The organism is Chryseobacterium sp. 2P (genome assembly GCF_059579425.1).
Genome location: NZ_CM184194.1, coordinates 3,113,799 through 3,171,469 on the forward strand (window position 1 = coordinate 3,113,799; position 57,671 = coordinate 3,171,469).

At 36.0% G+C, this 57,671-nt stretch carries 56 protein-coding genes (2 of these 56 cut by a window edge); 36 read left to right on the plus strand and 20 right to left on the minus strand.

What is annotated here, in order from left to right; genetic code table 11:
* Nucleotides 1-504, plus strand: partial view of a bestrophin family protein gene (locus AC52CF_RS14065; RefSeq protein WP_496517289.1) — the final stretch only. Its footprint begins 528 nt before the window's first position; 504 of the gene's 1,032 nt are visible here — the last part of the coding sequence; its start codon lies off the left edge, out of view; the stop codon is at nt 502-504.
* A gap of 169 nt (nt 505-673) precedes the next feature.
* Here the strand turns inward: AC52CF_RS14065 and AC52CF_RS14070 are convergent, their stop codons facing one another.
* Complete coding sequence (locus AC52CF_RS14070) at nt 674-1,132, minus strand: Lrp/AsnC family transcriptional regulator (RefSeq protein ID WP_496517290.1); 459 nt, start codon at nt 1,130-1,132, stop codon at nt 674-676.
* Between the two features lie 154 nt (nt 1,133-1,286).
* Between AC52CF_RS14070 and AC52CF_RS14075 the strand changes: the two genes are divergently transcribed.
* Complete coding sequence (locus AC52CF_RS14075) at nt 1,287-2,513, plus strand: aminotransferase class I/II-fold pyridoxal phosphate-dependent enzyme (protein ID WP_496517291.1); 1,227 nt, start codon at nt 1,287-1,289, stop codon at nt 2,511-2,513.
* Between the two features lie 302 nt (nt 2,514-2,815).
* On the opposite strand, the gene AC52CF_RS14080 is transcribed toward AC52CF_RS14075, so the two are convergent.
* Complete coding sequence (locus tag AC52CF_RS14080) at nt 2,816-3,820, minus strand: glycosyltransferase family 2 protein (RefSeq protein ID WP_496517292.1); 1,005 nt, start codon at nt 3,818-3,820, stop codon at nt 2,816-2,818.
* Between the two features lie 146 nt (nt 3,821-3,966).
* Here AC52CF_RS14080 and AC52CF_RS14085 point away from each other — a divergent pair, with 146 nt between their 5' ends.
* Entirely contained in the window at nt 3,967-4,785 is an 819-nt protein-coding gene (locus AC52CF_RS14085; protein ID WP_496517293.1) for a hypothetical protein, read from the plus strand.
* Nucleotide 4,786: 1 nt separating this feature from the next.
* Here the strand turns inward: AC52CF_RS14085 and AC52CF_RS14090 are convergent, their stop codons facing one another.
* Both AC52CF_RS14090 and AC52CF_RS14095 read right to left on the minus strand, forming a co-directional pair.
* On the minus strand, nt 4,787-5,188 hold the full coding sequence (locus tag AC52CF_RS14090) for a branched-chain amino acid ABC transporter substrate-binding protein (RefSeq protein WP_496517294.1): 402 nt from the start codon (nt 5,186-5,188) through the stop codon (nt 4,787-4,789).
* A gap of 80 nt (nt 5,189-5,268) precedes the next feature.
* Nucleotides 5,269-6,432, minus strand: coding sequence for a THUMP domain-containing class I SAM-dependent RNA methyltransferase (locus AC52CF_RS14095; protein WP_235131309.1), 1,164 nt, complete (start codon nt 6,430-6,432; stop codon nt 5,269-5,271).
* A gap of 122 nt (nt 6,433-6,554) precedes the next feature.
* Between AC52CF_RS14095 and AC52CF_RS14100 the strand changes: the two genes are divergently transcribed.
* Together AC52CF_RS14100 and AC52CF_RS14105 are read left to right on the plus strand one after the other, a co-directional pair.
* On the plus strand, nt 6,555-7,280 hold the full coding sequence (locus AC52CF_RS14100; RefSeq protein WP_496517295.1) for an SAM-dependent methyltransferase: 726 nt from the start codon (nt 6,555-6,557) through the stop codon (nt 7,278-7,280).
* A 2-nt stretch (nt 7,281-7,282) separates the two neighbouring features.
* Entirely contained in the window at nt 7,283-8,011 is a 729-nt protein-coding gene (locus tag AC52CF_RS14105; RefSeq protein WP_214591200.1) for a ZIP family metal transporter, read from the plus strand.
* Between the two features lie 261 nt (nt 8,012-8,272).
* Here AC52CF_RS14105 and AC52CF_RS14110 read toward each other — a convergent pair whose 3' ends face one another.
* Nucleotides 8,273-9,676: an OmpP1/FadL family transporter gene (locus AC52CF_RS14110; protein ID WP_290266510.1), complete on the minus strand. Its 1,404-nt coding sequence runs from the start codon at nt 9,674-9,676 to the stop codon at nt 8,273-8,275.
* Between the two features lie 30 nt (nt 9,677-9,706).
* Nucleotides 9,707-10,795 carry a prolyl-tRNA synthetase gene (locus AC52CF_RS14115; RefSeq protein ID WP_214589126.1) on the minus strand — a complete coding sequence of 363 codons (1,089 nt, stop codon included), beginning with the start codon at nt 10,793-10,795 and terminating at the stop codon, nt 9,707-9,709.
* Nucleotides 10,796-10,939: 144 nt separating this feature from the next.
* On the opposite strand from AC52CF_RS14115, the gene proS reads away from it, so the two are divergent.
* The 6 genes from proS to AC52CF_RS14145 all read left to right on the plus strand — a co-directional run bounded on the left by proS (nt 10,940) and on the right by AC52CF_RS14145 (nt 18,082).
* Nucleotides 10,940-12,415, plus strand: coding sequence for a proline--tRNA ligase (gene proS / locus AC52CF_RS14120; RefSeq protein ID WP_336731470.1), 1,476 nt, complete (start codon nt 10,940-10,942; stop codon nt 12,413-12,415).
* 129 nt (nt 12,416-12,544) lie between these two features.
* Nucleotides 12,545-13,846: an OmpA family protein gene (locus AC52CF_RS14125; RefSeq protein ID WP_375180966.1), complete on the plus strand. Its 1,302-nt coding sequence runs from the start codon at nt 12,545-12,547 to the stop codon at nt 13,844-13,846.
* Between the two features lie 107 nt (nt 13,847-13,953).
* Nucleotides 13,954-15,288, plus strand: coding sequence for an Nramp family divalent metal transporter (locus AC52CF_RS14130; protein WP_375180967.1), 1,335 nt, complete (start codon nt 13,954-13,956; stop codon nt 15,286-15,288).
* A 603-nt stretch (nt 15,289-15,891) separates the two neighbouring features.
* Nucleotides 15,892-16,428 (plus strand): nucleotide exchange factor GrpE, encoded by a 537-nt coding sequence (locus tag AC52CF_RS14135; protein WP_076392462.1) that lies wholly within the window; start codon nt 15,892-15,894, stop codon nt 16,426-16,428.
* A gap of 74 nt (nt 16,429-16,502) precedes the next feature.
* Nucleotides 16,503-17,630, plus strand: coding sequence for a molecular chaperone DnaJ (gene dnaJ, locus AC52CF_RS14140; RefSeq protein ID WP_496517296.1), 1,128 nt, complete (start codon nt 16,503-16,505; stop codon nt 17,628-17,630).
* A 101-nt stretch (nt 17,631-17,731) separates the two neighbouring features.
* On the plus strand, nt 17,732-18,082 hold the full coding sequence (locus AC52CF_RS14145) for a prevent-host-death protein (RefSeq protein WP_235131316.1): 351 nt from the start codon (nt 17,732-17,734) through the stop codon (nt 18,080-18,082).
* A 77-nt stretch (nt 18,083-18,159) separates the two neighbouring features.
* Here the strand turns inward: AC52CF_RS14145 and AC52CF_RS14150 are convergent, their stop codons facing one another.
* Nucleotides 18,160-19,059, minus strand: a complete 900-nt coding sequence (locus AC52CF_RS14150) for a DUF808 domain-containing protein (RefSeq protein ID WP_336734029.1) — start codon at nt 19,057-19,059, stop codon at nt 18,160-18,162.
* Between the two features lie 467 nt (nt 19,060-19,526).
* Here AC52CF_RS14150 and AC52CF_RS14155 point away from each other — a divergent pair, with 467 nt between their 5' ends.
* Nucleotides 19,527-20,399: an alpha/beta fold hydrolase gene (locus AC52CF_RS14155; protein ID WP_375180969.1), complete on the plus strand. Its 873-nt coding sequence runs from the start codon at nt 19,527-19,529 to the stop codon at nt 20,397-20,399.
* Nucleotides 20,400-20,524: 125 nt separating this feature from the next.
* Here the strand turns inward: AC52CF_RS14155 and AC52CF_RS14160 are convergent, their stop codons facing one another.
* The 4 genes from AC52CF_RS14160 to AC52CF_RS14175 all read right to left on the minus strand — a co-directional run bounded on the left by AC52CF_RS14160 (nt 20,525) and on the right by AC52CF_RS14175 (nt 25,302).
* Nucleotides 20,525-21,232, minus strand: a complete 708-nt coding sequence (locus AC52CF_RS14160; protein ID WP_235131320.1) for a DedA family protein — start codon at nt 21,230-21,232, stop codon at nt 20,525-20,527.
* Between the two features lie 84 nt (nt 21,233-21,316).
* Complete coding sequence (prfB, locus tag AC52CF_RS14165; protein ID WP_235131321.1) at nt 21,317-22,429, minus strand: peptide chain release factor 2; 1,113 nt, start codon at nt 22,427-22,429, stop codon at nt 21,317-21,319.
* A 269-nt stretch (nt 22,430-22,698) separates the two neighbouring features.
* Entirely contained in the window at nt 22,699-23,805 is a 1,107-nt protein-coding gene (locus AC52CF_RS14170) for an NAD(P)/FAD-dependent oxidoreductase (protein ID WP_496517297.1), read from the minus strand.
* Between the two features lie 138 nt (nt 23,806-23,943).
* Nucleotides 23,944-25,302 (minus strand): AAA family ATPase, encoded by a 1,359-nt coding sequence (locus AC52CF_RS14175; RefSeq protein WP_290266522.1) that lies wholly within the window; start codon nt 25,300-25,302, stop codon nt 23,944-23,946.
* 117 nt (nt 25,303-25,419) lie between these two features.
* On the opposite strand from AC52CF_RS14175, the gene AC52CF_RS14180 reads away from it, so the two are divergent.
* The 4 genes from AC52CF_RS14180 to AC52CF_RS14195 all read left to right on the plus strand — a co-directional run bounded on the left by AC52CF_RS14180 (nt 25,420) and on the right by AC52CF_RS14195 (nt 28,533).
* Nucleotides 25,420-26,322, plus strand: a complete 903-nt coding sequence (locus tag AC52CF_RS14180; RefSeq protein WP_496517298.1) for an ABC transporter ATP-binding protein — start codon at nt 25,420-25,422, stop codon at nt 26,320-26,322.
* A 2-nt stretch (nt 26,323-26,324) separates the two neighbouring features.
* Nucleotides 26,325-27,170 carry an ABC transporter permease gene (locus AC52CF_RS14185; RefSeq protein WP_290266526.1) on the plus strand — a complete coding sequence of 282 codons (846 nt, stop codon included), beginning with the start codon at nt 26,325-26,327 and terminating at the stop codon, nt 27,168-27,170.
* 122 nt (nt 27,171-27,292) lie between these two features.
* The gene (locus tag AC52CF_RS14190; RefSeq protein ID WP_290266528.1) at nt 27,293-27,907 is read left to right on the plus strand and encodes a hypothetical protein; all 615 of its coding nucleotides are present in this window, start codon (nt 27,293-27,295) and stop codon (nt 27,905-27,907) included.
* Entirely contained in the window at nt 27,904-28,533 is a 630-nt protein-coding gene (locus AC52CF_RS14195; protein ID WP_290266530.1) for a hypothetical protein, read from the plus strand. Before AC52CF_RS14190 ends, AC52CF_RS14195 begins: the two co-directional genes overlap by 4 nt.
* 123 nt (nt 28,534-28,656) lie before the next feature.
* Here AC52CF_RS14195 and msrB read toward each other — a convergent pair whose 3' ends face one another.
* From msrB to AC52CF_RS14215, 4 genes are all read right to left on the minus strand, one after another.
* The gene (gene msrB, locus AC52CF_RS14200) at nt 28,657-29,772 is read right to left on the minus strand and encodes a peptide-methionine (R)-S-oxide reductase MsrB (protein WP_290266533.1); all 1,116 of its coding nucleotides are present in this window, start codon (nt 29,770-29,772) and stop codon (nt 28,657-28,659) included.
* A gap of 2 nt (nt 29,773-29,774) precedes the next feature.
* Nucleotides 29,775-30,236 carry a DUF417 family protein gene (locus AC52CF_RS14205; RefSeq protein WP_375181686.1) on the minus strand — a complete coding sequence of 154 codons (462 nt, stop codon included), beginning with the start codon at nt 30,234-30,236 and terminating at the stop codon, nt 29,775-29,777.
* Nucleotides 30,237-30,315: 79 nt separating this feature from the next.
* Nucleotides 30,316-30,588 (minus strand): hypothetical protein, encoded by a 273-nt coding sequence (locus AC52CF_RS14210; protein WP_271160835.1) that lies wholly within the window; start codon nt 30,586-30,588, stop codon nt 30,316-30,318.
* Between the two features lie 12 nt (nt 30,589-30,600).
* The gene (locus AC52CF_RS14215) at nt 30,601-31,158 is read right to left on the minus strand and encodes an RNA polymerase sigma factor (protein ID WP_375181687.1); all 558 of its coding nucleotides are present in this window, start codon (nt 31,156-31,158) and stop codon (nt 30,601-30,603) included.
* A 506-nt stretch (nt 31,159-31,664) separates the two neighbouring features.
* Between AC52CF_RS14215 and alaS the strand changes: the two genes are divergently transcribed.
* The 6 genes from alaS to AC52CF_RS14245 all read left to right on the plus strand — a co-directional run bounded on the left by alaS (nt 31,665) and on the right by AC52CF_RS14245 (nt 41,743).
* Nucleotides 31,665-34,268, plus strand: a complete 2,604-nt coding sequence (alaS, locus tag AC52CF_RS14220; RefSeq protein WP_375181688.1) for an alanine--tRNA ligase — start codon at nt 31,665-31,667, stop codon at nt 34,266-34,268.
* 277 nt (nt 34,269-34,545) lie between these two features.
* On the plus strand, nt 34,546-34,785 hold the full coding sequence (locus tag AC52CF_RS14225; RefSeq protein ID WP_214589104.1) for a hypothetical protein: 240 nt from the start codon (nt 34,546-34,548) through the stop codon (nt 34,783-34,785).
* Nucleotides 34,786-34,965: 180 nt separating this feature from the next.
* On the plus strand, nt 34,966-37,422 hold the full coding sequence (locus tag AC52CF_RS14230) for a DUF5686 family protein (RefSeq protein WP_496517299.1): 2,457 nt from the start codon (nt 34,966-34,968) through the stop codon (nt 37,420-37,422).
* Nucleotides 37,423-37,698: 276 nt separating this feature from the next.
* Nucleotides 37,699-39,897, plus strand: coding sequence for a hypothetical protein (locus AC52CF_RS14235; RefSeq protein WP_375181689.1), 2,199 nt, complete (start codon nt 37,699-37,701; stop codon nt 39,895-39,897).
* A 29-nt stretch (nt 39,898-39,926) separates the two neighbouring features.
* Nucleotides 39,927-40,163 (plus strand): hypothetical protein, encoded by a 237-nt coding sequence (locus AC52CF_RS14240; RefSeq protein ID WP_076392418.1) that lies wholly within the window; start codon nt 39,927-39,929, stop codon nt 40,161-40,163.
* Between the two features lie 113 nt (nt 40,164-40,276).
* The gene (locus AC52CF_RS14245) at nt 40,277-41,743 is read left to right on the plus strand and encodes a M20/M25/M40 family metallo-hydrolase (RefSeq protein ID WP_375181690.1); all 1,467 of its coding nucleotides are present in this window, start codon (nt 40,277-40,279) and stop codon (nt 41,741-41,743) included.
* 99 nt (nt 41,744-41,842) lie between these two features.
* Here the strand turns inward: AC52CF_RS14245 and folP are convergent, their stop codons facing one another.
* Both folP and AC52CF_RS14255 read right to left on the minus strand, forming a co-directional pair.
* Entirely contained in the window at nt 41,843-42,688 is an 846-nt protein-coding gene (gene folP, locus AC52CF_RS14250) for a dihydropteroate synthase (RefSeq protein WP_290266545.1), read from the minus strand.
* 29 nt (nt 42,689-42,717) lie between these two features.
* The gene (locus tag AC52CF_RS14255) at nt 42,718-43,041 is read right to left on the minus strand and encodes a winged helix-turn-helix transcriptional regulator (protein WP_214589100.1); all 324 of its coding nucleotides are present in this window, start codon (nt 43,039-43,041) and stop codon (nt 42,718-42,720) included.
* A 145-nt stretch (nt 43,042-43,186) separates the two neighbouring features.
* On the opposite strand from AC52CF_RS14255, the gene AC52CF_RS14260 reads away from it, so the two are divergent.
* The 7 genes from AC52CF_RS14260 to AC52CF_RS14290 all read left to right on the plus strand — a co-directional run bounded on the left by AC52CF_RS14260 (nt 43,187) and on the right by AC52CF_RS14290 (nt 47,380).
* Entirely contained in the window at nt 43,187-43,753 is a 567-nt protein-coding gene (locus AC52CF_RS14260; protein WP_214589099.1) for an NAD(P)H-dependent oxidoreductase, read from the plus strand.
* 6 nt (nt 43,754-43,759) lie between these two features.
* Nucleotides 43,760-44,026, plus strand: coding sequence for a hypothetical protein (locus tag AC52CF_RS14265; protein WP_214589098.1), 267 nt, complete (start codon nt 43,760-43,762; stop codon nt 44,024-44,026).
* A gap of 161 nt (nt 44,027-44,187) precedes the next feature.
* Nucleotides 44,188-44,742 (plus strand): DUF1599 domain-containing protein, encoded by a 555-nt coding sequence (locus AC52CF_RS14270; protein WP_076392414.1) that lies wholly within the window; start codon nt 44,188-44,190, stop codon nt 44,740-44,742.
* A gap of 15 nt (nt 44,743-44,757) precedes the next feature.
* The gene (locus AC52CF_RS14275) at nt 44,758-45,870 is read left to right on the plus strand and encodes a BT_3928 family protein (RefSeq protein ID WP_496517300.1); all 1,113 of its coding nucleotides are present in this window, start codon (nt 44,758-44,760) and stop codon (nt 45,868-45,870) included.
* A gap of 27 nt (nt 45,871-45,897) precedes the next feature.
* Nucleotides 45,898-46,251, plus strand: coding sequence for a TerB family tellurite resistance protein (locus AC52CF_RS14280; protein WP_076392410.1), 354 nt, complete (start codon nt 45,898-45,900; stop codon nt 46,249-46,251).
* Between the two features lie 67 nt (nt 46,252-46,318).
* On the plus strand, nt 46,319-47,077 hold the full coding sequence (tpiA, locus tag AC52CF_RS14285) for a triose-phosphate isomerase (RefSeq protein ID WP_343662917.1): 759 nt from the start codon (nt 46,319-46,321) through the stop codon (nt 47,075-47,077).
* A gap of 15 nt (nt 47,078-47,092) precedes the next feature.
* On the plus strand, nt 47,093-47,380 hold the full coding sequence (locus AC52CF_RS14290) for a hypothetical protein (RefSeq protein WP_496517301.1): 288 nt from the start codon (nt 47,093-47,095) through the stop codon (nt 47,378-47,380).
* An 82-nt stretch (nt 47,381-47,462) separates the two neighbouring features.
* Here AC52CF_RS14290 and AC52CF_RS14295 read toward each other — a convergent pair whose 3' ends face one another.
* The 3 genes from AC52CF_RS14295 to dnaG form a co-directional block, all read right to left on the minus strand.
* A complete protein-coding gene (locus AC52CF_RS14295; RefSeq protein WP_496517302.1) occupies nt 47,463-48,011 on the minus strand; it encodes a type 1 glutamine amidotransferase domain-containing protein in 549 nt (182 codons plus the stop codon).
* A 355-nt stretch (nt 48,012-48,366) separates the two neighbouring features.
* Nucleotides 48,367-49,053, minus strand: coding sequence for an ATP-dependent Clp endopeptidase proteolytic subunit ClpP (gene clpP / locus AC52CF_RS14300; protein ID WP_214589093.1), 687 nt, complete (start codon nt 49,051-49,053; stop codon nt 48,367-48,369).
* A 111-nt stretch (nt 49,054-49,164) separates the two neighbouring features.
* Nucleotides 49,165-51,144: a DNA primase gene (dnaG, locus tag AC52CF_RS14305; protein WP_496517303.1), complete on the minus strand. Its 1,980-nt coding sequence runs from the start codon at nt 51,142-51,144 to the stop codon at nt 49,165-49,167.
* A gap of 468 nt (nt 51,145-51,612) precedes the next feature.
* On the opposite strand from dnaG, the gene AC52CF_RS14310 reads away from it, so the two are divergent.
* From AC52CF_RS14310 to AC52CF_RS14340, 7 genes are all read left to right on the plus strand, one after another.
* On the plus strand, nt 51,613-51,906 hold the full coding sequence (locus AC52CF_RS14310; protein WP_496517304.1) for a transglycosylase domain-containing protein: 294 nt from the start codon (nt 51,613-51,615) through the stop codon (nt 51,904-51,906).
* Between the two features lie 36 nt (nt 51,907-51,942).
* Nucleotides 51,943-52,350, plus strand: a complete 408-nt coding sequence (gene tsaE, locus AC52CF_RS14315; protein WP_214589090.1) for a tRNA (adenosine(37)-N6)-threonylcarbamoyltransferase complex ATPase subunit type 1 TsaE — start codon at nt 51,943-51,945, stop codon at nt 52,348-52,350.
* Between the two features lie 70 nt (nt 52,351-52,420).
* Nucleotides 52,421-53,614, plus strand: coding sequence for an alanine dehydrogenase (locus tag AC52CF_RS14320; protein ID WP_116096467.1), 1,194 nt, complete (start codon nt 52,421-52,423; stop codon nt 53,612-53,614).
* On the plus strand, nt 53,614-53,985 hold the full coding sequence (locus tag AC52CF_RS14325; protein WP_214589088.1) for a hypothetical protein: 372 nt from the start codon (nt 53,614-53,616) through the stop codon (nt 53,983-53,985). The genes AC52CF_RS14320 and AC52CF_RS14325 overlap by 1 nt, the downstream gene beginning before the upstream one ends.
* A gap of 184 nt (nt 53,986-54,169) precedes the next feature.
* Nucleotides 54,170-54,940, plus strand: a complete 771-nt coding sequence (locus tag AC52CF_RS14330) for a histidine kinase (protein WP_084196407.1) — start codon at nt 54,170-54,172, stop codon at nt 54,938-54,940.
* Nucleotides 54,918-55,628 carry a LytR/AlgR family response regulator transcription factor gene (locus AC52CF_RS14335; protein WP_214589087.1) on the plus strand — a complete coding sequence of 237 codons (711 nt, stop codon included), beginning with the start codon at nt 54,918-54,920 and terminating at the stop codon, nt 55,626-55,628. Before AC52CF_RS14330 ends, AC52CF_RS14335 begins: the two co-directional genes overlap by 23 nt.
* A gap of 94 nt (nt 55,629-55,722) precedes the next feature.
* A protein-coding gene (locus AC52CF_RS14340) for a cation:proton antiporter (RefSeq protein ID WP_214589086.1) crosses the window boundary here: on the plus strand, nt 55,723-57,671 show its 5' portion. Its footprint extends 328 nt past the window's final position; only the first 1,949 of its 2,277 coding nucleotides appear in the window; the start codon lies at nt 55,723-55,725; its stop codon lies beyond the right edge, outside the window.

The following is a 57,671-nucleotide window of genomic DNA, read 5'->3' on the forward strand; positions in this document are numbered from 1 at the left end:
GAGGAAACTGAATTGCAGTCTCAGTATAAAAATTTCGCGACTTATCTTATTGCTCAGCAGTCGAAAGACATTAATGAGCTTAAAAATATGGGTGCGATTTCTGATTTCAACCAAAAGCAACTGCAGGATTGCCTTAACGAATTTTATACGCTGCAGGGACAGGCAGAAAGGATTAAAAAGTTTCCTTTGCCAAGACAGTTTGCAAGTACCGCTTTTGTTTTTAATGTCATTTTTATTATGCTGCTTCCGTTAGGTTTGGTGAGTGAATTTGCCAAATTGGGAGACTGGGGAATCTGGGCTTCGATTCCGTTTTGTATTACGATTGGCTGGATTTATATTATTATGGAGCTGGTTGGAGATTATTCTGAAAATCCTTTTGAGGGTCTTATGTTTGATATTCCGATGCTTTCGATCTGCAGAACGATTGAAATTGATCTTCTGCAAATGACCGGAGAAACGGATTTACCTGATCCTATCGCTTCTAAGAATGGGGTTTTGGTTTAATTAATTGTTTTCAATTGATCGTAAGAACGCAGTTTAGCCCCGATTGCAGCTTTGTCTGAGCTCATTTTCAGGGATTTAGGGTTGCGGCGGCTTCGCCGCCGCAACCCTAAATCCCTGAAAATAGCGAGTGCGGAAAGCGGGAAATAGCTCCTGAAAAAAACTTTTTTCTCTACAAAACAATTGCCGTTGTATTTTTTACCTCAGAGATCATGAAAGAGCTGTGTGTACTTGCAATATGCTGCAATGTCGTAAGTTTTGTAAGCATAAAATTTCGATAGTCTTCCATATCTTTTACCCCGATTTTTAAGATATAATCGTAGTCACCGCTTACATGGAAACATTCGGTTACTTCTTCCAGATTCATCACTTCTTTTTCGAACTGCAGAACGTATTCTTTTTTGTGCTGAGCGAGTTTGATATGACAGAGCACAATGAAATTGCGGTTGATTTTATGCCTGTCCAGAATCGCAACATATTTAGAAATCACTCCTGTATTTTCTAGTTTCCGGATGCGTTCATAAACAGCCGTAACGGATAAACCTAACTTGTGAGACAGTTCTTTGGTGGTTTGTTTGGCATCTTCCTGCAAAAAAAAGAGCAGTTTTTTATCCGTTTCATCAAAACTCATAGATAAATTTTAGTCAAATGTTTATTAAATTCAAATATAATAAACTTTTTTTCTATTGATTAGCATTTTACTAGATTTAAATTCTAATAATTTAAATTTCTGTTGTAATAGTTCAGGAGGTTATTCATATTTATAGCATAAAAACTTAAACGATATGAACGACTTTAATGCAGCCAACGAAATACAGGATTTGCAATATTTCGGTGAATTTGGCGGAGTAAATCCATCAATTTCAGACAGTTCTACTTACACTTTTCTTTCTGCAAAAACGATGTTTGATACTTTCGAAGGAAACGCAGAAGGATGCTATTTGTATTCAAGACATTCTTCTCCGATGAATCTTTATCTTGCACAGGCTCTGGCTAAGCTTGAAAATACGGAAGCAGCCAATGTTACCGCATCGGGAATGGGAGCGATTACTTCGGTTCTGATGCAGGTCTGCAAAAGCGGAGATCATATTATTTCGAGCAGAACAATCTACGGCGGAACGTATGCTTTTATGAAAAATTTTCTTCCGCCATTTAATATTCAGACGACGTTTGTAGACATCAATAATTTTGAATCTGTTGAAAATTCAATTACTGAAAACACAAAAATCATCTACTGTGAAAGTGTGAGCAATCCGCTTTTAGAAGTTGCTGATTTAAGAAAACTTTCTGAAATCTGTAAAAGACATAATCTGAAACTGATTGTAGACAATACGTTTTCTCCGCTTTCTATTTCGCCAAAGCTTTTGGGCGCAGATATCGTGATCCATTCTTTAACGAAATTTATCAACGGAAGCAGCGATACCGTCGGCGGAGTGTACTGTGGAACTCAGGAGTTCATTAATGATACTAAAAACGTAAATAACGGAGCGTGTATGCTGTTGGGACCTACCATGGACAGTCTTCGTTCTGCAAGTATTCTTAAAAACCTTAGAACGCTGCACATCAGAATGAAACAGCACAGTTACAATGCAATGTATCTTGCTCAAAGATTTGAAGAAGACGGACTGCGTGTCTCTTATCCCGGATTAAAATCTCATAAAAACCACGAACTGATGAAAACGATGATGCACGAAGAGTACGGATTTGGCGGTTTGCTGACTTTAGACGCGGGAACCACAGACAAAGCCAATGAACTGATGGAACTGATGCAGCAGGAAAATCTGGGTTATCTTGCGGTAAGTTTAGGCTTTTATAAAACTTTATTCTCATGTTCAGGAAGCTCCACTTCTTCTGAAATCCCGGAGGAAGAACGTGCTGCGATGGGAATTTCCGATGGACTGATCAGATTCTCAATAGGGCTGGATCACGACATCGAACGAACGTATGAAAAGATGAGAGAATGCATGCTTAAAACAGGTGTTCTCAGCCATAAAACCATCTCCATATCCTAATTATTGTAAAAAAGCTGTTGATTTCGACAGCTTTTATTTTTTTTAGATAAATTTCGTGCCTACAGAGCAATATTTGCTGTAATCGAAAATCATAGTTTTTTTTAACGCAAAGTTTAATTTAAATACCCCTTATTTAAGGGAGCAAAGAAGAATCAATAAGTTGCTTTGATAAAGCGTATTTTTCAAGCTTTGCGTAGCAAATTTATTTGCCTTTACTGACTAAAATTAAAGCTTTGCTAAAAAATCTTTGCGTCAAAAAATTTACGCTAAAAAGTAATGCATTAAAAATTTTAGTGGTAAAATCAAACTTTATGAAAATGTTTCGGGAAGGCATCTTCGGGTTTCATCCTGAAAATATTCAGCAAAATCCACGATTTTAAGAAGCCATAACCGTAAGAAAACATCTGGATGTAGGTGGAAATTACCGCCATTCCTGCAATGCTGATGTTTTTGGTCACCCACAAAGCATGGAAAAGTACCATGAACGTATATAAACCATAAAACGCAAGAATAACGCCTTTTCCCAGAATAAAATATTCTATAAATCCCATCACGTAACCCAACATAAATAAGGTAGGAAATGCAAATGATATCTTTACATAATTCGGATGTCTCTGATTAAGAATTGGTCTTGCACAGCCAAACTGATATACCTGTTTCGAAAATTTTCCGAAATCTACCCTGCGTTTGTGGTATACTGCAATATCATCAAAGAAAGCTGTTTTAAAGCCATTTTCCCAAAGCGTCATGGAAAGATCCGGGTCCTCTCCTATTCTCATTTCTGAAAAACCACCGACTTTTTCGAAAACCTCTTTTTTTACCCCCATATTAAAACTTCTCGGCTGAAATTTTGAAACGGCTTTTTTACTTCCTCTGATTCCTCCGGTTGTAAAAACAGAAGTCATTGAATAAGAAATGGCTTTCTGCATCAGATTAAAACCTTTATGTGCCTTATCTGCTCCTCCAAAAGCATCACATGGAATTTCAAGAATATCTTTTTTGATGTTTTCGATGTAATCGTTCTCTACAATAACATCACTGTCCACAAAAACAAGCCATTCATTTTCCGCTCTTCTCGCACCGTAATTTCTTGATAAACCCGGTCCTGAATTATCTTTCCGGAAATATTTAATGTTTAAAAAACTTTCGAACTTTGAAATCGTTGGTTTCAAATCGATTAATGAGCCGTCATCCACGATAATGATCTCAAACTCTTTGTCTGTCTGCGCAGTAAGTGAATTCAGGAGTTCAAAAAGTTCGTCTTTGCGGTTAAAAATGGCAACGATAATGGAAATGGTTGGCTTCAAATCTGAAAATTTTTCAAAATTACTTATTCGGGAAGTAATGAGCAAAAAGATTTTGGAAATTAACAGCTTAATTTTAGATGATAAATAGCAACATTACACCTCAATAATTGATTTTTAAGTATTTTTGATCTTTAAACATAAATGTGATGAGTGGTTTTAGAGAATTTAAATATTCTATTATAATTTTTATTATTGGCTTAATTACAACTTCCTTTATTTTTATACCCTCATATTGGCTATTTAACATCCATCCGTTTCCTCCCAAATTCGGACTTGATATATGGATAATCTTAATACTCGTTTTGCTGATCCCGGCTTATTTTATTGAAATAAAATTAATTAAAAACTTTAAACTTTCTAAAAAAAGGGAAGGCGTTATCATACTTTCGTCTTTGTTTTGTATTGTAATGATCAATTTTTCGATGATGGATTTTATGAAAAATAATTATCAGACAACGAAGATAATATCTTCTGTTGATGAGATATACAATTCAAAAAGTCCGAAATTGATAATAAAAAATTTCGAAATCATTAATAATCCCGTTATTTATAAAAATATTCGCATTAATAAAAGATCAGGATCACAATATCTACAGCTTTATTTTTTATATCCTTTTAAAAGTGAACAAAATAAAAATAAGGTTTATTATTCCCTACAATTCGAAATACTTTCTGACACAAAATTTTTTACAGAAGAAGAGCAGATGGAAAATTTCTTAACCGAGAAAAAGAAAGAATTGCAGAACTATGATTTTTATAGAATAAAAAAATTCACCTATCTCACTATAACCGATCCTAATTTTGATTGTTATAATAAAGCGGTATCTAATTATTCCGACATATTTTTAATACCAATAGCTAATGAAAATGATGAAAATCAGAATTCTAACATCAAGTTTATAGTGGGAGTATTTTTATTTTATATCATAATTTTTCTACTTACAAGAGTTGAGGAATGGAAATAAATTAAGAAAATATTCCTGATTTAAAATAAACCCACAAAACCAAAGAAATAAAAAAAGACAATATAGAAACACTGAAAAAAAGCCACTGAAAAACACTCTTGAAATAGTATTTTTCTAAAGAATGTAAAACAAAAAATAATAAAAATGAAATGGCAACTCCAATAAGTGAAGCAACAATTAATGTCTGAACATATTTTTCAGAAGACAATGGATCTTTGAATACGAAAAAAAATAAAACTCCCGAAGAAAAAAGAAATACTGCACTTACTTTTTCTGTAAAATACTTTTTGGGCTTTTCATTTTTTGGCTTTTCGTGATAACTAAGATCTGAAGAAGAATTACTTCCAAACAATTCCAAAGCATCGAATACAATGTCTAAAATATCCAGAAAATTCCAATTCATGACTTGAGTTTTTTTGACAAAAATATATTTTTTATTTAAAAAATCATAAAAAAACCTTCCATTTCCGGAAGGTTTTCACTTTATTTTTCTTCTAATTTATGAACTTTCTTCGTTCCCTCATACATTTCATACTGCAAAAATCTGGTTTCCAGTTTTCCGTTGAAAAGCTTGATTTTTCTTGACGGACGAAGACCAATTTTCTTCACCGCTTCCAGATCAGAAGAAATCAGCCATGCCAATGTATTCGGATAATGGGTTTTGAAAGTGTCGCCTATTTTCTTGTAAAAATCATCATCATTAATAGAAATTCTTTCGTCGTAAGGCGGATTGAAGACCATCAACAAAGGGAAAAGTTCTTTTTTGGAATCAAAGAAATTCTGTTTCTTTACCTCAATCACGTCTTCCATTTCTGCTGCTTCGATGTTCATTCTTGCCGCATTCAGCATTCTTGCATCAATATCGTAGCCAACGATCTTTCCGGTAAACTCTTTCACCCTGTTGATTCTGAATTCTTTAATCTTGGTAAAAAGATCCGCATCATAATTTTTCCAGTTTTGGAAAGCAAATCTCCTTCTGAAAATCTGCGCCGGAAGATCCAAAGCAATCATTGCCGCTTCTATTAAAAGTGTTCCTGAACCGCACATCGGATCAAGGAAATTACCTTTTCCGTCCCAACCTGCCAGTTGAAGCATTCCGCTTGCCAGAACTTCATTAATCGGAGCTTCTCCCTGCTCTCTTCTGTATCCTCTCTTAAATAAAGGATCTCCCGAAGAATCCAGAGAAATGGTAATTAATTCTCTGTCGATATGAAGGTGGAATTTAATATCCGGATTTTTGGTTTCTACATTCGGACGTTTTTTGAATTTTTCCTGAAAATAATCCACAATCGCATCTTTCATTTTCAGCGTTACGAACTGAGAATGTTTGAATGTTTCAGAATTTACCGTAGAATCAATTGCAAAAGACTGATCCACATCCATAAATTCTTCCCAGTTGAATTTGAAAAGCCTGTCGTAAAACTGGTGCTGATTGAAAGCCTTAAATTCATGAATCGGAACCAAAATTTTCAAAGCCGTTCTCGCAGAGTAATTGATCTTATATAAAAAGCCCAAATCTCCTTCACAGTTTACCGCACGGTTTTTAACCTCAACTTTCCTTCCTCCCAGCTTTTTGATCTCTTCCGCCAGGATCTGTTCCAGCCCGAAGAATGTTTTTATCTGAATCTGTATATTTTCTGTATTCATTCTGCAAAAATAGCAATTTTAGTTGTTGGTTCTCAGTTTATAGTTTATACAAATCACTGCAACTACAAAAACCATAGCTTCGCAACAGCAGACAATCGCTCAAAAAACACTATTTTTGCAGTATGGAATGGTTTGAATCTTGGTTTGATACCCCTTATTATCATGTACTGTACAGCAACAGAGACTATACAGAAGCGGAAAATTTCATCACAAAACTTACTACTGAACTGCAGCTTCCGCCGAACTCAAAAATCATCGATCTCGCTTGTGGTAAGGGAAGACATTCGGTTTTTCTTAATAAACTCGGATATGATGTTTTAGGACTTGATCTTTCGAGACAGAGTATAGAATTCGATAAGCAGTTTGAGAATCAGACCTTGCTTTTTGATGTTCACGACATGAGAAACCCGATAGACGCAGATCCAATGGACGCTGTTTTTAATCTTTTTACCAGTTTCGGATATTTTGATAATGAGAATGATGACAAAAAAGTATTCCAGTCGGTTTATAATGCATTAAAACCGGGCGGATATTTTGTTCTGGATTATCTGAATGAAGAATATGTAAGAAAAAGCATCGTTCCGGAATCTACCACCGTTCGCGGAGATATTGTATTTAAAATAAAAAAGAAAATTGAAGGCAGGCATATTGTAAAGGACATTCAATTTGAAGCAGACGGAAAGCCTTATCATTTCTTCGAAAAAGTAAAACTTCACACATTGGATGCGATCAATTCCTATGCAGCTGAATGTGGTTTTGAGAGAATAAAAATCTGGGGAGATTATCAGCTGAACGATTTCAACAAAGAAACTTCTCTGCGTTGCATTAATTTATTCAAGAAAAAATAATGATTACCGTACTTTTACTGGTTTTAAGCGTTATTACAGGAGTTTTTCTGGGAAAGCATTTCGGTAAAAAAGAAAAGCTGGCAAAAAATCTTTTGATTTTAAGTGCCGGATTTCTGATTACCATTTGTCTGAATGAAGTATTTCCTGAAGTCTATACTTCAGAAACGGGAGGAAGTCTGGGCATTTTCGTGATCGGCGGTGTTTTACTGCAAATGATCCTTGAAGCTTTAACCAAAGGTTTTGAACACGGACATTTTCATCATCACAGCGAACATAATATTCTGCCTGTCGCTTTAATGGTGGGGCTTTTCATTCATGCTTTTATAGAGGGAATTCCTTTGGCGAACGAAGAACAGGAATTGTCACCTTATCTCTTGGGAATTGTTTTTCACAATCTTCCGATATCGTTCATTTTGGGCGCGTTTTTGTTTAACCGAAAAGATGAATCGAAATCTAATCCCTCTTATCCGTCCTTATTAATTGTTGCACTTTTTGCACTTGCTTCACCTTTGGGAATGCTGCTCGGAAATTATTTCAATCCTGATCTTCAGCCCTATTTTCTGGCTATTGTAGGAGGAATTTTCCTTCATATTTCTTCGGTAATTATCTTTGAAAGCAATAAGAACCATAACATCGACTGGGTGAAAATAGGACTTGTTATTTTAGGAGTTTCATTAGCCTTAGTCATGCATCTCTTTCACAGTCATGCACCAATAGGACATCACCACTAAACAACGTGGATCCGATGTAAAAACAATACAAAAAAATCAATAGGCTTTAACCAAAATTTAATTAAATTTCTATTAAAGTCAATTTTGATCTGAAAACTTTACATTGAACCGAAGATTAACACAATTAATGAAATACAGTGGTTTGATAGTCAATTAATTTTCAATCTTATTATATCGAACTTAAGGTAATCAACTTAATGAAAATAAAAAAGCTCCGAAAATAAATTCGGAGCTTTTTATATAGTATATTGTTTCAGGAAATTAAAATTTCCATCCTACTGTAATAAAGAAATTGTTTCTTACATTTTTTACATCAGACACTGCGAAAGCATCACTTGAGATTAAATGATTCGGAGAATAATATCCTGCTTCGTAATTACCGTCTACTTTACCGTATAAGAACGGATTGGTATAATTTGAAGTAACGTTCTGATATGATGCATCAATATAGAATGATCTGAAATCATATCCTAAACCTACAGATAAAGCATTTCTGTCGTTTAAGATCAGATTACTATATGACTGATTTTTATCAACACTTCCATTATTCGAGTATCTGTCTACCGTTAAAGCATCAAACGGGCTTGAAGCATAAGAATAACCTCCTCTCAGTCTGAACTGTTTAACTCTGTATTCCGCACCAATCTTTACTTCTGACAGATTTTTGTAATTTTCTTTAAAGAAGTCGTTCAGCTCGGTTTCGGCATCTCCGTACACTTTATATTTAGGCTTTGTTAGACCTAATGTATAATCTACGTTCAGGGCAAAACTCTTGCTCGCGATAAATGCAGCACTCACAGTAGCCTTTAAAGGAGTCGTTAATTTTCTGTTTTCAACAGCAGTATCATCTCCATAAACCGGATCATTATAGAAGTTGTAGCTTCTGTCTATATTCCAGAAAGTAGGCGTTTCTAAAGCTGCTCCCAATCTGAAATTAGGACTTAATTTTCCGATCACCCCCAATGAAGCCGAGAAACCGTTTCCTTTTTCATAGAATGGCGTATTCTGCTTACTGAAGTACTCTGAACTTCCATCCGACAAAGAATTGAACATTGCTGTATCCGATTGATCAATGGAAGAATTAAAGAAATTCAATCCTGCTCCCAGATACAGGTTATTGTTGTAGTTTGCTCCTACCCCAACACTTGTTTTTGATAAATATCCATATCTGTCGTAGGCATGTCTGCCGAAAGATGAACTTTTACCATCAGGAAAATCATATACTAGATTACTGTTTCCCTGAGTTTCAATATAATTTTCAATAGACTGGTTAGAATAATTAACCCCAATATTGATAAACTTCCAGGCACTTTCACTTAATAACTGAAACGTCATTACAGCTCCTAGGTTCCCAAGATCTCCTTTGTTGACACTGTATCCGAAAGATGAACCTGCATAAGTAGACGTATTCTTGTTATTGGTGATAGATAATGTTCCGGAAATTTCTCCTGAAATGGCTACTCCCAAACCCGCAGGATTGGTAAGCAGCGAATTTGCATCACCTCCCAAAGCTCCGTTTGAGCCAGCCATTGCGTTAAATTTAGCTGAACCTACATTCGGGGCATTAGAATAAACATCCACTGTATTTCTAATCACAGAAACATCTTGAGCCTGCGCAAAAAATGCAGCAGAAATACTCATTATTGCTAAAGATTTTTTTAACATTATTTTTTGAATAGTTTTTGCTTTTTAAAATTATCTGCCGCCTCGGAAACCGCCTCCGCCGCCACCGCCGGATCTGAATCCGCCGCCGCCACCGCTTCCGCCACCGAAGCCTCCGCCTCCTGATCTGAAGCCGCCTCCGCTGTTGGAATTATTGAAGCCTCCGTTATTTCTAAAACCTCCATCATTGTATCTTGGCTGCGATTGTTGCGGATAATTGTAGCTTGGTCTTGGCTGACTCTGATTCGGGTTTCTAAAGCCTCCCTGAGATCTTATGCCGCTTTGACTTTGATTTCTGAAACCGCCCACATTACTGTCTCCTTGTCTGAAGCCTCCACTGTTGCCGGAATTTCTGAAACCTCCGTAATTCGAGTTAGAATCTCTGAATCCGCCTGCATTGTTGGTGCTTCTTCTGAAACCTCCGGAACCTACGCCATATTTGCTGGCAAAACCACCGTTATATGAATTAAAGCCTCTGCCGTTAGATCCGCTTCTTCTATACATGGGTGCATAATATCCTCCTCCCCAGTATCCTCCGTAACCCCAGTAAGGATTGCCGTAATATCCACCCCAACCCCAATATGGATTGTAGCTCCAGTATGGAGAATATCCCCATCCCATATTCCAGCCCCATCCCCAGGAACCTCCCCATCCCCAGGAAAGTCCGATGTTCCAGCCGCCATAGCCACCATATCCCCAGTAAGGATTATAGCCTCCATACCATCCTCCCCATCCCCATGGAGAACCCCATCCCCAGGAATTGTTATAATAGTTGGTCTGGCTTCCTGCATAGCTTCCCCAGTCTGAATCTGTAGCTGTGGTATTCCAGTTGTAGTTATTCCAGTCGCTGTATCTCCCTTCCTTAGCATTTGCTTCGGCATTCTGGATTACATTGGTATCATCCTGATAATAGTTGTATTCTTCTCCTACCCTGTTTCCTCTGTCATTAATAATTACCCCTTCAGGAAGTGTGTCTTTATTCGGGTCGTAATAAACGCCGTCCGTCTCGCTGTAGCCGCCCATCTGAGCGCCGCAGGACATAAGTAACAATCCACCGGATATTGCTAAAATCCCTTTGGATCTTAAAATTCCTAGTAAATTTTTATGTATATTTTTTTTCATGATAACGTAAAAATTTTTAATTTAAATTATATTTGCAATCTGTACTAAAAATGTACCAAAACACGGTTATAAAAATCTATCAAAAATAGATTTTTATTTTTAGATAACAATAACATAAAAAAGTTAAAAAAATTAAAAAAAATAATGGCAAAATTAACCTCAAGAAGCGAAGATTACAGCAAATGGTATAATGAGTTGGTGGTAAAAGCCGACTTAGCTGAAAACTCAGGAGTACGAGGATGCATGGTGATTAAACCATACGGCTATGCGATCTGGGAAAAAATGCGTGACGAAATGGACAAAAAGTTCAAAGAAACAGGTCACGTTAATGCTTATTTCCCGCTTTTTGTGCCCAAGAGCTTGTTTGAGGCTGAAGAAAAAAACGCAGAAGGTTTTGCTAAAGAATGTGCAGTTGTTACCCACTACAGATTGAAAACAGATCCGGATAACCCTTCCAAGCTTATTGTAGATCCGGACGCTAAACTGGAGGAAGAACTTATTGTACGTCCTACTTCTGAAGCAATTATCTGGAATACTTATAAAAACTGGATCCAGTCTTACAGAGATTTACCTATATTAATCAACCAGTGGGCGAATGTTGTCCGTTGGGAAATGAGAACCCGTCTTTTCTTAAGAACAGCAGAATTTTTGTGGCAGGAAGGTCATACTGCTCACGCTACAAAAGATGAAGCAATTGAAGAAGCTGAAAAAATGAATAAAGTATATGCAGATTTTGCAGAGAACTTTATGGCAATTCCTGTGATTCAGGGATTGAAAACACCTTCAGAGAGATTTGCCGGAGCAGACGAAACCTATTGTATTGAAGCATTGATGCAGGACGGAAAAGCTTTACAGGCAGGAACGTCTCACTTTTTAGGTCAAAATTTCGCAAAAGCATTTGATGTGAAATTCACTAATAAAGAGGGTAAAATTGAACATGCATGGGCAACATCGTGGGGAACTTCAACCCGTTTGATGGGGGCTTTGATTATGACACACTCCGATGATTTCGGATTGGTGCTTCCTCCTACTCTGGCTCCGATTCAGGTTGTGATTGTTCCTATTTTTAAAGGAGAAGAACAATTGGCACAGATCAGCGAAGTGGCTTTAGATATTCAGGCTAAATTGAGAGCAAAAGGAATTTCTGTAAAATTTGATAACGATACACAGAACAAACCGGGCTGGAAATTCGCAGAATATGAATTAAAAGGTGTACCAGTAAGAATTGCAATGGGACCAAGAGATCTTGAAAACAGATCTGTGGAAATTGCAAGAAGAGATAATTTAACAAAAGAAGTCCGTTCTATTGACGGTTTAGATGCTTACATTGAAGAATTACTGAAAACTATTCAGCAGGATATCTACAACAAAGCATTTGAGTTCAGAAAAAACAACATTACGAAAGTAGATACTTACGAAGAATTCAAAAAAGTTCTGGAAGAAAAAGGAGGATTCATCTATGCACATTGGGACGGAACGGTTGAAGAAGAAGAACAAATTAAGGATGAAACCAAAGCAACAATAAGATGTATTCCTTTGGACGATGATATTGAAGAAGGCGTTTCCTTAATTTCCGGAAAACCATCTAAAAGACGTGTTTTATTCGCAAAAGCATATTAAGACTTAACATAAAAAATTATTAAATCTGCAAAAATTCCTGAAATTTTTGCAGATTTTTTTTAAAAATCAATAAGTGGACTATTTTTTGTTTAAATTTATTACAACATTAATCTTTAAAATAAATTTATTATGTCTTTAAATGTTATTGATTTAATTAAAGGACAATTAGGTCCTGCTTTAGTGTCTCAGGCTGCATCACAGTTTGGGGAAAGTGAGTCTGCCATTTCAAAAGCAATCGGAGGTTTATTGCCTGCCGTTGTGGGAGGTTTAGCAAACAATTCAGATAATCCTGCCGTTTTGGATGCAATTTCAGGAGCTTCTTCTAATGGAATTTTAGGTAATCTGATGGGTGGTTCTTCCAACAATTCAATCATTTCAAGTTTACTGTCTTTAATTTTCGGCGATAAACTGAGCGGTTTGGTAAATGGCATTGCTTCTTACGCAGGGATCAGCAATAATTCTTCAAGTTCTCTTTTAAATTTAGTTACAGGAGCAACTTTAGGTTCTATTGGAAAATATGCCGCTGATAATAATCTGGATAAATCAGGAATCTCAAATTTACTTGGTGACCAGAAAGGAGTTATTTCTTCATTATTACCTGCCGGACTTTCTCTGGCTTCTTTAAATATGGGAGACTGGGATGCAAGATACAAATTTGATAATGACGGCGATGCAATAAAAGCTCCTGCTAAGGAAGAACCAAAAATTGAAGTTACCAGAAGTACAGCTCCTAACGGAACATTTCCCGACAGGAACAATAATGATGGCGGAGGTTCTATCTGGAAATGGCTTCTTCCATTATTGCTTCTAATCGCTGTAGGTTACTTCATCTGGAAGCAGTGTGATAAAAAAGGGACTACAACAACCACTACTATGACGGACTCCGGCAAAGTGGTTACAGATACGGTAAACGCTAAAACATCGGATACAGCTTCAATGAAGTCTGCAAACGCTAAAGTTGATGAGAATATCGATTTAAACGGTGTTTCTTTAAAAGGATATAAAGGAGGAATGGAAGACAATATGATTGCATTCTTAAAATCCGGTGGTTATAAGAATGCTAAAGATGATGCTGCTTTAAAGAAAACGTGGTATAATTTTGACCATGTAAACTTTAAATTGGGAAGCGCTACAGAACTTGAAGCAGGATCTGAAGGACAGCTTCAGAATTTAGTGGCTATTTTAAAAGCATATCCTGAAGCAAAAATAAAAATTGGTGGTTATACAGATAAAACCGGAGACGAAGCCAAAAATCTTAAGCTTTCTGCAGACAGAGCCAACTATATTAAGACATGGCTTGAAAAACAGGGAGTAGGATCTCAGGTGACCGGAGCAGACGGATATGGAAGCCAGTTTGCAAAAGTACCTGCATCTGCATCTAATGAAGAAAGAGCGGTTGACAGAAAAATGTCGGTACGATTTACAAAATAATCTTTAAAACATAAATCAGAATCCCGGAATTTTTTCGGGATTTTTGTTTTCCGGTTATTCTCTGTTTTCATTTATTTAATTATATTTGTTAGCCATTTCTAACATTTATGAATCTGAAATTAAAAGCCGCGTGGCGAAAAGATAAAACATCTCATTCACTATCCGAAGTATATTCTTCGGTAAAAGTTCCTAAAAATGCAAGTTTCTGGAGAAAGTATCTTGCGTTTGCCGGTCCCGGACTTATGGTTGCCGTTGGATACATGGATCCCGGAAACTGGGCTACAGATATTGCAGGAGGAGCACAGTTTGGCTATACTCTACTCTCTGTAATTTTAATTTCAAATATTTTTGCAATGGTTTTGCAGCACCTGTCTGTGAAATTAGGAGTAGTTGCCGAAAGAGATTTGGCACAGGCTTGCAGAGATCATTTTAGCCCGACCACAAATTTTATTCTTTGGATATTCTGTGAAATTGCCATTGCAGCGTGCGATCTTGCGGAAGTAATCGGCTCTGCGATTGCATTAAATTTACTTTTCCATATTCCTCTTACCTGGGGAATTGTTATTACGACTATTGATGTTCTTTTCATTCTTCTGCTTCAGGCAAAAGGTTTCCGATGGATCGAAAGTATTGTGGGCGGACTGATCTTTATTATTCTCGCCTGTTTTGTGTATGAATTGGTTATTTCCAAACCAGCCGTTAATGAACTTTTAGGTGGGTTGATTCCACAAAAAGAAATCATTCAGAACCCCGCCATGCTCTATATTGCAATCGGGATTTTGGGAGCTACCGTGATGCCTCACAATCTGTACTTGCACAGCAGCATTGTTCAGACACGGGATTACGAGCGTACACAAGAAGGTAAAAAAGAGGCTATCAAATTTGCTACTTTAGACAGCACCGTTTCTTTAATGCTTGCTTTTTTCATCAATGCCGCGATTCTTATTCTGGCGGCTGCAACTTTTCATACAACAGGAAATAAAAATGTTGCCGACATTCACGATGCGTATAAAATGCTGACTCCAATTTTAGGGGCTTCGATGGCAAGTATTGCCTTTGCGATTGCCTTGCTTGCTTCCGGACAAAATTCTACCCTTACCGGAACGCTTGCCGGACAGATTGTAATGGAAGGTTTTTTGAATATTAAGCTGAAGCCTTGGTTAAGAAGACTGATTACAAGACTGATCGCTGTCATTCCGGCTCTTATTGTGGCCATTCTTTACGGTGAAGAAGGAACTACGGATTTACTGGTTTTAAGTCAGGTTATTCTTTCTATGCAACTGAGTTTTGCGGTGGTTCCGCTTGTTATGTTTACAAGTGATAAAGCCAAAATGGGGGAATTTGTGAATAAGCCTTTCATGAAAATTTGTGTCTGGATTATTTCGTTTATTATTATTATTTTGAATGTTTATCTTCTGTATCAGACTTTTTTCGGGAAATAGTTCTGTACCAAAATTATTTTCTTTTTATATTAAGTAACCGTAATTTTTTTGTACATACTTCATTAATGATCGTGCTTAATTTTTAACGCAGAGTCTGCAAAGATTTTTAAAGACTTATGTCCATTTTTAAGTTTACAAAGCCGCTCTACTTAGCAAAGAACTCAAAGGTTTTCAATGATGACAAGTTTTGGACTATAATTATTTTTTCAAATCTGATATTTGTAATGATGTTAAATTTTTCAAATAACAGATTTCCCAATATTTAAAACACGACTTCAACTCTAGCCCCGATTGCAGCTTTGTCTGAGCTCATTTCTTTGTTTTTGGCTGCGGCGGCTTCGCCGCCGCAGCCAAAAACAAAGAAATGAGCGAGTGCGGAAAGCAGGAAACAGCTTCTTAAAAACAAGAAAAACAGCTTTACTTTAAGTAATATTTAAAACCATCCCGTCAAAAAATTTTTACAAATTTCTGTCCTCCTTCAGAGGAAAGACATTTTTAGCCGCTCGTTATTCAATTGCAACAAATACTCAAAATCTGACGAAATGTCACGCTTTTTTCTTTGGCAGAATGTTTGTGAATAAAAAGGAAAATAAAGATTGAATTATGGTAAATCAGGATATTAACGAAGAAAGCATCAATAATCAAGAAGATACGAATATTCAGAACGAAGCGGCAACTGAGGAAAATGTGACAGCAAAACCTACGGCAGAGGAACTTTTGGCAGAAGAAAAGGATCGTTACATCAGACTGTACGCAGAATTCGAAAATTATAAAAAAAGAACGAGCAAAGAGAAAATGGAGTTTTTCCAGTATGCAAATCAGGATATGATGATTTCTATGCTTGGCGTATTGGATGATTTTGAAAGAGCAATTAAAGAAATTGCGAAGAACGGAAATCCTGCTGATCTGCAAGGTGTTGAATTAATTTACAACAAATTCAAAAATAAACTGACAGAAAAAGGACTGAAAGCAATGGAAGTAAAAGCGGGAGACAGCTTTAATGTGGATTTCCACGAAGCGATCACTCAGATTCCTGCTCCGTCAGAAGATTTGAAAGGAAAAATCGTGGATGTTATTGAAACAGGATATACTTTAGGAGAGAAAGTAATCCGTTTTGCAAAAGTAGTTACAGGAAATTAACATAAGCAATAAGTGATGGGTAATAAGCAATTTTTGATATTACTCATTATTCATTACTAATTACTCATATAAAGATGTCAAAAAGAGATTATTACGAGGTTCTTGAGATCAGCAAATCTGCATCAGCCGACGAAATAAAGAAAGCATACCGTAAAATGGCCATTAAATATCACCCTGATAAAAATCCGGGCGATAAAGATGCCGAAGAAAAATTTAAAGAAGCTGCAGAAGCTTACGAAGTTCTGAGCGACGAACAGAAGCGTGCGCGATACGACCAGTTCGGACACGCAGGAATGGGCGGAAACGGAGGCTTCGGAGGAGGCGGTTTCGGTGGCGGAATGAACATGGAAGATATTTTCAGTCAGTTTGGAGATATTTTCGGTGGCGGTTTCGGAGGATTCGGCGGTGGCGGCGGTGGCGGCGGTGGTCGTCAGCAGGTAAAAGGTTCTAATTTAAGAATCAGAATTAAGCTGAATCTTGATGAAATGGTGAACGGAACACAGAAAACCATTAAAGTAAAGAAAATGAAGATGGCAGAAGGTGCCACTTCAAAAACCTGCCCTACCTGTAACGGTTCTGGTGTACAGCTTAAGGTAATGAATACGATGTTCGGACAGATGCAGACCCAGACAACCTGCGGAACGTGTCAGGGAATCGGAAAAGTGGCAGATAAAATTCCTGCGGGCGCCAATGCTCAGGGATTAATTAAAGATGAAGAGGAAGTAACGATTAATATTCCGGCCGGTGCAAGAGATGGTATCCAGCTAAATGTAAGAGGAAAAGGTAATGATGCTCCTTTTGGAGGTATTCCGGGAGATTTACTGGTGATTATCGAAGAGGAAATTGATAAAGTCATTAAAAGAGAAGGCGATAATCTTCATCAGGAATTGTACATTTCTTTTGCTGAAGCAGCTTTGGGAACGAAAAAAGAAGTACCGACAGTTGGCGGAAAAGTAAAAATTACGGTAGATGCAGGAACGCAATCCGGAAAAATTCTGAGATTAGCAGGAAAAGGTCTTCCAAGTATCGACAGCTACGGAAAAGGTGATATGTTTATCCACATCAATGTATGGACTCCGCAAAAACTTACGAAAGATCAAAAAGATTTCTTTGAAAAGCAGATGAGCAGCGGAGAAATGGTTGCGGAACCATCCGGCAAAGAAAAAACTTTCTTCGATAAGGTGAAAGATCTTTTCAATTAACTATATTTATAGAGGCTTTCTTTGAAAAGTCTCTTTTTTGAATTTTAAACTACTTTAAATTAAAAACCTGTACATATTTGTACGTATTGTAAAAATTTCACATGAACTACAAGCTTCAACTCCATACACCAGAATCTACGGCGAATCTTATTTTCAATATGATTACTTTTGATGCATTCAAGATTAATATTGTTGAGAGATATTTCGGACCTGCTAAAAAATCATGCGAGGTTTTATTTAAAGTAAGAACGCTGGATGATAAAATCGTAGAAAGAAGAGACGGAAACATGAGAGTAAAGATCAAAAATGAAGATCTTGAGACTTACAGACAACTGCTTTCTGTTCTGAAATCGTATGAATATAAAAATCATCTGATCAACAGAAAAAACGCAGATCAGGATTATGTGCATTTTATTCTGAGACTCGTGATCATGAATTATGATCTGAACTAGGTAATTAAATTATCTTTGAAATAAAAAATTCGCGGCTTCGTAGAAGCCGCGAATTTTTACTATTATTGATCAATTTTCTATGCGCGTTTCACTAAGGAAAACAATGCTTTCCCGATCGTGAAAACAGCCACGGCAAGCAATCCTCCTGCAAGTCCCAGAATCACTTCTTTAAGAACCGTAAGTATTTTATCTGAAGACCATGATGGTAAAATATGGTGAAAATATTCTATTCGGTGAGCAAAAATTCCTCCGGCAACCATAATCAGGGCAATCGTTCCGATCACTCCTAAAGCTTTTATAACTATTGGAAGTGCTTTTACAAGCAGATGTCCTAATTTCCCGATAACCCCTTTATCGTTACTTTTTCTGATCAGTTTAAATCCTGCATCATCCATTCTTACAATTAAAGCTACAATTCCGTAAACTCCTACTGTTGCAATAAAAGCCACCAATGAGGTTACCAGAATCTGGGTAATAAAAGGATGACTTTCCTCCAAAACCGTTCCTAAAGCAATAATTACAATTTCAATAGACAGAATAAAATCCGTTGTAATTGCTGATTTAATCTTTGCCTTTTCGGTTTCTTCAGAATTTAGATCTTCTTCTTCCGCCTCTTCTACGACTTCATGACCTTTTTTATCCCTGTGAAACAGAAATTCTATAATCTTTTCTACCCCTTCAAAAGCAAGATACAGACCTCCCAAAATCAAAACATAATTAATGGCAGGCGGATACAGCCAGTTTAGCAGAAAAACAATCGGAAGAATAATAAGTTTGTTGATGAAAGATCCTTTTGTGATCGCCCAAAGTACCGGAAGTTCTCTCGAAGAAAGGAAACCAGTCGCTTTTTCAGCATTTACAGCAAGATCATCTCCTAAGATTCCAGCCGTTTTCTGAGTCGCTATTTTACTTGTAACCGCTACATCATCCATTAACGCAGCAATATCATCCAAGATCGCAAAAAAACCAGATGCCATAAAATTTTAATGTTTTTTTAATGTTTGTTAAAGGGCAAAAATAATTATTTAATTCGGTTTTTCTTATGACTGACCGAGCTTTATTTAAACTTACTTATCGCGTAGTTAATTAAGATTAATTATTTTAAATCTGTATATCAAATTGTATTCCTCATAATTTGTATATTCGTGATAATCATCAAAAAACTATGAAAAAGTGATTATGTACCATCTTTTTCAATTAAAGTAATGATTCATAAAGATTTTCATTCAATTTTTTGTAAAATATGCAGTCAGGAATATTCTCCCGAAGAAATCATTTACGAAACATGATTTCAGGGAGAAAGTTTATTTGCTTCGGGAGGAAAAACTTTATTGTGTAAAAACAACCATTTTCTTTTCGGATATATGGAATGGAACTCATAACAAAAAATAAAAATTTCTGGTATTATTAATTTTTAAATTCTAATTTTCTGTACATTTATTCTATGAAAAAGCTGATTCTTCGTTACCATTTCTTTGTTTTAGGGTTAATTGGCTTTATTCTGACTTCATGCAATACGAGAAAATTTAAAGTCTGGGTGGGAACAAATAACGAACAGAAAATTTACAATCTGAAATATGGCGAACATAAAAGGCAGAAAGCAGACATCTTTCTTCCTTCGGATTATCCTGAAAATTCTCCCGTTGTTTTATTAATTCATGGCGGAGCATGGACTCTGGGCAAAAAAGAACACATGATCCAGATTCAGAAAATGCTTTTTAAAAATAATATTCCGACCATTAATATGAATTACCGACTGGTTTCAAAATCAAAAAAAATCACGTACCGCGAACAGCTTGAAGACATTAATTCGGTGATTGCCAAATTCAATGAACTGGCGCAGAAAGCAGAACTTCAGCCTAACAATTATATTCTTTTGGGAGAAAGTGCAGGAGGTCATCTTGCTTTGCTGTATGGCTATCAAAATCCTGATAAAATTAAAAAAATCATCTCCTTAAGTGGACCCACAGATTTTTATTCTCCGGAATACCTGAATTCATTTTACTCCAAATATTCTTCGCCAACCGTCCAAAAAGTGGTGGGAACAAAATTCACGCGTGGAAACTTGTCTGAAGAATTTAAAAAAGCCAGTCCGATTGCCCATATTTCGAATGTTCCTACCCTCCATTTTCAGGGAAATCAGGATTTTTTAGTCAGTCCGAAACAGGGAATTGCCTTAGATTCTGCTTTAACGGCTCAAAATATACCGCATAAATTTATTTTTATGGAAAATACAGGTCATGCGCCAAGATTTTTTAGTAAGAAAAAAAGAGACAGTATCATTTATCCCAATATTCTGGAGTGGATTAAAAATTAATCTGATAAATAACTAAAGAACTGGTTTTGTAATATCTCCTTATCCTTCTAAGAAGAATCTATAATGATTCAGCAAAAAAATAACCCGCTCAGATAAGCGGGTTAAATATATTTAAAAATGAATTCTTAGTTGTCTTCTTCATCAAAATTATGATTTTCATACTTGGAGAAGTCCTGTTTTTTACCGAATAAAAATTTGATAATAACCGGAACTGTTGTTATCAGAACAATTACAATAATAATCAGTTCTAGTTTTTTCTTAAGATCAATTCCGAACTGATCAATGAATAATTTATCCAGATAATGTCCTGCAAAAATCAATAAAAACGACCAGAGAACCGCTCCGATGATATTATCTCTTAAGAACGCCTTTTTATCCATCTTTACGATTCCTGCAACAATCGGAGTGAATGTTCTTACAACCGGTAAAAATCTCGCCATAATAATGGCCAAAGCTCCGTTTTTCTCGAAAAAATCGTGCGCCTGATAAAGGTATTTCTTTTTAAAAAGCCATGTATCTTCTTTTTTATATAAAGCAGAACCTGTCTTTCTTCCAAAATAGTAACCTATTTCATTCCCTATAATAGCAGCCAGAGAAACTGATGCCGCTAAGATAAATGTATCGAAAAAATCGCTCCCTGTGGAGCCGAAAGTCTCTCTGATGATATCAATTGAATAAATTCCCGAAACGAAAAGCAGTGAATCGCCCGGTAAAAAAAATCCTACAAAAAGACCTGTTTCGGCGAAAATGATAAACAGAATGAGCCAAAATCCTCCAAGCTTGATATAAAACTCCGGATTTAATAAATCTTTCCAGCTATTGAAATCTTCCATACATTTTGATAAGTAACAAAAATAGGATTAATAAACGTCAATCGGAAATTAATTATAAGATTTTAACGAAATTTAAACATTGTCCTACAATTCCATATCATCATCTGAAACCGCCGTTCCATCCGCCATCAGGAAAGCTTTCAGGAACGGAGTGATGTTTCCGTTCATTACAGAATCCACATCGGAAGTTTCGAATCCGGAACGCACATCTTTTACCAGTTTATAAGGATGCATAACGTAGTTTCGGATCTGGCTTCCCCACTCGATCTTCATTTTATTGGCTTCGATCTCGTTACGGGCTTTCATACGCTCTTCCAGTTCCATTTCGTATAGTCTGGAACGAAGCAACTGCATTGCCTTTTCCTTATTTTGAAGCTGGGAACGCGACTCTGAGTTTTCAATGATGATTCCTGTAGGTGCGTGACGAAGACGAACCGCCGTTTCTACCTTGTTTACGTTCTGACCTCCTGCTCCGGAAGATCTCATGGTTTCGAATGAAATATCGGCAGGATTGATGTTGATTTCAATCGTATCATCCACCAAAGGATACACATACACCGAAACGAAACTCGTATGACGCTTAGCATTGGAATCGAAAGGCGAAATTCTTACCAGACGGTGAACTCCGTTTTCTCCTCTTAAATATCCGAATGCAAACTCTCCTTCAATTTCCAGTGTTACAGTCTTTACTCCGGCAACATCCCCTTCCTGAAAGTTCAGTTCACGGATTTTATACCCTTGTTTTTCCGCCCACATGGTATACATTCTCATCAGCATTGAAGCCCAGTCGCAGCTTTCTGTTCCTCCTGCTCCTGCAGTAATTTGTAAAACCGCAGAAAGTTCATCCCCTTCATTGGAAAGCATATTCTTGAATTCAAGATCTTCGATTTTTTCTACCAGTTGAGGAAAGGTTTCGTCCAGTTCTTTCTCAGAATCCGGATCTTCTTTGGCAAATTCTGCCAAAACCTGTAAATCTTCAAACTGGGTATTGATTTCGTCATACGCTTCCACCCACTTCTTTTTGGAACGGAGCTGTTTCAGAAATCCTTCAGCTTCTTTAGGATTGTCCCAAAACTCAGGAGCTGCTGTTTTTTCATCATCATTAGAAATTTCTATCTTCTTTTTATCGATCTGAAGATATTTATGTAAATCATCAATTCTTGACTGAATTTCTTTTATCTGGTCGCTGTTAATCACGATTGTTTATTTTTTGCAAAAATACGGATAAAATTATGAGTGCAAATTTTTGTCCCGCAGATTTCACGAATTAGTACAGATTCCTGCTGAAATATACTTTCAATTTATATGCTTGTCTTCTTAATTAATTTCAAATTTAAACACATCAGTCACCTAAGATTTTAAATCTTTCGTATCGTAGAGAAGAACAACGTAAGTTTTTGAAAATCCTTGATTTTCTTCTTAATTGATTTTTTATTTTAAAGTAATAAAAACCAATGTGACTGAAATTAAATCATTTCCGCTACAATCTCCCCGATTTTCGGAGCCAACGCAACACCCATTCCTGAAAGACGAACTGCACAAAACTGTCTTTCTGAAAGTTGTTTTACAATCGGTGTTTTTTCGGTTCCCATTGCCATAATTCCTGACCAGCGATGAACGATTTCAACATTTTGATCGGGTAAAATGACTTCTTTCAAAAAATTTTCAAGATGATTCTGCAAAAATTCTGTGGTTTCAAAAGATGTGGTTTCTTCTGTTTTAAAATCCTGATTTCTTCCGCCTCCGAGTAAAATCCGGTTTCCGAGATTTCTGAAATAATAAAAACCTTCATCATAATGAAATGTCCCTTTTAATTTCAGATGTTCAATCGGTTCAGTTAAAATAATCTGTCCTCGAGCCGGAATAATTTTTTCTTTCTCTAAAAATTTTGAAGCAAAAGCATTCGTACAGTGTATTAACTGATCTGTCTTCACAGAAAGATTTTTTGAAAAATGAACTTCAATTTCATCTGAATGTTCCGTGATATTTTCAACTTCGGTTCCGAAGAGAAATTCAACCTTTAATTCATGACATTTTTCCAGTAATTTTTGAAGGAGTTTCCCGGAATGCAGACTTCCTTCACACGGATTTTCAATGAGATATTGAGATTTTTCCAAACCGAATTCCTGAATTTTATGTTGGCTTAAAAAATAGATTTTTTCTACATTGGTAATGGATTTCAGCTTCTGATTTACTTCATCCAGTTTTTGTAAAGGTTCATCTTCATTAAGAATCTCGAAACCGCCATTCAGATCAAAATCTATTTCAGAATTTTTAAAATAATGCTGAATTTTCTGCAGACCGTCAAACCTCATCTTTACAAGGTCTAGTGTTTTTTTCCAGCCCATTTTTTCAGAATCGGCAATCACTTCCGTTAGACTTCCGAAGCAGGCAAATCCTGCATTTCTCGTGGAAGCACCCATCGGAACAGAATTTCGTTCAATGATCAAAACAGATTTTTCGGGATATTTTTCTTTAATGGAAATTGCCGTCCAAAGTCCCGTAAAACCGGCTCCGATAATAATAACCTCGCGTTTTCTGTAAAAAGTTTCAAGTTCCCAGATGCTGTTCATAAGCTATTTTTATGGTAAATTGTGAATAGTCAATTCTCTTCTCTTGTGAATTTTTTTTTCATTCTGAGTCATAATATTATAAAAATTGACAGTTGACTTGCAACGCAAAATTCACAAACCAAGAGAATTCACACCTTTCTATCCCTGACTTCCTTCTTCTTCGCCGTTATGATGGAAACCGATGATTCTTCTTGGTTCTTCAACTGCTTTGTAAGTATCCAGTTCTTTTTTAAGATTCTGAATTCTCTGCTGGAACTGATCGAAATTATTGATTATCGCATCTGCTAAAAATCTCGCAATCTGATCCAGATATTCTTCCGTCAGTTTCGCTGCCGCATCTCTTAAAGCGCCTTTTAAAAGTTTCTGATCGATCTTTAAATTTTCGTTCCGTGTTTTCTGATATTCGTTTTTAATTCTCTTTTTCAGACTTTGGGTAAAATCGATCAGCATCGTATTGCTGAATACTTTCATTTGTGAAGAAACCTCGTTCCAGAAAGGAATTTTATCGGCTTTGTTATTCCTTAAAATCTTAAACAGCAAAGAATCCTTCTCCAGATTTTTCGTCATGGCATATAAAATGATTTCAGATCTTTCCGCAAGATTGGGCGGAAAAACAGGAATCATGACATCGAATCTTCCCGGAGCCAGAATTTCTTCATTAATTTCAGAAACGGAATTTGCAGATCCTACCATTAAAAGATTTCCCCGCTCAAATTTCGAAATATAATGCAGAATAAGTTCCTGTGTTTCCAGATTACAGGAAGCGACATTATTGTCTGCTTTCCTTGCCATCATAATTTCATCAAAGTCTTCCAGAAACAACAGAATTTTATCTTTTTTCATAATGGTTACCAGAAAATCATTGAAATTGGTCTGAATTCCGTCTACAAAAGAGGTTCCGAGGTAATGTTTTTTAACTTCTTTAAATTGATAGCCTATAATTTCGGCAATTTTATTTGCCCAGAAAATCTTGCCGCTTCCGGGAGGACCATACAGAATAATTCCGGCGGGTTTGTTGATTCCCCAGTCTTTAATCTGCTGCGGATTTAAAAACGGTTCCAGAGCGCCTGAAATATAGAAGAAAAGATCTCTGTAGCCGATAAAATCTCTTTTCTGAAGGCTGGTTTTATGCCCGAAATAATCATACACAAACTGATAATTTCCGCCAAGTTTGTTATCGATTCCGTAGCTTGAAATGGAGGATTTGAAGAAACCGTTGTCGAAAATATTCGGATCAGCTTCTTTAATGGCTTTTTCTATTTTTTCTTTGGGCTGATTGATGGTTTCCGCAATCTGTTCCAGTGTTTTTGTTTTGTCTAAATCTTTTTCGTAAAGTTTTAAAAATTCGATGTTTTCGCGCGCAAACTTTTCAAAATCTTCTTTTACTTCAAAATTTGTGCTTATGCATTCTACAAGCTCAAGATCAAAATCCTGAATAAACTGTTTGATCGCTTCGGCTGAAACGTTAAGTTCTTTTGCCAGTTCAATTAACTTCATAATTCCCTATTAATTCTATCAAATTTAATGTTTTTAGAAATTAAATTTTACGGATTGATGATATAATTTGTAACAAAACGTGAATTATATACACTACTACTATGTAAAACAAATTACATGGAAAAAATTTTATCAGTAAAGAATCTGACTAAAAAATTCAAGAGAATCGTGGTAAACAATATCTCCTTTGATGTGGAAAAGGGGAATGTTTACGGACTTTTAGGACCGAACGGAAGCGGAAAGTCCACCACTTTCGGGATGTTGCTTTCTACGATTAACCCGACAAGCGGAGAATGGTACTGGTTTGGAAAGAAAGGAACTGATCCTGATACGCTGAAAAAAATCGGGGCGATTATAGAACAGCCTAATTTTTATCCTTATCTGAATGCGGAGACGAATCTTAAAATTGTTGCCGAAATTAAAGGAACGCCTTATTCCAGAATTGATGAAGTACTGAAAACGGTTAATCTTCTGGAAAGAAAAAAAGATATGTTCCGAACGTATTCTCTGGGGATGAAACAGCGTCTTGCGATTGCTTCGGCATTACTGAACAATCCGGAGGTTCTTATTCTTGATGAGCCGACAAATGGTCTTGATCCTGAAGGAATTATCCAGATCAGAGATATCATCAATAATATTGCAAAACAGGGCATTACGATTATCATTGCGAGTCACCTTCTGGATGAAATTGAAAAAATATGCAGCCATGTAATTGTTTTGAAGGAGGGAAATTCCATCTATTGCGGAAGGGTGGACGAAATGACCGCCAATAATGGTTATTTTGAATTAAAAGCAGACAACAATACATTGCTTTTAAATGCACTGAATGAACTGCAGTGGTTTACTGCGGTGAAGCAGGAAGGTGAAATTTTAAAAGCACAAATTCGTGATGATGCTTCTATTTCGGCTTCGGCGCTGAACCAGAAACTGGCTGAAAAAGAGATTTTCCTGTCTCACTTAACAAAGAAAAAACTGTCTCTTGAATCTCAATTCCTTGAACTTGTAAAAAACACAAAATAATCATGCTGAAATTACTAAAACTAGAATATTACAAAAACCTGAATTACAGACCATTCAAGGTTTTTACGATCTTATATTTTGCGATTCTTATTGCTTTGCTTTTCGTCGGACTGGTAGATTTTGATGCTTTCGGAGGAAAGATTAATTTGAAAGAGCAGGGAATTTACAATTTTCCGGGAATCTGGAATTTCACAACATGGATTGTGGCTTTGCTGAAGATTTTCTTAGGATTAATCATTGTTTTTTCGATTTCGCAGGAATTCAGCAACCGGATGTTTAAGCAGAATACGATTGACGGTTTAAGCAGAAAGGAATTCATCAGCTCTAAATTGTTAACGATAAGCATTTTCACAATTATTTCTACGATTATCGTTTTTGCGATTACCATGTTTTTAGGGTATCAATATTCTGATACAACAGAATCTGGGAAAGTTTTTGAAGAGGTTTTCTTTATTGGCAACTACTTTATAAAGCTATTTACCTTCTTCTGTTTCCTGATGTTTCTTTCGGTTTTATTGAGAAAATCGATTTTCGTATTTTTAGCATTGTTTGTATTATGGCTCGGAGAATGGATTATTGGTTTATTTGAAACTTTTTCGAAAGTAAGAGGAACACAGGAAGCGGAACGATTAAAGATTATGAAAGACGATTTCTTCATCAGTCATCTTTTTCCGCTGGAAAGTATGTCAAGCCTTATTCCCAATCCGATGATGCGTTTAAAAGCCGCACAAATCTTTGGAGGAAAATATGAATTCCACTACCCTACCGAAAGTTTAGTTGCGTGTCTGGTTTGGTGTGCGATTTTTATTTTCGGGTCGTACTGGATTCTCAGAAAGAAGGACTGGTAATTTTTTTAAAACATTCAACACAATATATTCAGATTATTTTTTTTAAGTGGTTCGTTTTTTACGGATCACTTTTTTTGTTTTTTGGCTTAAAATTTTCATTCAGATGAAATTAAATTATTACCATGAAAAAGATCTATTATTTTCCGGGACTGATCAGTGCTTTGCTGATTCCTGTTCTGTTTTGGTATTATGGGAATATGAAACTTGAAGAAGCTAATCTGCGTGTTATGGATATAGGACTTCCAGCGAAGCTTACAGGTAATAATTATCTATATAGCTTTGAGCCTTTGAGACATTGGGACTATAAAAAAATAAAAGTTAATCCTAATACAGCTAAAGAAAATTCTAACTTGTATGTTTCGGAAATGAAAGCTCTTCAGAAAAGAAATCAAAAAGAAACAGGAATTGAGTTCATTCTTGATGAAAATAACACTTACGGTGATTTTGTTTCTTTATTAAATGATATGGCTATTGCAAAACAGGACACTTATGCTTTTGATATAGAAAAAACAGGGCATGTATTTGCAGTTCATTATTATAAGGATCCAAACGCAAAAGAAGTTGAATGCCTTCTTTGTAATGATGCCATTTATACTTATGCAGAACCAACTTTTAAAGATAACTTTTTCAAACTTCCAAAAGAAGCTTTTTTCATTATTTTTGGATTTCTACTGTTTTTAAACATTTCCATGTTCAGCATTAAGGAAAATCTTCAAACTAAAAGAACGTTTGCATGAGAAAGATCTATTATTTTCCGGGACTGATCAGTGCTTTGCTGATTCCTGTTTTGTTTTGGTATTACGGTAGCCAAAGAACTCATGAACAATACACCGTTATGGATCTTGGACTTCCCGCTAAACTAAAAAAAGGAAAGGAAAATTCATTGAATACTTTTGAACCTTACAGAAAATGGAATTACAAAAAGATTGTTGTAAAGCCCAATACCGCACTTCAGAATCAGCCATATTATGTCTCCGAATTAAAAAAACTTCAGGCAAGAAATGAAAAAGAAACCGGAATTGAATTTGTAATTGGAGATAAAAATAATTATCAGGATTTTATCGCTTTAATTGATGCAATGAAGATGGCAAAACAGGAATCCTATGGGGTTGATGTTGAAAAAACCAATCATTTTTTTGCTGTTCATATGTACAAAGATCCGAAGGCTGTAGAAAGAGAAGCTATTTGTGGAGGAGTTGTAGGAGGCGAGCATCACGAAAAGAAAATCGCATTGAATTTTTTTAATCCAGAGACATTTATTAATCATGTTCCTCAACAATCGTATTACATCATCTTTGGATTTTTACTATTTTTAAATTTTTCCATGTTTAGCATTAAAGAAAGACTTCAGCTAAAACTCTGATAGATTCTTCAATGCGCTCCACTCCGTTCCGCTCCTTTCTGAATGACGGGATACTCAATTTAAAGTATAAACATAAAAAGGCTGCCTTTCGACAGCCCCTTCAATCACCTCTTCACTTAACACTTACTTTTTATCTTTATCAAGTAGAGAAATATATTCTCCATAACCTTTTTCCTGCATTTCCGCTTTCGGAATAAACTTCAGGGAAGCTGAATTGATGCAGTAACGAAGTCCGCCTTTGTCTGCGGGACCGTCATTGAAAACGTGTCCCAAATGCGCATCTCCTGTTTTACTTCTCACCTCCACTCTTGTCATTCCGTGAGAACGGTCTAACTTCTCTTCGATTAATTTTTTGGTAATCGGCTTAGAAAAACTTGGCCATCCGCAACCGGATTCGAATTTATCGGTGGAGATAAACAAAGGTTCTCCTGTGGTAATATCTACATAAATCCCCTCTCTGGTTTCATCCCAGTATTCGTTCTGGAAAGCTCTTTCTGTACCGTTTTCCTGAGTTACGTTATACTGTTCGGCAGTCAGTTTTTCTTTTAAAACCTTTTTATCCTGCTTCTGATATTTGGTTTCGTTACTTCCTTTTGTATCTTTTTTTGGCGGATTGGCGTTTCTTGCCATTTCAAACAATCCCGGTTCGATGTGGCAGTAACCTCCCGGATTTTTATCCAGATAATCCTGATGATAATCTTCCGCTTTATAGAAATTCTTTAAAGGAATGGTTTCCACCACGACTGGTTTGCTGTAATTTTTAGCCAGTTTTTCCACTTCAGCTTTTACGATCGCTTCCGTTTCTTTGTCTGTGGAATAAATTCCCGTTCTGTATTGGTTTCCTCTGTCATTTCCCTGTTTGTCGATGCTTGTAGGATCTATGGTTTTAAAATACAGATCAATTAATAGTTTTAAATCTACAACTTCAGGATCGTATTTCACTTTTACGGTTTCGGCAAAACCTGTAGTATGACTTACTACTTCTTCATATGTAGGATTCTTTTTATTTCCGTTGGCATAGCCAACTTCTGTTCCTACCACTCCGCGAATCTGCTGAAAAAAATGCTCGGTTCCCCAGAAACATCCTCCTGCAAAATAAATTTCTTTTACATTTTTGTTGTCCATAATGGTCTCATTTTCTTTTTTTGTGTCTGTGGATTTTTGTCTGGCATCTCCACAGCTTGTCGCAAAAACTGCTATTCCCAGTACCACACTGAGTAAAATTAGTATGTTTTTCATTTTTATTTTATTATCCATTTTTTCACATTTAAAATCATTAAACCAAATCCTAAAAGCATCAGATCCTTCAGAATGAAAAAGTCTGTAACCGGAATTCCATCAACCACTTTCCAAACTCCCGGAGTTGTAAACAAATAGCTTAAGGTAGTAAGAAAAGTAACAATCATTCCGATGGCGGCGTACTTTCTGAGTGATGCAAATTTCACACTAAAAATTAAAAGTAATGCAATGATAATTTCTATCACTCCGATAGTATCAGACACTGCCTGAATGCTTACAATATCATATACGAAAAAAGTAAGGAAATGGTTTTCCACCAAAGGTTTTATCGCATTCGCTTCTGTGGGTGTAAATTTGAAGATTCCGATCCAGAGCAGAATAAGAGCAGCTCCGAAAAGTGAGAGGTAATACCCTGCTTTTCCGGCAAGGTTTTCGTTATCGATTTTAAGTGCAGTTCCGTTCATTTTTTAAGATTTTGAGTTAATACTTTATTATTTTCAAAAGTATAGTCGGAACGTTTTCAAAATCCTGACAAAAATTTTATTAAAGATCTAAATTTTTAACCATTTTTTCTTTAAAACCCTGAATTTCAGAATCATTAATTTTATCTTTCTGTTCGTTGAGAAGTTTTCTTTTTAAAATTTCATCTAAAATTTCCAGCTTTTCTTTATACGCTCTGCACCATTTACAGATTTTCAGATGCATGGAAAGTTTTCGATTCTCTTTTGAAGAAATTGTACCTGCATTTCTTTTTTCCATGAGCATGGTTGCCTGGCTGCATGGTAAAAATAGGATATGGATTAGTTTTTTTAACATTTTAAAATCATTTTAAGACTTGGCAAACCAGTTAAATTCCAGACATTCTCTCAGTTGCATTCTGCTTCTCTGCAGAATCTTCCAAAGATTAGTCGTAGAAATATTGAGTTCCTGACTTACTTCAGGTGCTTTTTTTTCTTGAAGATAATACATTTTCATGGGAAGTTTCCACCGAACCGGCAATTCTTCCAGACAATCTTCCAACGTTGTATTAAAATCTGTATCGTCTAAAAGTTCTGTTTCTTTATTTTCAGCATTCCAGTCATTCAGCACATCGTCATTTTTCCATGATCCGGTTTTTTCATCAAAAAAATGATCCAGACTTATCTGCGGTTCCGATTTGTATTTTTTGCGGTAAAAATCGGCAACCTTTCGGTTTAAAATTGTCATTAACCACGTTAAAGGCTGACTTTTCCCTTCGAAGGATTCATACGACGAAAAAGCAGAGATAAAAACCTCCTGAACAATGTCTTCCGCCTCCACTCTATCCGACAGCAAATAAACAGCTCTTCTCAGCAATTGTCCTGAATACTGATCGATCCAGCTTTTAATGGTTTCATTTTTTGTCATATCAAATATTATCTTATTCCCTTAGATTTTAAATCTTTAGGTTTTTCTAATATTAAAACGAATATAGAAAGTTAAATGATAAACTGCAAAGTTTTCATCAAACTTATCTGTACGTTGTATTTGTCATGCTGAAAGCATCTAAGCAATAATATCAAACACAAATGCCACAAATCCTAACACCAATAACACGATTCTGATAAAATTATATCTTGTGTTGCGCAATTTAAATGCTTTCAGCATGACAAATGATGGTTTATATAATAAATAGTGAAAATTATAATCGTGATTTAGCCCCGATTGCAATGAAAATCCCGCAGTGAAGCGGCGGAGCAAAGCGGAGCCGCGCAATGAGGAATTGCAATGGAAAGCGGGAAAAAGCTCCTGAAAATGTTTCAGATTATTATACAAATCTTAGCAAAAGTATCAAATATTTAAAACTAAATCACTCAAAAACATTAAATTTGCATCTTATCAAAATTGTAAAAAGCAAAGCAATATATAGTATTATGACATCACAAGAGATTCGTCAAAAATTTTTAGATTATTTTAAAAGTAAAGAACACCTTATCGTTCCTTCGGCTCCTATTGTGCTGAAAGACGATCCTACCCTTATGTTTTCCAATTCGGGAATGACGCAGTTTAAAGATTATTTTTTAGGTTATAAAGAGCCTAAAGCCCCAAGAATTGCCGATACCCAGAAATGTTTAAGAGTTTCCGGAAAGCACAATGATCTGGATGATGTAGGTAGAGATACCTATCACCACACCATGTTTGAAATGTTGGGGAACTGGTCTTTTGGTGATTATTTTAAAAAAGATGCTATTGCTTTTGCCTGGGAATTGCTGACAGAAGTGTATGGAATTCCTAAAGAAAATCTTTACGTAACCATTTTTGAAGGAGATACTTCCGAAAATCTGGAAAGAGATCAGGATGCTTATGATTTCTGGAAATCCCATATTTCTGAAGACAGAATCATCAACGGAAACAAAAAAGACAATTTCTGGGAAATGGGCGCAAGCGGACCTTGCGGACCGTGTTCTGAAATTCACGTTGACTTGAGAACTCCGGAAGAAAAAGCTAAAATTTCCGGTCTTGAATTGGTGAACAATGACCATCCTCAAGTGGTGGAAGTCTGGAATCTCGTTTTTATGGAATTCAACAGAAAAGCTGATGGTTCTTTGGAAAAACTTCCTGCACAACATGTTGATACCGGAATGGGCTTTGAACGTCTTTGTATGGCGCTTCAGGGAAAATCCTCTAATTATGACACGGATGTTTTTACCCCTTTAATTGCTAAAGTGGAAGAACTTTCAGGAAAAAAATATACCGGAATTTTAAAAGACGAAAAAGATATTGCGATTCGTGTTGTGGTAGACCACATCAGAGCGGTTTCTTTTGCCATTGCAGACGGACAGCTTCCTTCAAGCGGAGGTGCAGGTTACGTTATCCGAAGAATTTTAAGAAGAGGAGTTTCCTATTCTTACAGATTCTTAGATATGAAAGAACCTTTCCTTTATAAATTGGTTGCCGTTCTTCAGGAACAAATGGGTAAATTTTTCCCTGAACTTGAAAAACAGGGAGCTTTGGTTACAGAAGTGATCAAAAGCGAGGAGGAATCTTTTCTTAATAAAATTGAAAACGGACTGATAAGAGTTGAAAAATTAATTCAGCAGACCATTGAAAGCAATTTGAAAGTGCTGCCAAGCGATGAAGTTTTCGAATTATATGATACTTACGGCTTTCCGAATGATTTAACGAGAATTATTGCTGAGGAAAAAGGCTTAACGATTGATGAAGCAGGTTTTGAAGCGAGAAAGAAAGAGCAACAAGATCGTTCAAGAGGCGGCGCTGAACAAAAAGTCCACGACTGGGTAATTCTTGAGGAAAAAGCAGAAAATTTTGTAGGTTACGACCAATTAGAATCTGAAACCTACATTACAAGATACCGAAAAATAGAAAATAAAGACGGAGAATTTTATCAGGTAGTTTTAAGCGAAACGCCTTTCTATCCGGATGGCGGCGGACAGGTTGGAGATAAAGGTCTTCTTGAAAACGCCACGGAAAGTTTTGAGGTTCTGGAAACAAAAAAAGAAAACGGACTGATTATTTCGTTAATTAACGGTCTTCCTAAAGATGCAGGAGCAGTTTTCTATGCTAAAGTAAATGCAGCGGAAAGAAAAAATTCTCAGGCAAACCACTCGGTAACGCACTTACTGCATGAAGCACTAAGAGAAGTTCTGGGAACGCACGTGGAACAGAAAGGTTCTTACGTAGGTCCGGATTATCTGCGTTTCGACTTCTCCCATTTCAACAAAATGACGGAAGAAGAACTGGCTTTGGTAGAAAATAAAGTGAATGCTAAAATCAAAGAAAGTATTGCGTTGCAGGAATTCAGAAGCATCCCGATTCAGGAGGCTTTAGACAAAGGTGCAATGGCTTTGTTTGGAGAAAAATACGGAGACAATGTAAGAATGATCCAGTTTGGAAGCTCGAAAGAACTTTGTGGAGGAACTCACGTAAAAAACACCAGCGAAATCGGTCATTTTAAAATTCTTTCCGAAAGTTCTGCCGCAGCAGGAATCAGAAGAATTGAAGCGATCTCCGGAGATGAATCTGAAAAATATTTCAAAAATCTTGAAAAGCAGGTAGCTGAACTTTCTCAGTTGTTAAAATCCAAAGACATCATCCGTTCGATTGAAAAGCTGATGGAAGAAAATGCTTCTTTAAAATCTGAAGTGGAAGCTTTCAAGAAAGAAAAAGCAAAAGGAGAAATCGGCGACTGGAAAAATGCTTACGAACAAAAAGGCGATAAGCAGCTTTTGGTAAAGAAAACGTCTCTTGATGCAGGTTCTGTAAAAGACATCGTATTCCAGTTAAAGAGAGAAATCCCGACTTCCGTAACGATCATCCTTTCTGATGCAGACGGAAAACCAATGATTACGGTGGGTGTTTCAGATGATCTGGCTACAAATTATCAGGCAGGAGCTATCGTAAAAGATTTAGCGAAAGAAATCCAAGGCGGTGGCGGCGGAAATCCGGGCTTTGCAACGGCAGGAGGAAAAAATCTTGATGGTCTTGAAAATGCATATCAAAAGGCTTTAGCGCTTTAATTAAAATATGGTTTTGAATTCGGCGGCGAAGCCGCCGAATTCCCAAAAATATCCTGAAAATTTTTCAGGATATTTTTTTTATTCCACTTTGGAACGATTCATGATAAGACAATAAAAGACAGATCTGATTTTATCTGAAATATAATTCTGAATGAGATATAAAATTAAAATACAATGCATTGTCATTACATTCAGAAAAAAATCACACAGAAAACCGATTATTATTAAAAATAACACACTTACACATATTAATATAAACTACAAAAAAATTTACATTATGAAACGAACACATTTTATTTCAAAAATTCAGATTGCTGTACTTACATTAATGACCAGTTTTTCTGCACTTTGGGCAAATGCACAGGAAAAAGCATCCGATCTGAAAGTTGATGTTAACGTAAACAAAGGAGACAGCTCGGCTGACTGGATGTCTAACCCGATTGTTTGGGTTGCAGGAGCACTTATACTAATTCTTATCGTTGCCTTGGCAGCACGAGGAGGCGGAAGTAAAGCTTAATAACGTGATTTCTATTTATCATTATTGAAACAAGATAATATAAGAGGCTGTCCTAATTTTGGGGCAGCCTTAATTTTGCTGATTTAGAAATGTGTTTTTATTTTAACAAAAGATTATATTTTTTCGTACCGTTTTGTAACCTTCTTATTTTTAGTTTTGTCTTATCTATAAAAAAGACTAATGACAAAATATCTATCTTCCCTGTTTTTGTTTATTTCGGTAGTGTTTTTCGCCCAGAATCAGCTGAAAGTTATCAGTAAAACGGACAAAAAACCTGTTCATAACGCATCGGTTTACTGTGATGACGCACTTCTTGGGAAAACCGATTTTAACGGCAATTTATCTTTTAAAACAAAATGTAAAAAGGTAGAAATTCTTGCCAGCAATTTTCAGGATGTAATGGCGGATGTAAAACCTTCTATGGAAGTTTCTATGCAGCCTTTATCTGAAAAAATGGGAAATATCGATAAAATCGTTATTCAGGATAAAAGTGATCCGAGAGCGTTGAGAATTTTAGATGAAGTGAATAAAAGAGCCAAGGAAAATTCACCCAAATCATTGGACTCCTACAATTTCAAATCGTATTCCAAGTTTTCTATTGATGTAGATAAAGATTCTGTAGATACGTATAAAAACTTTTTGGCAGTACGAAAAGATTCGCTTTCAAAGGTTAATAAAAAAGACCTTAAACAGACAGAAAAAGAGAAAAAAGACTCTTTGATCGGAGAAGATCTTATTCAGGCAACCACCGAAAGCCAGCTGTTTCTTTGGGAAAAAGCAACAGAATACAAATATTCTAAAAGTTTCGGAGAAAAAACCAATATCATTGATAACAGAATGTCGGGATTCAAAAATCCGATTTACGAAGCTTTAGCCATTAATATTTCTAATCTTGACAGAACGCCAAGACAACTTAGACCCGAAAACAGAAAATTATTCAATTTTTATCTTTCCGATACTTTACAGCTTGACGGAAGAAAAACTTTTGTGATTAAATTCAAGGAAATCACCGATAAAAAGAAGCAGAATCCGAGAAAATTCAACGGGAAAATATACATCGATTCCGAAACTTATGCTTTGAAAAAATTTGAAAGCCAGAGTAAAAAGCAGAATGAAGGAGATATTGTTTCGGTTTGGAAGCCTATCGACGGAAAGTGGTTTTTAGACTATGAAAACATCAAAGTAAAAATGGGAAGCCAGAGTTTTGAGACTTCGAAAAAAGACAGTCTGAAACCCGGTGAAAAATCAAAGTACAACAAAAAGAATTTCGGAAATTACCTGTATGTGAAAAACCGTTTCTTCGGTTTTGAAATTAATAAAGAACAAAAAGCATCCGACTTCAAAGGGTATTCTCTTGAAATGAAAAACTCGGACGGAAGTCTTCTTTCCCAGTACAGAACCGATAGTCTTACGGCGAGAGAAAGTGCTACTTATACAAAAATCGACAGTTTTGTGGAAAAACATGATTTTGAAAAAAAACTGAATACATTAACGCAGCTTTTAAGAGGAAATCTGCGGTATAAATTCATCGATTTTGATCTTACGAAGTTCTTCAGCTATGATAAATACCAAGGTCTTCGTCTGGGAGCAGGAATCAAGCTGAATGAAAAATTCAACAAAACATTTTCTCCGGACGGCTATTTCGGGTACGGATTTAAAGATCATACGTGGAAATATGGTTTGGGTCTTGATGTGAAATTATCAGATAAAAGAACTTCCATTTTCAGGATCGATTATGTGGATGATGTGTTCGCAGCAGGAAGATTCAGCAATCATATGTGGGACATGATGATGAAATTTTCAGACATCAATCTGGATCTTCACAACTCAACTTTCTACAAAAACCAAAAATGGGGAGCTTCTTTCCTTTATGATATTTCGAATTCTTTAAGTGTGAAAATTGCAGTGAATAAAGAGAAGCAACAAGCTCTTTTTGATTATCAGTACAAAAATATGGGCAACAGTTTCAACAATACAAGCGCTACTTTATCCTTAAAATTCTCACCAAATGATAAAAACATCATGACACCAAGCGGAAAATTCACTTATGAAAAAGGATATCCCCAAATCTTCATGAATTATGAAAAAGGATTCGAAACTTTAGGAGGAGATCTGGATTATCACAGAGTGGATGCATTAATTATTCATCAGTTCAGATCAAAATTAGGATACACGAACGTTAAACTTTTCGGAGGATTTTCCTCAGGCAATGCACCGATCTGGAAAAACTTTGAAATCGCCGGACAAACTGATGCAGACAGAGACAACTGGACTTCAAGCATTACCACACCTTCCAATCTGGGATTTGCAACCATGCCTTCGGGAACATTTTTCACCGATAAATTTGCAGCCTTCAAAATATCACAGTCTCTTCCTTTCAGGTTTAAAACTTTCGGATCAAGATATTCCAGTATCGAACTCGAATATCAGGCGGCGATCGGAAACATGAAAAACAGACAAGATCATCAGTTTCAGTTTCAGGTGCTGGATCATTATTATCAGGAAGCCGGAGTTATCTGTAACCGTTTCTTGGGAAGAAATTTTGGGGTAGGATTTTCTTACCGTTTAGGATATTATCAGACGTCAGAATTTAAAGATAATTTTGCTGTTAAGTTCAGATTTAATCTGTTAAACTAAGCGCTAATTCAGAAATCATAACAAGAAAAATAAGAACAGAAGCTTTCGGGTTTCTGTTTTTTTATTATCTTTCCGGAAAAATAATCATGAAACATATGCTTATTGAGTGTTTCTCTACAATATTACTTTCTAGTATAAAAAAATTCAAGCCTTTGAGTCAAGATGGAGAGTTTGAGCATTTTTTCTAAAAGATATTTCCAATCAATAACCACATTAATATCAATTAACAAAACTTTTGCGGGACAATAAATATTAGTAATTTTGGCAAGGTTTTCTATGAAAAGGATTTTACTGTTTCTATGTTTTTCAATCTGTATTTTTGGTTTTTCACAATCGAAAGTTACTTCTATTGAAACTGTTATCATAGAAGATAAGAGTGATCCCAAAGCATTGGAAATCCTCAATAAAGTGAACCAGCACTTTCATGAAAACTCTCCGAAAACACTGGATTCCTATTATTATAAATCTTACGAAAAAATTTCTCTGGACATCGACGAAGATAGCATTGCACAGTACAATAAGTTCTTCGAAGAAACCGGAATGTTCAAAAAAAGGAGAGAAAAAGATTCATTAAACAACATTACCGCACGAAAAATATTCTCGAAAAGCAAACTGTTTCTCTGGGAAAGAGCTCAGGAATTTCTGTATTCTAAAAAATACGGCGAGAAGATCAATATTCTGGATAACAGAATTTCCGGTCTTAAACAGCCCATCTATGAAATGATTTCGCTTCAGCAGAGCAACAGAGACAAAATTCCGGATCAGGTGAAAAAAGAAAACCGCGGACTTTACCGGTTTTTTCTCACAGATACGATTGAAATCGACGGAAGAAAAAATTTCGTTATCCGTTTCAGGGAAGTCAATTACAAAAAGCCCGATAAAAAAAGGAAATACAACGGAGCCATTTATGTGGATACCGAAACCTACGGCGTAAAAAAAATTGAAAATTTCAGCAAAAATAAAAACGACGGCATTATTACCAGTTCGTGGATTTTCTTCAACAACAAATGGTTTCTGGCATACGAAACCGTAAAGCTGAAGATGAGCAATATGCAGATGGAAAACGAAAATTCCGAGCAAAAAATTGACAGAAAAAGCAAAAAAACTTTCGGAACTTATGCGTTTCTCACGTCGAGATATTTCGATTATCGTTCCCCTGTGGAAAATAATCAGAATGATTTTAAAGGATATACTTTTTCCGTAAAAAATATTGATGGAAAAACCTTAGACCAATACAGAACCGATCCTCTCACCGAAAGGGAAAGAAATACGTATAAAACCATTGACAGTCTTGGAAAAATTTACAACATCGATCAAAAGGCAAGGGTTTTGGGTGGTCTTTTTCTTAACGGACAGATTAAAGTGGGTGTCGTTGATTTTGCAGTGGATGAGATCGTGAATTATAATCTTTATGAAGGCTTCAGAGTTGGGTTAAAAGCAAAACTTAATGAAAATTTCAATCCGTATTTTTCTCCGGATTACATTTTTGCCTACGGTTTTAAAGATGATAAATGGAAATACAGAATCGGACTCGACATCAAAACAACACTGGAAAAAGATTCTTATTTCCGGTTGGATTATTACGATGATGTGACGGCTTCCGGCGAGTTCTACAGAAGACTCTGGAGCTTTAAAATGAGGACGGCAAACTATGGAAATAACCTCAATAACGACCGTTATTACCGTTATAAAGGAGCATCTGTTTCTTATCTGAATGATGTTACCAACGGATTAACCCTGGTTTTTGCTGCACGCAGAAATCTGGAAGAAGCAATGTTTGATTATTCTTTCCGCGGAAGAGGTCCGTCTTTTGATAATTTTAACACCTTATTTACACTAAAATACTCGCCCAATTCTACAAATATTATGACGCCACAGGGAAAATCGCTGATCGATCAGAAATATCCCGAACTGTACTTTAATTATGAACAGAGCTACAAAATTTTTGGCGGAGATTTCGATTATACTCGGTTTGATGCGCTTTTGGTTCATAATTTCAAAACAATGTTTGGAACCACAGGTTTCAGACTGTATGGCGGAATGGTTTTCGGAGAGGCTCCAATCTGGAAAAATTTCACCATGAACGGACTTGCTTCTTCAAGGAAAGATTTCAATTTTAACTTAACTTCCTTCTTAGGATTTGCTACTCTGGAAGGCGGTAAATATTACAATGACCACTTTATTGCCTATTATTTTACACACAAAATTCCTTGGTATTTTAAAAGTTTCGGGCAGAATATTTCAAGTTTCGACTTTGTTTTAAGAGGAACAACGGGAAATATGAGGCATCCTGATTACCATCAGTTCAGATTCCGTCCTTTGAATCATTTATATCAGGAAGTCGGTCTGGAATGGAATAATTTTCTTTCAACCTACTTTAATCTGGGATTATTTTACAGAGTAGGATATTACACCACTCCTAATTTTAAACAAAACTTTGCGATTCAGTTTAAATTAAAGATTCTGGATTTTTAAAAAATAAAACAGCAAAAAATAAAAGATAAATGCAGAAAATCGAAATAAAAGCAGATCAGTTTTTTGAATTACTGAAATTAAAAGATACTTCAATGTGGGAAATTTTTACCCAAATGATCGATGGCAACGAAAAGGAAATTATTTTTCTGGATAACGAAGATAAAATCCTTTTCAATTATATCCTTCCTTCCACACCGGAGAAAATGGAGGAAGACCGAAAAGAATTTTCAAAACAGTTTGCAGATAAGCTTGCGAATCTGAATTAAACTTTTAGAAACGTATTTCTTCTTATTTAAAGTTTAACCTCAACTTAAACTTCATTTTTTGTTTATTTTGTGTTAAATTTTAAAAGTTCAATCAAATCATTAAAAAATTCAAGATGAAAAATTACCTATTATCTGCAATCAGTGTGTTTGTTTTTGGGACTTTTACTGCTCAATCCTATCAAAAACCTTTGGTTTCTGCTATTAAAGAAGGCGATCTTCGCAAAGATATGTATGATCTTGCAGCCGATCAGTTTCTGGGGCGTGAAGCAGGAACTTTAGATGAGCTTAAAGTATCTATGTGGTTAGCCGACAGAGCCAAAGAAGCGGGAATGAAGCCAGCCGGAGATAACGGAACTTTCTTTCAGTTTTTCGATATGTACAGACATCAGGTAATTCCGCAGAGCAGCCTGAAAATTGGTGACAATTCTTTAAAATTATGGAAAGATTTTCTTGTTGCGGAACCCGTAAATGCAGACATTGATTCTGAAATTGTTTACGCCGGAAATGCCGAACCTGAAGATTTAACAAAATTAAATATTAAAGGGAAAATTCTCGCCGTAAATGCATCTGACAAGAATATTGAAAAGGAAATGACACTTTTCGTAAGAAGATATCCCGGTTTTGTAAGAACAAAATATTATAACAAAGCATTTGAACTGGGAGCAAAAGGAATCATCTTCATTACAGACGAAACGTCGGATAAAAGCTGGGTTGAAGTTTTACCGCAAATGACGAGAGGTTCTTACGGAGTTGAAGGTTTAAGAGAAAGTGTAACGAATAATATTCCTGTTTTATGGATTAAAAGAGAAAATTCTGACTGGGTAAAAAACAATCCTAAAATTTCGCTGCACCTCATCACAGAAACTTATAAATATCCTTCCGTAAACATCATCGGAAAAATAGACGGTACAGATCCGAAACTTAAAAGCGAATATGTCTTAATCAGCGGACATCAGGATCACGACGGAATAAGACATCCCGTAAAAAACGATACGATCTACAACGGCGCAGATGATAACGCAAGTACCTGTGTTGCGATGCTGGCAATGGCAAGAGCCTATAAAAAACAGCCTTCAAAACGCAGTATTCTCTTTGTTTTTCATGGTGCTGAAGAACGAGGTTTACTGGGTTCGAGATGGCATGCAGCGCATCCTGTTGTGCCAAAAGAAAATATTGTTGCCGTTCTTAATGGTGATATGATCGGAAGAAATGACAATAATGAAGCTGCCCTTCTGGGAGGAAATGCGCCTCACAAAAATTCTGAAGAATTGGTAAAAATGGCTGAAGATGCCAATAATGAGAGTACGAAATTCAGGTATCTGAAAGATTGGGATTCGCCGAAGCATGCAGAATATTTTTATTTCAGAAGCGATCATTTACCCTACGCAAAGGCAGGAATTCCTGCAATATTTTTCACGAGTGTTCTGCACGATCAGTATCACACACCGCAAGATGAATCGGAAAACATTAATTACAAAAAGCTGTACAAAATGACGGAATGGATGTACCGAACTTCATGGAAAGTAGCCAATGAAACCGAACGTCCGAAAGTGATTTCTAATTTTACACTGGAAAGATAAATTTAGAACTATAAAAAAGCTGTCTCAAAAGCCAAAAAACTGACTTTTGAGACAGCTTTTTTGTTTTTTAATCATGAAAATCCGAAGATTCGGATCATTTTAGCTCCTCAAAAATATATCCAGAGTTTTCTTGGCTTCCATAACATCATGAACTCTCAAAATTTTTGCGCCCTGCTGCAAAACTTTCAGATGCAATTTCTGAGTTTCTTCATTAATGTCCAAAGGAGATTTTCCTAAAGGTTTGTAAATGAAAGATTTTCTCGAAATACCGATCAGTAAGGGAAATTTTCCAAATCCTAAATATTGTACTTCGTCAGTCATTTTCACTTGATCTTCCACCGTTTTACCAAATCCGAAACCGGGATCAAGGATCAGATCTTTTACTCCTGACTTGAGCAATTCTGCCGTTTTCTCTGAAAAATATCGGTTTTCTGAAAGAATAATATCTTCAAATATTATTTTATCATGCATCGTTTCATATGTAGGATTTACATGCATCAGAATATACGGAAGCTTTGTTTTCGCCGCAGTTTCAAACATTTTATCATCATACTGACCGCCGGAAATATCGTTAATCAGATCAATGCCTTCGTTGAAACCAAACTTTACGGTTTCCGAGTAAAACGTATCCAGAGAGATCAAAGCTTCCGGAAATTCTTTTTTAATGAAAGAGATCATATTTCCGATTCTTCGGATTTCCTCTTCGGAAGTCAGAAATTCTGCATTCGGTCTTGTGGATTGTGGTCCGATGTCGATTATTTCCGCTCCTTCTTTCAACATTTTTTCGGTCTGTTCCAAAGCTGATTTCTCACTGTTAAATTTTCCACCGTCTGAAAAAGAATCCGGAGTGAGATTGAGAATTCCCATGATTTTCGGAGCCGACAAATCTACGATTCTTCCGTTGCAGTTTATTGAATGATAATTATTTGATGGTAAATATGCCATAATAAATGTAAGGTAAATAAAGATAGAGTTTAAACCGTAAGAAACTGATTTCCCCAGTTTTTCATTTCAACTAAAACACTTTTCAGGGCTTTGCCTTTCTCTGTAAGTGAATATTCAACCTTAGGAGGAACTTCTGCATAAACTTTTCGCAAAACAATCCCGTTTTCTTCAAGCTGTTTCAGTTCTTTTACAAGCATTCGGGTATTTATTCCTTCAATTTTTCTTTCCAGTTCTTTAAAGCGACTTGTTTCTTTCATGAGCGCAAAAATAATTGGCAAAGACCATTTTCCACCCAGAACTTCCGCCGTTCTTGTGATAGGACAATCTGTAAATTTAGATTTTTTTTCGTTCATAACTGCTGAATATCAATAATACATTACTTTTTGTTACTACTTCACATTTTGATAACTACTTGCAAATATAAAGTAATGGATTTAATTTTGTAACTGAAATTCTTTTAATCTTAATTATATTTAAATATTTAAAACTATTAAAATAATGAAAGCTTTAGTAATAAACGGACACGTACGATGGCCACAAATAGCCGAAGGTAAACTTAACCAGACAATTTTTGAAGAAAGTATAGCCGTATTCAGAGAAAAAGGATACGAAATTCTGGAAACAACCATAGACAAAGGATATGACGTGCCACAGGAAGTAGAAAAATGGATAAATGCAGATTTTATTTTGTTTCATTTCCCTATTAACTGGTTCGGAATGCCCGCAAAAACCAAAGCATATATAGATACTGTACTGATGAGCGGCTATGGAAAAATATACGCAGGAGACGGAAGAAATAACGGCGGGAAATATGGTACCGGCGGATTATTAAAAAGCAGGGGAATGATTGTGAATACCTGGAATGCTCCTGAAGAAACTTTCGGAACTCCGGAACAATTATTAAGTGATATATCCATGGAAGATTTTACAAAACCATTTACGGCAGCTTTGCAGTTTCTTGGTGTAGAACCGCAGCCTACCTTTGCATTTTATGATGTTTTCAAAAACCCTGATATAGAAAACGATCTAAAGAAATATAAAGAACATATAACAAAATATATTTAACATATCATGAACAGAATACAGGTAATTTTAGCCATAGACACAAACAATCTTCCAGAAAATTTTCAGCAGATCCTGAAACACGAACAGGAAGTATTAGCAGACTGGAAAGAAAAAGGAATTCTGGAACATCTGTTTTTAACACAGACCAAAGATGCAGCCGTTATCATTCTGAAAGAGGTTGATGAAGCAAATGCAAAAGAACTTATTGAAACTTTACCACTTTATCAGATAAAAAAAAGTGTGGAATACTTAAATTTAGTGAAACAGTTTTAAAATACAGTAAAAGAGTAAAAAGTAATTTTTACTCTTTTTTATTTGAATGGCTTTTATAGTCATTGAATTTATCTGCGGTAAACCAATTAATGATAATTCATAACTCAAAAAAACCTATTGATTCCTGCCTATTTTGTATATTTGAAAGATTAAGAGAATTTATGTCAGAAACATCAGTACAGTTCGGGAAAGTTATCAGTCAGTGCCGCGAATTATTCAGCAAAAAATTACAGGATTACGGTGCAGCTTGGAGGGTTTTAAGACCAAGCTCAATTACGGATCAGATCTATATTAAAGTGAACAGAATCCGTACGTTACAAATGACTGACAAAAAAATGGTAGATGAAAGTGAAGAAGATGAATTCATCGCCATTGTGAACTACTCCATTATCGGACTGATCCAGCTTGAAAAAGGTTTTTCCAACGATTTTAATGAAAATAAAGAAGAGATTTTAGAGCTTTACAATCATTATGCGACCGAAGCACAGCAATTAATGGAAAGAAAAAACCATGATTACGGAGAGGCTTGGAGAGATATGAGAATTTCCTCTATAACAGATCTTATTTATCAGAAAGTTTTGAGAACCAAGCAAATTGAAGATAACCAAGGCGTTACTCTTGTTTCCGAAGGTTTGGACGCCAATTATTTTGATATGCTGAATTATGCGGTTTTCTGCCTGATCAAATTTTCTGAAAAAGCAGCCAGTGTAAAATAAAAAAACAAATTAATTATGATAAAAGGTTTATTACGATTTCTTCTTGCGGTTATTTTCATCCTTTCAGGGTTTGTAAAAGCAGTGGATCTGGTTGGTTTCTCCTTTAAAATGGAAGAATACTTTGCCCCGAATGTTTTTAATATGCCGTTTTTTGAAAAGTTTGCACTGCCGCTTTCGATATTTGTTGTGGTTCTGGAACTTCTTCTGGGCTTTATGCTTTTGATTAAACTGAAACTTAAATTCACGCTTTCTGCATTAATTGCACTTTGTATTTTCTTTGGTTTCCTTACCTTTTATTCTGCCTATTACAATGTGGTTACCGATTGTGGATGTTTTGGAGATGCTATTAAATTTACGCCGTGGCAGAGTTTCATGAAAGATATTGTACTTCTGGTAGGATTAATTGCTGTTTTTATTCTTTACAGAAAAGATTTTAAGAAAAAAGATGCGTACAGCTACAGTGCAAAAAAAGAGACAGGAAATAAATTCAAATATATTCTTCTGGGCGTTTTTTCTGTTGCCATGATCGTGGTGGGTGCTTATGGAATTATTCATGAACCTGTTATAGATTTCCGCGATTATAAAATCGGAACCGATCTGAGAGCTGAAAAAGCTAAAATTGCTAAAAATCCGTCCCAGTATAAGACGTTTTATTCCCTAAAAAACTCTAAGACCGGAGAAGTTCTGAAAGTGAATCAGGACGATTATATCAAAAAGACAGAATATTGGGCAGAAGGATCGCCATGGAAAATTGAGGAAGGAAAGAATGAATCTGTTCTGGTAAAAGAAGGCTACAAATCTGAAATTGCAAAATTCAAGCTTGAAGATACCACAGGAACGGATCTTACTCAGCAGATTATCAATGCTCCGAAAGCCATTTTAATTTTCACGTACGATCCCCAAAATGTTTCTCCGGAAGTTATTAAACAGCTTGAAGCTAAAGTAAAAACTCAGGGTACACCTGCTGTTTACGGGGTTTCAACGCTTCCGAATACTTTCAAAACGATTAAAAACATGATGATGGATGCTACAGCCATTAAAACCATCGCAAGAAGCAATCCTTTTGTTCTGGTTCTTGAAAACGGAAAAATTGTGGATAAACAGCCTGCAAAAGATTATCTGAAATAAAAAAACACTAAAATTTAAACTATATCAATGCAAAAGTCTAACAAACCCATTGCCGGTTACCATTTATTGATGATTCTTTCTTCTGTAGACGGAGAATTTGCTCCGGAAGAAGGAATGCTTGTTCAGCAGTATCTAGCCGATGAATTTCCTTTTAAAATGAATCTTGATAATGAGCTTGAAACCATTGCCCTGCTTCAGCCGGAAGAATGGAAAGATCATTTTGAATTTCACGCACGTTGTTTCTACGACGATTCCACAGAAGAGGAAAGAACAAGTTTCATCCAGTTTGCCAAAACGCTTATTAAGGCGGATAATAAAGTAACGGATGAAGAGCATACTTTTTATACGCTTTTGAAAAATCTTTGGAATATTAATCGATAATTGAGTCATTAAAAGTTAGAAATCCTTTTCTGACTTTTAGTTTTTAACTTTAAAATAATAAGAAACTATGAGAAGAAAAATAGTTGCTGGAAACTGGAAAATGAACAAAAATGTAATTGAGGCTCAACAGCTAATGGTTCAGTTACTAAGCTATAAAAATAACAATACAACCAACTGCGAAGTATGGATCGCACCTCCATCTCTGTATCTGATGATGGCGAAAGATGTTTTTGAAAAGGATGAAATCGGCGTTTTCGCACAGGACATCAGCGAACATGAAAGCGGAGCGTACACAGGAGAAATCTCTGTGGATATGCTTGAATCGATTGATGCAACAGGTTCTTTAATCGGGCATTCTGAAAGAAGACAATATCACGGCGAAACAGACTCTCACTGCAACAGAAAAGTAAAATTAGCTTTGGATAAAGGTCTGATTCCGGTTTACTGTAACGGAGAAACTTTGGAACAGAGAAAAGCAGGACAGCATTTTGAAGTGGTAAAAAACCAGACTGAAGTAGCTCTTTTCACACTTTCAGCAGAGGAAATTAAAAAAGTAGTGATCGCTTACGAACCGGTTTGGGCAATCGGAACCGGAGAAACAGCGACGCCGGAACAGGCACAGGAAATTCATGCTCACATCAGAAGTATTATCGCTGCAAAATACGGACAGGAAGTTGCTGATGAAGTTTCTATTCTTTATGGAGGTTCTGTAAAACCAGATAACGCAAAGGAAATATTCTCTCAACCTGATATCGATGGTGGTCTGATTGGTGGAGCCGCTTTAAAACTGGAAGATTTTTCTAAGATTATTGAGGCTTTTAATTAGCAGACAATATAAGCCGTGAAAAAATTTATACTGCTGTTTCTGGGAATACTGTTATTTGATATTCTTTATGTGTTTATCTACGATCAGTTTTTCATCGGGATAAAACCTGAATTTTTGCAGTATCCGTTGTCAATCATAAAAGTTTTGGCTAGCTCACCTGCAGTATTGTTTGATCCGTTACTGCCCTTTTATGCGCCAATTCCTTTTTATAAGGTATTCCTGATACTTTTAGGAAATGTTTTCATACAGACGTTTTTAATTTACAGGATGTTCTATAAAAAGAGAAAGTATAAGGAAAGCTAAAAATAAGATCCGGCGGCATCTTCGATGCCGCCGGATTTTTTATAATCAGAGTTTGTAAAATTAAAGTTTGTGCTTTTATATTTTAGATGGTCTGTTCTTCATGTTTGCCTTCTTTTATTTCTTCTACCATCTTTGCATTAAAGGCAGGAAGATCTTTCGGAGTACGGCTTGTGACCAGACCATGATCTACCACAACTTCGCTGTCTTCCCAGTTCGCTCCCGCATTTTTAAGATCTTTGCTGATTGAATCTACCGATGTCATTTTCCTTCCTTCTACCACTTCCGCGTTAATAAGAATCTGTGGTCCGTGACAAATAGCTGCAACGGGTTTGTGCTGCTGGAAAAAGTCTCTTACGAAAGATAAAGCAGTTTCGTTGGTTCTTAACTGATCCGGATTGATTACTCCTCCCGGTAAAACCAATGCATCATAGTCTGAAGCATTAGCTTCATCCAGCATTTTATCGACATTGTATTCTTGTCCCCAGTCTTTTTCTGCCCATGCTTTAATGGTTCCGGATTCCGGACTGATGATGTGGGCTGTCCAACCTTGCTGTTCCAAATGTTCTTTTGGAGATTTCAATTCGCTTTCTTCAAATCCGTGTGTTGCTAAAATTGCAATTTTCTTTGACATAATTTTTATGATTTAAGTGTTGTACTCATCATCTTGAAAAAATGATACCGTTTTTACCCCTACATTTTATAAAATTTGTTAAAGTATTTATTTTGGATGTGAAAATTACTTTTATCGATATTGATGTGAAAATTGAAAATACGTCAACTTTCTTAGCCCGGATTGCAGCTTTTGTCTGAGCTCGTTTTAATATTTGAGGGGTTGCGGCGGCTTCGCCGCCGCAACCCCTCAAATATTAAAACAGCGAGTGCGGAAAGCCGGAAAAAGCTTCTGAAAAAATTCATAAAAGCTTCAGGTCTCAATAAAAAAACGCACCAAAATCAATTGATGCGTCTTCTTATTATTTTTACGAAATTTATTTTTTGTCTTTGGATCTCTGTAAAACTTCGTCTACCATTCCGTATCCTTTTGCTTCTTCGGAAGTCATCCAGTAATCTCTGTCTGAAGCTTTTTCTACCCAGTCATAAGTCTGTCCTGAGTGCTCGGAAATGATCTCGTAAAGCTCTTTTTTAAGCTTTAACATCTCTCTCAAGTTGATCTCCATATCAGAAGCCACACCTTGAGCACCTCCGGAAGGCTGGTGAATCATTACTCTTGAGTGCTTTAAAGCAGAACGCTTACCGCTTTCTCCGGCAACCAAAAGAACCGCTCCCATTGAAGCTGCAATACCTGTACAGATTGTTGCTACATCCGGCTTAATGATCTGCATCGTATCATAGATTCCTAAACCAGCGTAAACGCTTCCACCCGGAGAATTGATGTAAATCTGAATATCTTTTGAAGGATCTGCACTCTCTAAGAAAAGAAGCTGAGCGGTTACGATATTCGCCACCTGATCATCAATTCCTGTTCCTAAGAAAATAATTCTGTCCATCATTAAACGGGAGAAAACGTCCATTTGTGCAACGTTTAATCTTCTTTCCTCCATGATGTACGGCGTAAGACCTGTAGGACCGTACATTCCCATATACTGATCGGTTACCAAACCGTTATTTCCTAAATGTTTTACAGAGAAATCTCTGAATTCTTTTTTAATGTCCATATGTTTGCTTTGTGTATTAAATTTTTACAAGGTTGAATTTACAACTTTTATTCCTAAAATTTTATAAGACTTTTTGTCATAAAGTTTTAATAATTACGAAATCATTTGCCATTATCTGTCAGTATAAATACCTGTAATTGCAGAATAATTTAAAATTTTAGCCAGTTCTTTGGAAACCATCGTGAGCATCTGAATTTTCTTAAGCTGTTCAAAATATTTAGATTCATCGGATTCTGCATATTCTGCCAATTCTCCTTTTGCTTTTGATATCAGGAAATTGACGTATCTGAATTTATGAATCAGAATATCTCCTGCAACCTGCTCCGGAATTTTATCTCCGTAATTGGGTGAAAAAATATTTCTTGTGGTCCAGTCGTTCAGCTCACTGTAAATATTCATGGAATTAACGGCTGCTTTACTTAGTTCTTCATCCATTAATCCGAAAAAGAAATTTCCTTTTCGGAGTTCCTCTTTTTCAATTCCTTCTTTTATATAGTCTACGATTTTTTTATTCAGTTCTACCTGAAATTCATAATCATCTTCTTCAAAATGGTGGAGAATTTCTTCAATCACCGTAATATCATATTTCTGCTGATCCGGCGCAGTGCGGTGAAGAACAACATCTCCGTAATTGAGCATATGGTTGATGAGATCATTTTCAAGTTTCGTTACATTAAAAAGTACCGGATCAATATAATCTCTCGGATCACTAACCACTTCAAGCTTCGCAGGTTGTTGCGCTTCAGCTTTAATCTGTGCTTTATGCGTCTGATTTTGGGTGATTTGCTTCTGAACATCCAGCTCATTAAACAGACTCTGCTCAGAAAGTCCGAATTTTGTAGAGACCTGCTTCAGGTAAACCTCCCTTTTCAAAGCATTCTGAACAAAGGAAACCGACTTCACAATGTCTCTGATCGCCTCAGCTTTCTTAATTGGATCGTCTCCAATTTCCTTGAAAAGAATTTCGGCTTTAAAATCAATAAAATCCATCGCTTCATTTTCGATGAATTTTTCCACGTATTCCTGCGGATGTTTTCTGGCGAAAGAATCGGGATCGTCTCCGTCCGGAAACAGCATTACCCGAATATTCATTCCTTCTGTGAGAAGCATATCAATACTTCTGAAACTGGCTTTGATTCCTGCATTATCTCCGTCAAAAAGAATGGTTACATTCTCAGTTAATCTTTTGATAAGCTTAATCTGCTCCGTCGTTAAAGATGTACCGGAACTTGCCACCACATTTTCGATTCCCGACATGTGAAGCGAAATAACATCCATGTAACCTTCCACCAAAAGACAGACATTTTTACGCGAAATTGCCTGTTTGCTCTGGTTTAAACCATAAAGAACGTTGGATTTATGATAAATTTCCGTTTCCGGAGAGTTGAGATATTTGGCTGTTTTTACATTATTTTTAAGAATTCTGGCTCCGAATCCTAAAATCCTGCCCGAAAAACTGTGAATCGGAAAGATTACTCTTTCACGAAAGCGGTCGATTCCGGCGGGAGAATTTTCAGGGAAAATCGAAAGTCCCGATTTCTCAAGAATTTCTTTTGAATAGCCTTTTTCCAAAGCATATTCTGTAAAGGCGTTCTTTTTTTCAGGTGAATAGCCGAGCTGGAATTTTTTAATGATATCATCACGAAGTTCACGCTCTTTAAAATAAGAAAGACCGATTGATCTCCCCTCTTCCACTTCCCAAAGGAAATTCTGGAAAAAATCGTTGGCAACTTCATGAATTTTGTACAATAAATCTCTTTCCGACTGTGCATTTTTTGCTTCTTCGGAAAAATCTTTCTGATCTTCTTCAATTTCAATTCCGTATTTTTTTGCCGCGTGACGAAGTGCTTCAGGATAGGTAAAATTTTCGATTTCCATTAAGAAAGAGATCGCTGTCCCTCCTTTTCCGGTAGAGAAATCTTTCCATATCTGTTTACTTGCCGAAACAACGAAACTCGGTGTTTTCTCGTCATGAAAAGGACTTAATCCTTTGAAATTAGACCCTGCTCTTTTGAGCTGCACATATTCTCCAACGATTTCTTCTACCCGAATCGTGGAAAATATTTTATCTATGGTCTGTTTGGAAATCATGCTGCAAAAATATACAAAAATTATATTCTTTCTATAATAGGATTGTAAAGAAGATTTTTATTAGCCCACATAATTTATTGATTTAAAACAATTTAATTTATTTATTTTTGAATCAAACTATAACGACATTCTTTATTTATGAAATATTTCAGACGATTTTTTATTATAACTGTTACTATTTTCATTGTATTCCTTTTGTATCTAGAGTTTGGAGGAATGTTCATCTTAAAGACCAACGACAAAAGAACAATCACATTCAACATCAGAAGCAGCGAAAAAATTCCTAATAACTTTTCAAATTTTTATAATACCGTTTATCCGAATTCGTTATCCGCAAATTCATGGAGTTACATGTTTGATATATTAACTAATCCACAAGTTCCTCGAAAAGAATGCCCATGTAATCAAATGTCTTACAAGATTTTACCAACTTTAGAAATTAAGCATACAAAAAGAATAAATTATTTCATGAATCAGTTTATTGTAGCAAGATTTATTGAAAACAAATTTAGCCAGAAAGAATGTCTTCAATTTAATTTCAGCAGTTTTAATTTCTTAGAAAACAGAAAAGGTTTATCTGAAGTTTCCCAGTCTCTTTTTAAAAAGGATGTCGAAGATCTGAAACCCATGGAAATGGCTGAAATTTTAGCATTATACGAAGCTCCTCTAAGATACAACCGATCTAGAAATCCTCAAAAAGCAAAGGAAAGGACAAAACATTTTTATAATGTTTATCTCAACAATTCTAAAATAAAGAATTAAATTTTTTACCGTAATTAATTATCTTTGTTTAAAAATATGCAATTCACGATTCAACATATGGAAGACTGGCAGAATATTGCCGAAACCGTCATTTCAAAATTAGAGCATAACATTTTACTTTTAAAAGGAAATCTGGGCGCCGGAAAAACAACTTTTACCCAGTTTCTCCTTAAAAACTTGGGAAGTACAGATGAAGTAAACTCTCCTACCTATTCCATTGTTAACGAATACAGTACTCCAAAAGGAAAAGTATATCATTTCGATTTATACCGCTTAAAAAATATTGATGAAGTCTATGATATCGGAATGGAAGAATATTTAGACCATTCATTTCTCTGCATTATTGAATGGCCTGAAGTGTACGAAGAAGATCTTTACGGTCTTAAATACCACGAAATGAGCATCATTAATACCGGAGAAAACAGAGAAATTTCATTCGAGTAAATATTATGTATCTTTGCTCCTGAATTTGAATGTAAAATAACGATCTGTAAGAACCTAATTATTTAAAAGGATGAGTACTACAAACATTTTTACTCCTTTTACCGAAGAGGAACTGATGCCGAAAGAAGAAAAACTGGAGGTCATTAAAAAAGGAAAACAATTCAGCATAGGAATTCCGAAGGAAACTTCCCTGAATGAAAGAAGGGCTTGCATAACGCCCGATGCGGTGCAGGTTTTGGTAGAAAGTGGTCATGAAATTATCATAGAATCCGGAGCCGGACAAGGTTCGTTCTTTACAGATCTGCAATATTCTGAATCGGGAGCAAGAATTACAAACGATCCTAAAGAAGCTTTCGGACAGGATTTAATTTTAAAAGTGAATCCGCCAACAGAAGAGGAAATTGAGTATATGAAACCGAATACCTATCTTGTATCGGCACTTCAGATCAATTTGAGAGATAAAGATTATTTCTTAAAACTGGCAGAGAAAAAAGTAAATGCCATTGCATTCGAGTTCATTGTAGACGAATACAAGCAGTTAGCTTTAGTAAGACTGGTCGGCGAAATTGCAGGAACGGTTTCCATTCTTTATGCTTCCGAGCTTTTAGCTTTATCCAACGGCTTAATGTTGGGCGGAATTACAGGAGTAAGACCTGCAGAAGTAGTGATTTTGGGAGCAGGAATCGTTGGAGAATTTGCCACAAAAGCAGCCATCGGTTTAGGCGCAAGTGTAAGAGTTTTCGATAATTCCCTTTCAAAATTAAGACGACTTCATACTTTGGTTGACAGCAGAGTTCCGACTTCCATTATCGATCCTAAAGAGCTGAAAAAAGCTTTAAGAAGAGCCGATGTTGTAATCGGAGCCCTTCCAAGACTGAATATGACGCCCATCGTTACCGAAGATATGGTAATGAAAATGAAAAAAGGAAGTGTAATTATTGATATTACCATCGACAACGGAAAAGTAATCGAGACTTCCGAACTTACCACCATGGAAGATCCATACATCATCAAGCACGGCGTAATCCACTGCGGACTTCCGAACCTTACTTCAAGAATGCCGAGAACTACTACAAAAGCCATCTCCAATTTCTTTCTTTCCTATATTTTAAATTATGATGAAGAAGGCGGTTTCGAAAATATGCTGGTTCGCAAAAACGAAATGAAACAGAGTCTTTATATGTACAAAGGCAGACACACGAAAAAAATCATCTGCGACCGTTTCGGACTTACTTATCACGATATCAATCTTTTAATTTTCTAATGAAAAAACTGAAATTCTATGCAATCGGTCTTGTACCGGGATGTATTATTGTATTTTTTATCTTAAACAAAAAAGGTGCAAGCTGCAGCGGTTATCTTCCCAACAGCCGCGTTATTGCAGAAACCCTGTCTAAAGATTTTAAATATTCTGAAACAGCAAAAGCAGAAATGGCGACATTAAAAGTTGATGAAAAATTTCTGAAAGACAGTATCATCACCAAAGGAAAGATTGATTTCGACAGAAGCCACGCACAGAAAAAACCCTGTCCTGATTATCTTCTCACCTATCCTGAAGAGAATCCCGCTTATGAAATCACTTTCGAAAAATGCGAGGAAAGCGTAACGGTAAATTCTTTGAAGAAATTGAAATAAATTATCAGTCTGCTTTGCGAAGCATTTATGCCTTTGCTTATTTTAAATTTAGAATTATCTTTATTAAAACTTTGCGTTTAAATAAAAAATAAAGATGCTTCGACAAGCTCAGCATGACATTTCGCAAATACCGAGTGTTTGGTTTAAAATAGAAAATAAAAAGAAGTAAATAAATTTTCAATCCATGGAAGGCAATTACTACATGATTCATGATTATTGGATATTCATCGGAGTATTTGCGGTTTTCTTTTTTTTAACGGTAAGCATTTATTTATTCAGCCAAAATCAGAAATTTAAAGTAAAAAATGCCAAGCTTTCGACTGCCAATAAAATGATTCAGGAAAGACTGAATGAAGTACAGCTTGAACACATCGGAACAAAGCTGAATCCGCATTTATTTAAAAATATCCTGAATTCGGTGCAGTCTCACGCCTATCAGACGTATATGTCGCTCGATAAACTTGCGAATGTTTTAGACTATATTCTATACGAAAGCAATAACAAATTCGTAAGCCCGAAAGAAGAATTAAATTTTGCTTTAAGTTTAATTGAGATCAACAAAATTAAAGTAAATCCGCTTTTTGATTTCAGAATTAAATCGAAAATCAATAAATCGGATGAAATTTACGAAGAGAAAGTTTTTGCCCCTCTTCTTTCGGTAGATTTGATTGAAAATGCCTTTAAACACACCGATTTCCTTGCTTCAGACTCTTTTATTTCCATTCAGCTTGAACTTGAAAAAAGAATTTTCACGATGAAAGTAAGCAATAAAGCTTCTCTGAAAAATGTTCTCGAAAAAGAAAAAAGCGGCTTCGGAAGCCAGTCTCTGGATCAAAGGCTGAAAATGATCTACAATAATTTTTACACGCTTCAGAAAAGTTCAAAAAACGGTATCTTCACGGCAGAATTAACAATCAATTTAGGAGATTTCTATGATAAAATGCGTTATTCTTGATGATGAATTACTGGCAATCAGCTATTTAAAACTTCTATGCGAACAGATTGAAAATGTAGAAGTTGTAAAAGCATTCAATGATCCTAAAATTTTTCTTAACGAAATTGAAAACATCGACTGCAACGTCTGTATTTTAGACATCGAAATGCCCGGAATAAACGGATTGCAGGTTGCAGAAGCCATTTCAGGCTCAAAAAAAATCATTTTTACCACCGCTTACAAAGAATATGCAGCCGAAGCTTTCGACCTGAATGTTGTGGATTATGTAAGAAAACCCATCAAAAAAGAAAGGTTAACCCAGGCTTTCGAAAAAGCGGAAGAATTGCTCCGGAAAACCCATAAAAAAGATTTTATCGAGTGGAATACCAACATCGGCAAAACCGTAATTTTTACGGACCAGATCGCCTACATCAAAACTTCGGAAATCGACAGTCGGGATAAGGAAATCCTTCTTAAAGACGGAACCAATATTGTTCTAAAAAACCTGAATTTCAAAAACCTTCTGGAAATGCTTCCTGCAAAAGATTTTGCGCAGGTCAACAAAAAAGAAGTTATTGCTTTATCTGCCGTCAAAATATTCTCCACCAACGAAATTATTACCACTGTTTCTCTGGAAAATGACCGGTTCTTAAAACTTCAGATTGGGGAAACCTACAGGAAATCTCTTTCTGATTTATTGGGACATTAGATTTCACTGCAAAATTCTTTCTTTTCATTACATTTGATTAAAAATCATCTTTTTTTTCCGATTTTCTTAGCAATTTTGTCTAAAATTTGGAATCATGAATTGGGGAAAATACAGAAATATCATCTTTTATATTTCCACCATTATTGTTTTTTCATCACTGATGTACTTTTTCATCATTGAAGGACAGACGTTGGAAATCGGAGAAAAGATCATTACAAAAACAAACAACAGTTCCAGTTGGGACAACTTTTTAGAATCATTCAAGACCAATCTTCACCATCCTTTAGCTTTATTACTGGCGCAAATCGTTACGATTATTCTTGTTGCAAGACTTTTCGGCTGGATTTGTATGAAGATCAAGCAGCCTTCCGTGATCGGTGAAATGATCGCGGGAATTGTTCTGGGACCTTCCCTTGTAGGAATGTACTTTCCGGAATTTTCGGCATTTCTTTTCCCGAAAGAATCTTTAGGAAATCTTCAGTTTTTAAGCCAGATCGGACTTATTCTTTTCATGTACATTGTGGGAATGGAACTGGATTTAAGTGTTTTAAGAAAAAAAGCACACGATGCGGTGGTCATCAGTCATGCAAGTATCATTATCCCTTTTGCCTTGGGAATTGGTCTGTCTTATTTCATTTATAAAGAATTTGCGCCGGAAGGAATTCAGTTTACCTCATTCGCGCTATTCATCGCTATTGCTATGAGTATCACTGCGTTTCCTGTTTTGGCAAGAATCGTTCAGGAAAGAAATCTTCAGAAAACCAAACTGGGAACTGTGGTTATCACCTGTGCTGCAGCCGATGATATTACGGCATGGTGTATTTTGGCAGCCGTAATTGCTATTGTAAAAGCAGGATCGTTCGAAAGTTCACTCTATGTAATTCTGATGGCAATTGCCTATGTATTTTTCATGATTAAAATTGTAAGACCATTCCTGAAAAGAATCGGTGACTTACAGGCAGGAAAAAGCACCATCAACAAACCCATGGTTGCAATTTTCTTTTTAACCTTGATTCTTTCGGCTTATGCTACGGAAGTTATTGGGATTCATGCGCTTTTCGGAGCTTTTATGGCAGGAGCGATTATGCCGGAAAATGCAAAATTCAGAACTTTGTTTATTGATAAAGTTGAAGATGTGGCATTGGTTCTTCTTCTGCCCCTTTTCTTCGTATTTACAGGACTTCGTACCCAAATCGGTCTATTGAATGACAGTCATCTCTGGATTACGGCAGGATTCATTATTTTAACCGCAGTAATCGGAAAATTTGCAGGAAGTGCATTAACCGCTAAATTTTTAGGTATTAAATGGAAAGAAAGTTTAACGATCGGAGCTTTGATGAACACCAGAGGTCTGATGGAGCTTATTGTCCTGAATATCGGTTATGATCTGGGCGTTTTAAGTCCTCAGATATTTGCCATGATGGTAATTATGGCGCTGTTTACAACTTTCATGACGGGACCGGCACTGGATTTCATCAATTTTATTTTTAAATCTAAAAAAGATGAAGATGAATCTCCGGAAAATGATGCAAAATACAGAGTTTTATTGTCTTTCGACCATCCTGAATCCGGAAGCACCCTGCTGAAACTGGCTCATGATTTTACCAATAAAATGAACGGCAACAAAAGCATAACCGCAATGAATATTGCTCCTGTGAATGAAATGCACGCTTACGACATTAATGAATACGAAAATGAGCAGTTTAAAAATGTAATAGAAACGTCCAATGATCTGAATCTTGAAGTTACAACGCTTTTCAAAGCGTCCAATGATATTGAAAACGATCTTACGCACATTACCAACAAAGGAAATTATGACCTTCTTCTCATCATGCTCGGAAAATCGATGTATGAAGGAAGTTTACTGGGAAGATTGCTTGGTTTCACGACAAAGATTATTAATCCTGAAAAACTTTTAAACACAGTTAAAGGAAAAGGAAATATTTTCAACAACTCGCCTTTTGACGATTTTACGTTACAGATTCTGGATAAAACCCATATTCCTGTTGGGATTCTGGTTGAAAAAGAATTCACTTCCGCAGA

Coding starts and splice junctions, on each gene's coding strand:
- AC52CF_RS14150 (WP_336734029.1), bottom strand. CDS start 19,059: ATGGCATCTGGTTTTTTTGCGATCTTGGATGATATTGCTGCGTTAATG.
- AC52CF_RS14175 (WP_290266522.1), bottom strand. CDS start 25,302: ATGAAGTTAATTGAACTGGCAAAAGAACTTAACGTTTCAGCCGAAGCG.
- AC52CF_RS14145 (WP_235131316.1), top strand. CDS start 17,732: ATGAACTACAAGCTTCAACTCCATACACCAGAATCTACGGCGAATCTT.
- proS (WP_336731470.1), top strand. CDS start 10,940: ATGGCAAAATTAACCTCAAGAAGCGAAGATTACAGCAAATGGTATAAT.
- AC52CF_RS14335 (WP_214589087.1), top strand. CDS start 54,918: ATGATAAAATGCGTTATTCTTGATGATGAATTACTGGCAATCAGCTAT.
- alaS (WP_375181688.1), top strand. CDS start 31,665: ATGACATCACAAGAGATTCGTCAAAAATTTTTAGATTATTTTAAAAGT.
- msrB (WP_290266533.1), bottom strand. CDS start 29,772: ATGAAAAACATACTAATTTTACTCAGTGTGGTACTGGGAATAGCAGTT.
- AC52CF_RS14070 (WP_496517290.1), bottom strand. CDS start 1,132: ATGAGTTTTGATGAAACGGATAAAAAACTGCTCTTTTTTTTGCAGGAA.
- AC52CF_RS14130 (WP_375180967.1), top strand. CDS start 13,954: ATGAATCTGAAATTAAAAGCCGCGTGGCGAAAAGATAAAACATCTCAT.
- dnaG (WP_496517303.1), bottom strand. CDS start 51,144: ATGATTTCCAAACAGACCATAGATAAAATATTTTCCACGATTCGGGTA.
- AC52CF_RS14170 (WP_496517297.1), bottom strand. CDS start 23,805: ATGAACAGCATCTGGGAACTTGAAACTTTTTACAGAAAACGCGAGGTT.
- AC52CF_RS14135 (WP_076392462.1), top strand. CDS start 15,892: ATGGTAAATCAGGATATTAACGAAGAAAGCATCAATAATCAAGAAGAT.
- AC52CF_RS14210 (WP_271160835.1), bottom strand. CDS start 30,588: ATGTTAAAAAAACTAATCCATATCCTATTTTTACCATGCAGCCAGGCA.
- AC52CF_RS14295 (WP_496517302.1), bottom strand. CDS start 48,011: ATGTCAAAGAAAATTGCAATTTTAGCAACACACGGATTTGAAGAAAGC.
- dnaJ (WP_496517296.1), top strand. CDS start 16,503: ATGTCAAAAAGAGATTATTACGAGGTTCTTGAGATCAGCAAATCTGCA.
- folP (WP_290266545.1), bottom strand. CDS start 42,688: ATGGCATATTTACCATCAAATAATTATCATTCAATAAACTGCAACGGA.
- AC52CF_RS14215 (WP_375181687.1), bottom strand. CDS start 31,158: ATGACAAAAAATGAAACCATTAAAAGCTGGATCGATCAGTATTCAGGA.
- AC52CF_RS14225 (WP_214589104.1), top strand. CDS start 34,546: ATGAAACGAACACATTTTATTTCAAAAATTCAGATTGCTGTACTTACA.
- AC52CF_RS14095 (WP_235131309.1), bottom strand. CDS start 6,432: ATGAATACAGAAAATATACAGATTCAGATAAAAACATTCTTCGGGCTG.
- AC52CF_RS14275 (WP_496517300.1), top strand. CDS start 44,758: ATGATAAAAGGTTTATTACGATTTCTTCTTGCGGTTATTTTCATCCTT.
- clpP (WP_214589093.1), bottom strand. CDS start 49,053: ATGGACATTAAAAAAGAATTCAGAGATTTCTCTGTAAAACATTTAGGA.
- AC52CF_RS14230 (WP_496517299.1), top strand. CDS start 34,966: ATGACAAAATATCTATCTTCCCTGTTTTTGTTTATTTCGGTAGTGTTT.
- AC52CF_RS14255 (WP_214589100.1), bottom strand. CDS start 43,041: ATGAACGAAAAAAAATCTAAATTTACAGATTGTCCTATCACAAGAACG.
- AC52CF_RS14185 (WP_290266526.1), top strand. CDS start 26,325: ATGCTGAAATTACTAAAACTAGAATATTACAAAAACCTGAATTACAGA.
- AC52CF_RS14235 (WP_375181689.1), top strand. CDS start 37,699: ATGAAAAGGATTTTACTGTTTCTATGTTTTTCAATCTGTATTTTTGGT.
- AC52CF_RS14280 (WP_076392410.1), top strand. CDS start 45,898: ATGCAAAAGTCTAACAAACCCATTGCCGGTTACCATTTATTGATGATT.
- AC52CF_RS14195 (WP_290266530.1), top strand. CDS start 27,904: ATGAGAAAGATCTATTATTTTCCGGGACTGATCAGTGCTTTGCTGATT.
- AC52CF_RS14330 (WP_084196407.1), top strand. CDS start 54,170: ATGGAAGGCAATTACTACATGATTCATGATTATTGGATATTCATCGGA.
- AC52CF_RS14325 (WP_214589088.1), top strand. CDS start 53,614: ATGAAAAAACTGAAATTCTATGCAATCGGTCTTGTACCGGGATGTATT.
- AC52CF_RS14240 (WP_076392418.1), top strand. CDS start 39,927: ATGCAGAAAATCGAAATAAAAGCAGATCAGTTTTTTGAATTACTGAAA.
- AC52CF_RS14125 (WP_375180966.1), top strand. CDS start 12,545: ATGTCTTTAAATGTTATTGATTTAATTAAAGGACAATTAGGTCCTGCT.
- AC52CF_RS14115 (WP_214589126.1), bottom strand. CDS start 10,795: ATGAAAAAAAATATACATAAAAATTTACTAGGAATTTTAAGATCCAAA.
- AC52CF_RS14260 (WP_214589099.1), top strand. CDS start 43,187: ATGAAAGCTTTAGTAATAAACGGACACGTACGATGGCCACAAATAGCC.
- AC52CF_RS14190 (WP_290266528.1), top strand. CDS start 27,293: ATGAAAAAGATCTATTATTTTCCGGGACTGATCAGTGCTTTGCTGATT.
- tpiA (WP_343662917.1), top strand. CDS start 46,319: ATGAGAAGAAAAATAGTTGCTGGAAACTGGAAAATGAACAAAAATGTA.
- AC52CF_RS14075 (WP_496517291.1), top strand. CDS start 1,287: ATGAACGACTTTAATGCAGCCAACGAAATACAGGATTTGCAATATTTC.
- AC52CF_RS14180 (WP_496517298.1), top strand. CDS start 25,420: ATGGAAAAAATTTTATCAGTAAAGAATCTGACTAAAAAATTCAAGAGA.
- AC52CF_RS14205 (WP_375181686.1), bottom strand. CDS start 30,236: ATGAACGGAACTGCACTTAAAATCGATAACGAAAACCTTGCCGGAAAA.
- AC52CF_RS14085 (WP_496517293.1), top strand. CDS start 3,967: ATGAGTGGTTTTAGAGAATTTAAATATTCTATTATAATTTTTATTATT.
- AC52CF_RS14090 (WP_496517294.1), bottom strand. CDS start 5,188: ATGAATTGGAATTTTCTGGATATTTTAGACATTGTATTCGATGCTTTG.
- AC52CF_RS14310 (WP_496517304.1), top strand. CDS start 51,613: ATGAATCAGTTTATTGTAGCAAGATTTATTGAAAACAAATTTAGCCAG.
- AC52CF_RS14245 (WP_375181690.1), top strand. CDS start 40,277: ATGAAAAATTACCTATTATCTGCAATCAGTGTGTTTGTTTTTGGGACT.
- AC52CF_RS14320 (WP_116096467.1), top strand. CDS start 52,421: ATGAGTACTACAAACATTTTTACTCCTTTTACCGAAGAGGAACTGATG.
- AC52CF_RS14100 (WP_496517295.1), top strand. CDS start 6,555: ATGGAATGGTTTGAATCTTGGTTTGATACCCCTTATTATCATGTACTG.
- AC52CF_RS14155 (WP_375180969.1), top strand. CDS start 19,527: ATGAAAAAGCTGATTCTTCGTTACCATTTCTTTGTTTTAGGGTTAATT.
- tsaE (WP_214589090.1), top strand. CDS start 51,943: ATGCAATTCACGATTCAACATATGGAAGACTGGCAGAATATTGCCGAA.
- AC52CF_RS14265 (WP_214589098.1), top strand. CDS start 43,760: ATGAACAGAATACAGGTAATTTTAGCCATAGACACAAACAATCTTCCA.
- AC52CF_RS14270 (WP_076392414.1), top strand. CDS start 44,188: ATGTCAGAAACATCAGTACAGTTCGGGAAAGTTATCAGTCAGTGCCGC.
- AC52CF_RS14110 (WP_290266510.1), bottom strand. CDS start 9,676: ATGTTAAAAAAATCTTTAGCAATAATGAGTATTTCTGCTGCATTTTTT.
- AC52CF_RS14160 (WP_235131320.1), bottom strand. CDS start 21,232: ATGGAAGATTTCAATAGCTGGAAAGATTTATTAAATCCGGAGTTTTAT.